Genomic DNA, 57,132 nt, shown 5'->3' with positions numbered 1-57,132 from the left:
CTTCGCGAACTCGATGTGGTGGTTGTGATAATACAATCCGAGGCCCTGCTCCTGCAGCCGCGCGGCCATCTCGTTGGTCGCGTCGCAGAAGTCGAGCACCGCGGGCAGCGACCCCATGGCCGAGAACGGCAGCATGCCGATGCGCACCATACCGGCCCCCAGGGTTTTCGCGTCGTCGACGATCTTGTCGAAGTTCGCGGTCAGCGACTCGCCCGGCACCCCGGGGGTCACCGTGAGCGACGCCGAGATCGACGCGATATCCATGCCCAGCTCGGTGCGGGCGCGGCCGAGCTCTGCCACATTCGCCGCCGTCATCGGAATCTGCGACACCTCCACCGCGTGATAGCCGATCTCGCTCACTCGGCGTAGCGTCTCGAACGGTCCGTCGGCCGCGAAGTCGTCCTTCAGCATCATTGCCTGCACGCCGATTGTTGCCATTGCTGTTCTCCTCGATGGTGGTTGGTGTCGATTAGAGGCGGGTGCCCCAGGTGTCGCACCAGACGTTGTCGTTGAAGGTGCCCTGAAACTCCGACGCGCCGATGATCTTCTGCACCGCGGCGTGGATCGCCTCACGGCTCGGGTTGTGCGCGTGCACCACGGTTTTCACCATGGGCACGTCGATGAGGTGGTTCGGCTGGTTCAGCGACACGAACACCGTGGGCACCTCGGTGACATACCAGGGAATCTCAGAAGCCATCGGTGTCGACCAGCGGATGCGCACGCTCGCCTCCTGCGCGAAGCCCGCCACGTTCGCGAACATGATGGCGGCATCGTATTTGTCGGCGTACCCGCCGTTGGCCTCTTCGCTCATCACGGTGTGAAAGTACACATTCTCTTCACCCTCGGCCTTGCGTTGCGCCGCATCCTTGAACACGTGCACCTCGAACCCGGCCTGCTCGAGCTCATCCCGGGCGATCTGCAGGAACGAATTCGGGTCGGTGCCGGTGAAATCCGCCGCCCCCGACACCCCATACAAACGGATGCGCCGGTGCGTCTCCGGCCGCAACGGCAGGGTGCCCGCGGTGTCCTTCACGAGCGTGACGGTCTTGTCGGCAATCGCCGCCGCGACGGCATGGTGTGCCGGCGAGCCGATCACCGCGAGCGCCGCAGGCTCCGGAACGAGGTGCTCGCGCGGGGTGGTGTGGAGCCCGAGCGACGCCTTCAGCCCCAGGATGCGCTCGAGCGCCTCCTGCAGCCGTTCCGGCGTGATCACTCCCGAGCGGATGCCCTGACGCATGTACTCGAAGTCCTCCGCCGGGTCGCGAAAGAACAGGAACATGTCGCAGCCGGCGGCGACCGCGGCGGGCACCGCGTCGCGGCGGGGCATCGCCTGCGTCATGCCGACCATCATCGAGGCATCCGTCAGGATCAGGCCGTTGAAGCCCAGTTCCCCGCGAAGCAGGCCCTGCAGCAGTTCGGGCGCGAGCGTGGCCGGCATGATCTCGGCATCGGTGATGCCGGGGCGAAACTTGCGCGACAGCTCGGGGGCGCCGATGTGGCCGACCATGACGGACTGCACGCCGTAGTCGATGAGCTCGCGATAGACCCGACCGTAACTGGCGTTCCAGTCGTCGACGCTGAGGGTGTTGTAGCTCGTGACGACGTGCTGGTCGCGCTCGTCGATGCCGTCGCCCGGGAAGTGCTTCATCGCCGCGGCCATGTTCGACTCGGTGAGGCCGTCGAAGTACTCCTTGGCCCGCTCGATCACGATCTCGGGGGTGTTGCCGAACGCGCGGGTGCTGATGACGGTGTTGCGCCAGTTGTAGTGGATGTCGACGATCGGGGCGAACGCCCAGTTGCAGCCGAGAGCGGATGTCTCCACGCCGCTGATCCGGCCCATGTCGCGGGCGATCGAGCGGTCGGGGTGCGACCCCGCCTGCAGGTGCGTCGACACCAGCGTGCCGTCGTCGATGCTGCCGAAACCGCCCATCTCCGGATTCGAGGCGATCAGCAGCGGCACCTTCGACCGGGACTGCACGTGGCGGATGTGATCCTGCACGGTGCGGGAATCGGACCCCATGTAACGCATGCCGCCGACGTGATACCGGTCGAGCACGGTGTCGAGGTACTCCGGGGCGAAGCTGGTGTTGAGGTTGATGAACAGCTGGCCGATCTTCTCGTCGGCGGTGAGCGTCGCGATGGTGGAGTGCACCCACGCGATCGCGGTGGCATCGAGGGTGAAGGGCTTCGCGCTGAGGTCGACCATGCCACATCCTTGTGTTGTGAAAAGCGAGTGTCTGAAAGCGTGCGTGCGTGAGGCCGCAGACGGGGTGTCTGAACCCTATGTCACACCATTCTGCCACTTTTTGTCAACCGGTTGCCAAAATGCTTCGGCCCCGCCTAGAGTGGTCACAATCCCGCGACAGCCGTCGCCCTGAGTTCCCAGCGAAGCGAACACCAACGGAGGTCGTCAGATCGTGCCAGTGAAACAATCGGTTGCCTGGACCCTGTCCGGCTTTGGCGACGAGATCGATCCCGACCCGGCCGTGCAGGTCGCCGTGCTGAAGGCGCTCGGCGCCCGCCACATCGAGGTGCGCAGCGCCTGGGGCGTGAACGTCGCCGACCTCGACGACGACCGGGTGCAGCAGCTCGCCGCGTGCCTGGCCGAGAAGCAGATGGCCGTCTCCGCCATCGCCTCGCCGATCGGCAAGGTCGACGTCGCCCTCGATGCCCACTTGGAGGTCGCCCGGCTGCGCCGCATCATCCGCGTCGCGCACGCCCTGCAGACCCCTAACATCCGGGTGTTCTCCTTCTTCCGTGCCGCGCACGTGACGGTTGAAAGCATCCGCGATGACGTCATGAAGCGGATGCGCCTGCTCGCCGACCTCGCCGAGCGCGAGGGTGTCGTGCTGCTGCACGAGAACGAGAAGGACATCTACGGCGATACCCCCGAGCGGGTGCTCGACCTCGTCGAATCGGTGGGGTCGCCGGCGCTGCGGCTCGCCTGGGACAGCGCCAACTTCGTGCAGGTCGGCGCCCGCCCCTTCACCGACGGCTACACAAAACTGCGCCCCTACCTCGTCTACCTGCAGGTCAAGGACGCCGTGGCCGCCACCGGCGACGTCGTGCCGGCCGGCGAGGGCGACGGCGAGCTCCGTGCAACTCTCACCGCGCTGCGCGACGACGGCTACACCGGCTTCGCCTCGCTTGAGCCGCACCTCGCGGCCCAGCACGCGCTCGGCGGCTTCTCGGGCCCGACCGCCTTCGGCGAGGCCGCCCGCGCGTTCGCCGCGCTGCTCGACGAGATCGGCGTGACCACGAAATGACCCCGGCCATCCGCCGCGTCGCCGTCATCGGCTGCGGCGACATCTCGCCCCTGCACGTCGACGCCATCGCCGCGGTGCCCGGGGCCGTGCTGGTCGGTGTCGCCGACCCCGACCTCGAACGCCGTAGCGCGGCATCCGCTGCCCACGGCGTGCCCGGGTTCGCCGACCACCTCGAGCTGTTCGATACGGTGCGGCCCAACGTGGTGCACATCTGCACCCCGCACCACCTGCACGCAGCGATCGCCGTCGACGCGCTGGAGCGCGGCATCCACGTGATCGTCGAGAAGCCGCTCGCCCACACCCGCGCCGAGGGTGCCCGGGTGGTGGCGGCGGCCGAGCGCGGCCACGCGAAGATCGCCGTCTGCTTTCAGAACCGCTACAACGTTCCCGTGCAGGCCGCCCATGACCTGCTCGTCTCGGGGGAGCTCGGCGCCGTACTCGGCGCCTCGGCCACGGTGATCTGGCACCGCACCGCGGCCTATTACGAGAGCCGGCCGTGGCGCGGGCGTTGGGCGACCGGCGGCGGCGGGCTGCTGATGAACCAGGCCATCCATACCCTCGACCTGCTGCAGTGGCTGGTCGGGCCGGTCACGGCCGTGCGTGGCAGCGCGAGCACCCGCGCCCTCGACGACGTGATCGAGGTGGAAGACACCGCAGAACTGGCGATGACCCATCAGAACGGCGCCCGCAGCGTGTTCTACGCCACCCTCGCCCACAAGGTCAATGCCCCGATCACGGTCGACATCGTCGCCGAACACGGCACCCTCCGTCTCCGGGGCGACCTCACCGTCACCCACGCCGACGGCCGCACCCGGGTGGTCACCGAGCCCGCGGTCGTTGCCGGCGACCGGGCTTACTGGGGACTCTCCCACGAACTCCTGATCCACGACTTCTACGCCCGGCTCGACGACCCCGAGCCCTTCTGGATCAGCCCCCGCGAAGCGCAGAAGACCCTGGAGATCATCCAGGACGTCTACGACCAGTCCTACCCGGAACGGGCGCACTCCATCTCTGCGGCCGATGCCGCCCCAATAGAACGGAACGCAGTTTCATGACCGACACAGTTCGCCTCGGAATCATCGGGTTCGGCACCCAGGGCTCGATGTACGCCCAGTTCATCACCGACGGCCTCGTACCCAACATGGTGATCGGCGCGATCGCCGACATCGCCCCTGAGGCAGCGGATGCCGCCTGCTCGCTCTATCCCGCAGTTCCGGTCTACGCGGACTACCTCGAGCTACTCGAGAGCGGCGAGGTTGACGCCATCGTCACCACCGTTCCCCATTTCCTGCATCCGCAGATGGGGATCGACGCACTGTCGCGGGGCATCCACGCCCTGGTCGAGAAACCGGCCGGGGTCTACACCCAGCAGGTCGCCGAGCTCAATGCCTTCGCCGCGACGCACCCGGAGCTGAGCTTCGGCATCATGTTCAACCAGCGCAACAATCCGCTCTATGTTCGCCTGAAGGAGATCGTCGACAACGGTGAGATCGGCGCCATCCGGCGGTCGAACTGGATCATCACCAACTGGTGGCGGCCGCAGGGCTACTACGACCAGAGCGCCTGGCGCGCCACCTGGGGCGGCGAGGGCGGCGGAGTGCTCGTGAACCAGGCGCCGCACCAGCTGGACCTCTGGCAGTGGATCTGCGGGGTGCCGGAGAAGGTCTTCGCCAAGGTCGCCTACGGGTTCCGGCGCAACATCGCGGTCGAAGACGAGGTGACCGCCCTCGTCGACTACGGCAATGGCGTCACCGGTGTCTTCGTTACGGCTACACACGACCTGGTCGGCACCGACCGGTTCGAAATTCTCGGCGACCAGGGCAAGATCGTGGTCGAGGGCAGCAAGACGGCGACGGTGACCCGGCTGAAGCGGCCGGAGCGTGAGCTCAGCGAGAGCATGGACATGAGTGATGTGATGAAGCTGTTCATGGGCCAGCTCGACGCCACCGAGCTGTACACCACCGAGGTCATCGAGTTCGATTCCGCCTGGGGCGCCCAGCACGCCGGGGTGCTCGAGAACTTCGCGGCCAACATTCTCGACGGCACACCGCTGCTGGCCCCCGGCTCCGACGGCATCACGGGCGTGCGCCTGGCCAATGCCATCCACCTGTCGAGCTGGACCGGCGCGGAGGTCTCGCTGGACTTCGACGAGGCGGATTTCCTGGCCGGGCTGAACGACCGCATCCGCTCGGAAAAGCTGTTCCCGGAACGCGCGTAGAAAGTTTCACACCAGTTTTGACAATCGGTTGCCAAATCGTGGCGACTTGATATAACGTAGCGAACACATTCGGACACCGCCGTCCTGAGCACAGTTGGCAACCGATTGCACAACCCTCATACCAATGGAGAAAACAATGAAGTTTCCATCCCGGGTGACCGCCGCAGCCGTGGTCACCGTGGCGGCCCTCGCCCTGACCGCCTGCTCCGCAACCACCACCCCCGCCTCCTCGGCCGGCGCTGGCACCACCGGCGGCACCCTGACCCTCGGATCCCTCGTCGATGTGAAGTCGTTCGACCCGGCGCAGGCCCACATCGGGCACGACGTGCAGTACTTCCAGCCCGTCTACGACTCGCTGCTGCGCCGCGAGGCCGACGGCACGCTGGTGCCGATGCTCGCCACCGAGTGGGAGTACACCGAGGACAACACCGTTCTCACCCTCAGCCTGCGCGACGACGTCACTTTCACCGACGACACCGTGCTCGATGCCGACGCCGTGAAGGTCAACCTCGACCGCTTTCGCACCGGCAACGGCCCGGACGCCTCGACCCTCGCCCAGGTCTCCGACGTCGCGGCGCCCGATGCGACCACGGTCGTGATCACCCTGGCCGAGCCCGACCCCGCCCTGCTCGACTACCTCGGCAACGCGGACGGCTTCATCGCCAGTCCCGCCGCCATCGACGGCGGCCTGATCGCCACCGACCCGGTGGGCAGCGGGCCCTACACGCTCGACAAGGCTGCAACCGTCGCCGCATCGCAGTACACCTTCGTGAAGAACCCCGACTACTGGGACCCGTCGCTGCAGGTCTATGACACGATCGTCGTGAAGCCCATCGCCGATACCACCGCCATGGTGAACGCTCTCGTCTCCGGCCAGGTCAACGCGGCCCTGCTGACGGCCAAGACGCAGGCACAGGCCGCGGCCTCCGGTCTCACGGAATACGAATACCCGACCGACTGGCAGGGCTTGCTCATCTTCGACCGCGACGGCGCGCTGGTGCCCGAACTCGCCGATGTCAAGGTTCGCCAGGCGATCAACTTCGCGATCGACAAAGAGACGCTGCTGACCCAGGTCGGCAAGGGTCTCGGCACCGTGACCAGCCAGCCCTTCGGCACAAACACCGCCGCGTTCGACGACTCACTCGAAGACGCCTACGCGTTCGATCCGGCCCAGGCGAAGAACCTGCTCACCGAGGCCGGCGTCGGCGAGTTCTCGGTCACCATGCCGACCGTCTCCGGATTCATGGACCCGGCGATGACCGCGGGAATCGCCCAGAACCTCGCCGACGTGGGCATCACCGTGAATTGGGAGAACGTGGCCGTGGCCGATTTTCGGTCGAGCCTGATCCAGGGCAAGTACGCCATGAGCTGGTTCTCGCTGTTCCAGGGCTCGCCCTGGGTCGCGTCCAACCAGATCATCACGCCGAACGCCACCTACAACCCCTTCCACACGACCGATGCCGAGGTCGACGACCTCGTGACCGCGATCCAGTCCGGCTCGGCCGACGAGCAGAAGACCGCCGCCGCATCCCTCAACGAGTACGTCGTCGACGAAGCCTGGTTCGCTCCCTTCTACCGCCCGTCGCAGATCTACTTCACCGACGCGGACACCACGACCACGCCGCAGGTGCAGCAGGCCGTGCCGTCGATCTACTCCTACGCTCCCGCGACGTAACACTCGCCGGTAGCCAGCCCGCGGGACCCCGCCGCCCCACGGCGGGGTCCCGCCCCCTCTCTCCCCCAACCATCTGACAATGGAGCAGAAATGGTTTCCTTCATCTTCCGACGCCTGATCTCGGGCGTGGTGGTGCTGTTCGTGGTCTCGACGCTGACGTTCTTCCTGCTCTACTTCTCGGCGACGAGTGTCGCCCGCAATATTCTCGGCGACACGGCGACACCGGAGCAGGTCCTCCTCAAGGAGGCCGAACTCGGACTCGACCAGCCCCTCGTGTCGCGCTACTTCGACTGGCTCGGCAGCGTTCTGCGCGGCGATTTCGGTGTCTCCTGGTTCTCGAGCCAGCCCGTCGTCGAGAGCATCCTCGGCCGCCTCCCCACCACCCTGTCGATCGTGCTCGTGACCATCGTCATCGCCGCGGTCCTGGCGACGCTGTTCGGTGTCTTCGCCGCCGTTCGCCGCGGCTGGGTGGACCGCACGCTGCAGATCGTGTCGATCGGCGCATCCGCTGTTCCCCAGTTCGTGGTCGCGATCATTCTGGTCACGGTGTTCGCGATCGGGCTGCGCTGGCTTCCCGCCACGGGCTACGTTCCGCTCAGCGACGGTTTCAGCGGATGGTCCGCCTCGATCACGCTGCCGATCGTCGCCCTGGCCATCGGCACGGTGGCCTCGACCGCCCAGCAGGTGCGGAGCGCCGTCATCAGCGTGCTCAGCCGCGACTACGTGCGCACCCTCCGCAGCCGCGGGCTGGCACCGACGGAGATCCTGTTCCGCCACGTGCTGCGCGGCGCCGCCCCGGCCGGACTGACGGTCCTGTCCCTGCAGTTCATCGGAATGCTCGGCGGTGTGGTCGTGATCGAGCAGATCTTCGCCCTTCCCGGGCTCGGATTCCTGGCGCTGCAGTCCACCACCCAGGGCGATATGCCCGTACTGATGGGCGTCGTGGTTTACATCGTCATCATCGTTGTCGTAGTCAACCTGCTCGTCGACCTCGCGGTCGGCTGGCTGAACCCGAAGGCGCGTGTGTCATGACCGAACCACTTGCGGCACCCCCGAAGCCGCTGAATCCGGCCCGTTCCGGTGTCTTCCGGCGGCTGGTGCAGAACCCGCTCGGCCTGGCCGCGCTGATCATCCTCGCGGTGGTGGTCCTCGCCGGCATCGTGGGGCCACTGGTCTCCCCGTTCGCCCCGAACACGGCCGACCTCGTCAACGCGCTCGGCGCTCCGGGCACCGCCGGGCACCTGCTCGGCACCGACAGCGCCGGGCGCGACGTGTTCAGCCGGCTGCTGGTCGGCGCCCAGAGCACCCTGCTGGCGGCGGCGCTCGCCGCGATCGTCGCCCTCGTGGTCGGCCTGCCCGCGGGGCTGATGGCCGGCTACTTCGGCGGCTGGTTCGACGCGGTCGCGAGCTGGTGCACCAACGTGCTGATGTCGCTGCCGGCGATCATCATCTTGCTGGCCGCCAGCGCTGCGCTCGGCCGATCCGTCTGGATCTCGATGACGGTCTTCGGCGTACTGATGTCGCCCGGCATCTTTCGGCTCACCCGCACCTCGGTGCAGGCGGTGCGGGGCGAACTCTACGTCGACGCGGCCCGGGTCGCCGGCCTCAGCACGGCCAGCATCATCGGCCGGCACATCCTGTTCGTGGTGCGTGCGCCGCTGATCATCCAGACCTCGATCGTCTGCGGCATCGCCATCGCGATCCAGGCAGCCCTCGAGTTTCTGGGACTCGGCGACCCGCTCACCCCGACCTGGGGCGTCATGCTCAACGAAGGCTTCATCAACATCTACAGCTCGCCCATCCTGGCCGTCTGGCCGGGAGTGGCGATCTCGCTCACCGTGGGCTCGTTCGTCGTGCTCGGCAACGCCCTGCGAGACGCCCTCGAAGATTCCCCGAAGGTCAAGCGCGCCCGGCCGATCAAGCTCCGCGCTCCGCAGACCGAGTCGATCTCCGTGGTCGACCTGGCCGAATCTGACCACCTGCTGTCGGTGTCCGGCCTCGGCGTCGGGTACCCGCAGGAAGATGGGTCCACCAAGATCGTCGTCTCCGACGTGTCCTTCCACGTTGACCGTGGTGAAGTGCTCGGCATCGTCGGCGAGTCGGGCTCCGGCAAGTCCCAGACCGCGTTCTCCATCCTCGGGCTGCTGCCCGCCGAAGCGGAGATCACCCGCGGAAACATCACCTTCGACGGCATCCCGCTGGTCTCAGCCGGTCAGGGGCCCACCGGCGGCCACCGCCTCTCGCAGGGGCGGCTGGCCCAGCTGCGCGGAAAACGCATCGCGTACATTCCGCAGGAGCCGATGAGCAACCTCGACCCGAACTTCACGATCGGGTACCAGCTCGTGCGCCCGCTGACCAAGGTGCTGGGGCTGTCGAAAGCGGATGCCCGCGCCCGGGCCCTGGAACTGCTCACCATCGTGGGCATCACGAACCCACAGCGTACCTTCGACGCCTACCCACACGAGGTCTCCGGCGGCATGGCCCAGCGGGTGCTGATCGCCGGCGCCGTCAGCTGCAACCCCGACCTGCTGATCGCCGACGAACCCACCACCGCCCTCGACGTCACCGTGCAGGCCGAGGTACTCGACCTGCTGCGCGACCTGCAGGCTCGCTTCCACATGGGCGTAGTGCTGGTCACGCACAACTTCGGCGTGGTCGCCGACCTGTGCGACCGGGTCGTTGTCATGCAAAACGGGCGGGTCGTCGAATCCGGCGACGTGCGCAGCATCCTCCGAAACCCGCAGGAGCGCTACACCCAGACCCTGCTCAGCGCGATGCTCGAAGGAAAAACGCCGATGACGATGCTCACCATGCCCGTGCCTGACTCAGACGTGAAAGTTGGACTCTCATGAACGCCACCCCCACCGGGCCGAATGCGACCGGACCGAATGCGACCGGACCGAACGCGACCGGCGACCTGCTGCGGGTCGACAACCTCGTCGTCGAATACCCCGGCAAGGGCTTTCGGGCCGCGCCGTTCCGGGCCCTCGATCACGTCTCCATCCGCATCGGCGCGGGGGAGACCCTCGGCCTGGTCGGCGAGTCCGGATCGGGCAAGACCACCCTCGGCCGGGCGCTGCTCGGCCTGGCCCCGGTAAGCGAGGGCAGCGTCCGCTTCAAGGGGGAGGACATCGGCCATGCCGGCCGAGCCAAGCGTCGCGCCCTCAGCCGTGACCTGCAGGTCGTCTTCCAGGACCCGTACACCTCGCTGAACCCGTCGATGACGGTCGGCGACATTCTCGCCGAACCGCTCACCGTGCAGGGTCGTTCGCCCGCGGATGCCCGCACCCGAGTGCGCGAGGTGCTCGACCAGGTCGGCCTGCCGCAGGACGCCTCCGGCCGGCTGCCGCGGGAGTTCAGCGGCGGGCAGCGGCAGCGCGTCGCGATCGCCCGCGCCCTGGTGCTGTCGCCGAAGCTCATTGTCTGTGACGAGCCGGTCAGCGCCCTCGACCTGACCACCCAGGCTCGGGTGCTCGACCTGTTCCTGCAGATCCAGCGCGACACCGGCGTCTCCTACCTGTTCGTGTCGCACGACCTCGACGTCGTGCGCCACATCAGCCACCGGGTCGCCGTGATGTACCGCGGCGAAATCGTCGAGCAGGGGCCAGCCGCTCAGGTGACGTCGGATCCGGAGCACCCGTATACCCAGCGCCTGCTGCTGGCGTCCCCGGTGCCCGATCCCGATCGACAGCAGGTGCGCCGCGCGAATCGGCGCCGCCTGATCGAAGCACAGGCCGAACAGGACGTGCAGGCCGGTGTCGCCGCTTAAACATGTGGGCGGCTATGGGACGATGAAGGGCGCTGTCGTGCCGCACACGCGCAACCGGTCGAGGGATGAGCTGAACGTGACGGATGATTTGAACGTGACGGATGCATCGAACCTGGCGACCGCGGGGTCCGCGCAGCCGGTCACGCCGCGCGCCTCCCGTCGAGGTCGCCCCGCCGCGACGATCTACGACATCGCCAAGCTGGCCGGGGTCAACCCGTCGACGGTCTCGCGCGCCCTGAGCAAGCCGGGACGCATCAACGTCAAGACCGAAGAACGCATCCAGGCCGCGGCCAAGGAACTCAATTATCGGCTCAACCCGATGGCCAGGGCTCTGCCGACCGGCCGCAGCAGCACCCTCGGCCTGCTGCTCGCCGACATCACCAACCCGATGTTCTTCGACGTCGTACGCGGCGCCGAACGGGCAGCGTCCCTGCGCGGGTACACGCTGATCCTCGCGGAATCGCAGGAATCGGCCGATCGCGAATCCGCGGCGGCCGAGCGTTTGTCGCCGTCCGTCGATGGCCTGGTGCTCGTGACGTCACGGATGTCCGACGCCAAGATTGTGGAGCTCACCGACCGCCAGCCGCTCGTCGTGATCAACCGCGAAGTCGACGGAGTTCCGGGAATCGTGCCCGACATCGCTCCCGGTATCGACGAGGCGCTCGCTCACCTCGGTGGGCTCGGCCATACGGCGATCGGTTTCGTGTCGGGACCCGAGAATTCCTGGATGAACCGGGCGCGCTGGGCGGCCCTGCTCGTGCGCGCTCCCCAACGGGGCATGACGATCGTCGAGATCGGTCCGGGAGTGCCGACGCTCGACGGGGGCGCCGCGGCCCTGGACCGCGTCAGTGCGTCGGGCGTGAGCGCCGTGCTGGCCTACAACGACCTCATGGCCATCGGGCTCATGCGGGCAGCGCAGGCCCGCGGGCTGACCGTGCCCGGCGACCTGAGCATCATCGGTTTCGACGACATCTTCGGTTCCGATTTCACCTCGCCCCAGCTGAGCACCGTGCGCACCCCGCTCGGGTCGATCGGTGAACGTGCGGTCCGGCTGATCCTCGACGTCATCGACGAGGACGCCGGTGAGTCACCGCATCGGGAGATCGGCCCGCAGCTGATCACCGAACTCGTCGTTCGAGGGTCCACGGGTCCAGCCGCCCGGTAACGGCCGGCCGGAGCGGCGTCATTTTCGACGTGCACTTTGGCAACCGGTTGACAGAATGTCTTTGCCCGTGTTCGATGAAGGAGTGACCATGAAACTTGAGCTCGATCCCGACCGCCTGTTCCCCGTCGATCCCGCCACGCGGGACGTGGCCCGCGGGCTCTACGCCGAGGTGGCCACGCTCCCCATCCTGTCGCCGCACGGACACGTCGATCCCGCGATCCTGCTGCACAACGTGCCGTTCCTCGACTCGGCCGAGCTGCTGATTCGCTACGATCACTACGTCACCCGCCTGATGCACGCGGCCGGAGTGCCGCTCACCGACCTCGGCATTGCCGACAGCCTCTCGCCCGCCCCCATTGCCTCGCCGAGGGAAGCCTGGCGCACCTTCTGCGCGCACTGGCACCTGTATGCCGGAACGGCCTCCGGATACTGGCTCCAGCACGAATTCAGCGTCCTTTTCGGCATCGATCGGCATCCGGATGCCAGCAATGCTGACGCGCTCTTCGACCTGATCCAGACCGCCCTGGCGACCGAGGCCTTTCGGCCCCGCGCGCTGTTCACTCAGTTTGGCATCGAGGTGCTCGCCACGACCGATGATCCGATGGACGACCTCGCGGTGCACCGCGCCCTGGTCGCCGATGCGTCTTTCACGGGACGGGTGGTGCCCACCTTTCGGCCCGATGCCTATCTGAATCCGGCCGCATCGGGATTCGCCGACGGGGTAGCGCGCCTGGCCGAATGGAACGGAACGGCCCCGGGCAGCTACCGCGGCTACATCGAGGCCCTGGCCGGTCGTCGCCGATATTTTGTGGACCACGGCGCCGTGTCGGCCGACCACGGAGTGCTGCAGCCGCTCGCCGTCGACATGCCGGCCTCCGAGGCCGCGGCGCTGTTCGAGCGTGCGCGTGGCGGTGCGTTGTCGGACGTCGAGGCCCAGGCCTTCGCGGGACACATGCTGCTCGAAATGGCGCGAATGAGCGTCGACGACGGACTGGTGATGACCGTTCACCCCGGCGTCTTCCGCAACCACAACACCGATACCTTCCGCCGCTTCGGCCCTGACATGGGCCACGACATCCCCGTCACCACGACCTATGTCGACCCCCTGCGACCGCTGCTCGAAAAATTCGGCAACCTGCCCGACTTTCACCTGGTGCTGTTCGCCGTCGACGAGACGGCCTACTCGCGCGAGATCGCGCCGCTCGCCGGGTTCTACCCGAGCGTGTACGTCGGGGCGCCCTGGTGGTTCCTGGATGCACCGGATGCCGTGCTGCGGTTTCGCGCGGCCGTCACCGAGACTGCGGGCTTTTACCGCGGTTCGGGGTTCATCGACGACACCCGGGCGTTCCTGTCCATTCCGGCCCGCCACGAGATGGCCCGCCGCCTCGACGCGGCCTTTCTCGCCCGCCTCGTGCGCGAGGGCCGCATCGACCGGCCGACCGCCGAACGCATCATCGTCGACCTCGTCGACACCCTGCCCCGAAAGGTTTTCAAACTATGAGCGCTTCCCTCGACACCCTCCAGGCCGGCCGGCTGTCCCGGGCCGCCTACTCGGCGCGCAGCGGCCGGGCGCGGGCGACCCCGCCGGTGCGCATCGTGCACCTGGGCCTCGGCGCGTTCCACCGGGCGCACCAGGCCTGGTTCACCGCGCAGGTCGATGAAGCGGGGGAGTGGGGCATCGCCGCGTTCACCGGTCGTAACGCGCAGGCCGCCCTCGAGCTGCAGCCGCAGGACGGCCTGTTCACCCTGATCGAACGCTCTGAAGCAGCGGATGCCGCGACGATCGTGACCAGCATTGTCGAAGCCGTCGACGGGGCGAACCTCGCCCGGCTGCTCGAGCTGCTCGCAGCTCCCACCACGAGCATCGTCACGCTGACCATCACCGAAGCCGGTTACCGCTTCGGCATCGACGGGCTGCCCAATGCCGACGACCCCGCGGTCGCGGCAGACGTGGTCTGGCTGCGCGCGGCGTTCTCGGCCGCGACCCTGCCGCACGACCTCGCACACGGGCCGACCACCACCATGGGCCGGCTGTTGCTGGGACTCGAGGCGCGGCGCCGGGCCGGCGCCGAACCGATCGCCGTCGTTCCCTGCGACAACATCCCCGACAACGGCGAGTTCCTCGCCCGCGGGCTCGGCGCCCTCGCCCGGTCGGTGAGCCCGGCGACCGCGGAGTGGATCGCTGCCTCGGTGTCATTCGTGACGACATCCGTCGACCGGATCACGCCGCGCACAACCCCCGCAGACCTGAACGCGGCGGCCGCCCTCACGGGCTGGTGCGACGACGCGGCCGTCGTCACCGAGCCGTTTCGGGACTGGGTGCTGAGCGGGCGGTTTCCGGGCGGCCGCCCGGCCTGGGAACGGGCCGGCGCCCGGTTCGTCGACGATATCGCGCCGTTCGAACGCCGCAAACTGTGGATGCTCAACGGTGCCCACAGTCTGTTGGCCTACGACGGGCTGCTGCGCGGCCATGACACGGTCGCCGAGGCGATGGCCGACCCGGTCTGCCGGGCCCGGGTGAACAACTGGTGGGACGCCGTGGTGCGCTGGCTTCCGCCGCAGGGGCTCGAGCTGGAGGCCTACCGGGGCGCCCTGCTCGAACGCTTCGACAACGCCCGCATCGAGCACCGGCTCGGCCAGATCTCCGGCGAAGCCGTCACCAAGCTGCGGGTGCGCATCGTGCCGACCGTGCTCGCCGAGCGTGCTGCCGGCCGCACCGCCCCCTCCGGCCTGCGTGCCATCGGGTCGTGGGTCGCGCTGGTGCTGCGCGGATATCCGTTCGTCGACGCGGAGTCGGCGGCAATCGCCGTGGTCGTCGCCAGCGGCGGTGATGGAGCCGTTGCCGCCCTGGTGGCCCTGGTCGATCCCCGCCTCGCTACGGATGCCGCGCTCCTGGCGGACATCCGTGCGGTCGTCGCCGCAAGCGCGGCCTGAAACCCGGGCGGAGCGCCGGGGCCAGTTTGTCCGCAATTTTGGCAACCGCTTGCCAAATGTCGACGGACATGGTTCACTGTTAGAGAATTCAGGTCGCCTCCGCGCGATCCCGCAGCGTCGCGAAGGAAGGTCCCGCATGTCGAACCCACTCACCGTCACCACCGATAATCCGGTGCAGCCGAGAGTGCCCACCCGGCTGAGCAAGATCAGCATCGTCGGTTACGGTGCCGGCGATGCCGCGAACAACCTGGCCTTCACCACCGCGACCATGTTCCTGCTGGTCTACTACACGGATGTCGCCGGTATCTCGGCCGCCGCGGCCGGCACGCTGCTGCTCGTGGTGCGCATCTTCGATGCCTTCGCGGATGTCTTCGCCGGCCGCATCGTGGACCGCACCTACAGCAAGAAGTTCGGCAAGTTCCGCCCGTTCATCATGTTCGGATCGGTGCCGTTGCTGCTGCTCTCGGCAGCCGCGTTCTCGGTGCCGCAGATCGGCGAGAGCGGCATGCTGCTCTACGCGTACCTGTCCTACGCGGCGCTCGGCCTGGCCTACAGCCTCGTCAACATCCCCTACGGCTCGCTCGCCGGCGCCATGACCCAGGACTCGGGGGAGCGGGCCAAACTGGCCAGCGCGCGCACCATCGGGGCCGCGCTCGTGAGCGCCGTGCTGGGCATCTTCATTGCGCCGCTCATCGTGCCCGGCGCCGACCTGCAGGCCATGTTCACCACGATGACGCTGATCTTCGTGGTCATCGGCACCGGCCTGTACATGTTCACGGTGTTCACTACCCGCGAGAACGTGAAGCGCGACGTGACCCAGGTGACCATGAAGCAGAGCTTCGACACCCTCAAGGGCAACAAACCCCTGCTGCTGTTGTGCCTCAGCTCGTTCCTCTTTCTCACCGGCTTTCTCGCCATGTCCACCGTGCAGCTCTACTACCTGCGCGACGTGCTCGGGGCCATCGAGCTCTACCCGGTGCTGGCCATCGCGCAGCTCGTGCTGACCTTCGGGCTGGCCGGCTTCGTGCCGTGGATCGTGCGCACCTTCGGCAAGAAGCGGGCCTACATGGGCGCCGCCGGCATCATGGCGCTCGGCGGCTTGATCGTCTTCCTCACGCCACCGACCCTCGTGCCGATTGCCTTTGGCGGCATGATCGTCTCCTACCTCGGCATCATGCTGGTGAACATGCTGGTCTGGGCCCTCGAAGCCGACACCGTCGAGTACGGCGAGTGGACGACCGGAATCCGCACGGAAGGCATCACCTACGCCCTGTTTTCCTTCACCCGCAAGACCGGGCAGGCCGTGGGCGGCGCGCTCGCCGCCTACGGCCTGGCCTGGGGTGGCTACGCGGCCGGTGCCGCGGTGCAAAGCGAACAGGCGATGTTGGGCATCCGCGCCGCCACCGGCCTGATTCCGGCGATCGCCGGGGTGCTGGCCATCGCGGTCATGGTGATCTATCCGCTGACAGATCAGCGCCACGCCGAGATCGTCGCCGAGATCGCCGATCGCCGCCTCGAAACCGGAGAGGCCACGCCGATCGCCCCGTCGCTGTCGACCGCCGCATTCACCGCTCACCGCACGACGAGCACCACGCCGCCGAAGCGCACCAGATCCCCGCAGCAACCCACGCAGCAACCCACGCAGAAGCCCACGCAGAAGCCCACGCAGAAGCCCACGCAGAAGAAGGAAGACCCGTCATGAAGATCGACAAGGCCGAAGTCATCGTGACCAGCCCCGACCGCAACTTCGTCACCCTCAAGCTCACCACCGATGACGGGCTGACCGGCCTCGGCGATGCCACCCTGAACGGCCGCGAGCTCGCCGTGGTCGCCTACCTGAGCGAACACGTGGTTCCCCTGCTGCTCGGCCGTGACGCCCAGAACATCGAAGACACCTGGCAGTTCCTGTACCGCAGCGCCTATTGGCGCCGGGGGCCCGTGACCATGGCGGCTATCTCTGCCGTCGACGTCGCCCTCTGGGATATCAAAGCCAAGGCCGCCGGGATGCCGCTCTACCAGCTGCTCGGCGGCGCCTCGCGCACCGGGTTGCTCGCCTACGGCCACGCCTCGGGCAAGAGCCTGACCGAAGTGTTCGACAGCGTTAACTCGCACCTCGAGCAGGGCTACAGGGCGATCCGCGTGCAGACCGGCGTTCCCGGTCTGGAGTCCATCTACGGCATCGCCTCCAACAAAGGGCTGCCGGGCAACGAGGGCGTGCGCTACGACCACGAGCCGGCCCAGCGCGGTGCGCTGCCCGCCGAAGAAGACTGGGACACCCGCGCCTACCTGCGCCACGTGCCGACCGTCTTCGAGGCCGTGCGCAACGAGTTTGGCCCGGAGCTTCCCCTGCTGCATGACGGCCACCACCGCATGACCCCGATCCAGGCCGCCAAGCTGGGCAAATCGCTCGAACCCTACGACCTGTTCTGGCTCGAGGACTGCACGCCGGCCGAGAACCAGGAGGCCCTGCGCCTGGTGCGCCAGCACACCACCACGCCGCTGGCGATCGGCGAGATCTTCAACTCGATCTGGGACTACCAGCAGATCATCCGCGAACAGCTGATCGACTATGTGCGCAGCGCCGTGACGCACACCGGCGGCATCACCCACCTCAAGAAGATCCTCGAGTTCGCCGGGCAGTACCAGATCAAGTCCGGCATGCACGGCCCGACCGATATCTCCCCGGTGGGGATGGCTGCGGCGATGCACCTCGGCATGGCCATTCACAACTTCGGCATTCAGGAATACATGAAGCACGGTGACAAGACCAACGCGGTCTTCGAGCAGTCCTACAGCTGGAATAACGGCATGCTGCACCCCGGCGATCAGCCGGGGCTGGGCGTGGAGCTTGACGTCGACGAGGCCGGCAAATACCCCTACGCCACCGCCTACCTGCCCTACAACCGCCTCGCCGATGGAACGGTCCACGACTGGTGAACACTCTCACGCAGAGCCCGCCGACGGCCGTGACGGCGCCGTCGCGCCCGAGCGTGGCCGTGCAGGTCGTCGTCATGGGAGTGTCCGGGTCAGGCAAGAGCACCATCGGGGCGCTGCTGGCGCACTCCCTCGGCCTGGCGTTCGTCGACGCCGACGGCCTGCACCCGCAGGCGAACATCGTAAAGATGGCCGGCGGCATCCCCCTGACCGATGACGACCGCTGGCCGTGGCTCGCGCTCGTCGGCGATGCCCTCGCCACGGCCGAAGCCGCCGGCGCCGGGCTCGTGATCGCGTGTTCCGCGCTCAAACGCAGCTACCGCGACGCGATCCGGGCCGCGGCTCCGAACGTGCGATTCGTGCACCTCTCGGGTGCGCTCGAGGTGCTGGCGAACCGGCTCGAAGGCCGCAGCGAACACTTCATGCCGCCCGCCCTGCTGCGGTCGCAGCTGGCGACCCTCGAAGAACTGCGGCGCGACGAGCCCGGATTCGCCGTGGACATCGACCAGCCGGTGATCAACGTGGTGACGGAATCCGTGGCGCGCCTGCGGGCGCCGGCGCTGCCGGCATCCGCCGTCATCGGCATCGGCCAGGGCGGCCTGCCGGTCGTGCGCGTGAACGGCCGGGCCGGCTCGGCGGAGGTGTACCTGCAGGGCGCGCACGTCACGAGCTGGAACCCGGCGGGGCAGCCGGCTGTGCTCTGGATGAGCGTTCACAGCGAATTCGCCGCGGGCCGCCCGCTGCGCGGCGGAGTGCCGGTCTGCTTCCCCTGGTTCGGGCCCGCGCAAGCGGATGCCGCGGCACCGGCGCACGGGTTCGCCCGGCTGTCCGAGTGGCAACTGGTGCAGGCCTGTGAGGTGGGCGACGACGTCGTGCTGGCCTTCCGGTTGACGGACAGCGAGCAGACTCGGGAGTCAGCGTGGCCGCACCCGTTCGAGGCGCTCTACACGGTGACGGTCGGTGCCGAGCTGGGGCTCGTGTTGCGCATCGGCAACCGGGGCGACACCTCGGTGACGTTCGAGGAAGCGTTCCACAGCTACCTGCAGGTTTCGGACATCCACGCCGTGACGGTGTCCGGATTGGAGGATCTTCCCTACCTCGACCGGGTGGCCCCGGCGGAGGCCCGCGACGGGCAGGCGGGGCCGGTGACGGTGACGGCCGAAACCGACCGGATCTACCTGGGCACGAGCGCCGATGCGCAGGTGTCCGACGGCTCCGCGCGCACTGTGTCGATCGCGACGGTCGGCGCGCAGAGCCGCGTGGTCTGGAACCCGTGGCGGGCGAAGGCCGCAGCGATGCCCGACTTCGGCGACGACGAGTGGACCGGCATGATCTGTCTCGAAACGGCCAATGTGCTCAGCGACGCGATCACCCTGGAGCCGGGAGAGGCCCACACGATGAGCGCGGTCATCGCCCTCACCCGCTGAGCCGCGCTCCCCGGTTCTTGTCGCGCGGGAGGTGCGCCCGGGTGCGGTGCGTCGGGCAGCGGATGCCGGGGCATCCGCTGCCGAAACGCGGCGGGGTCAGTGCGCGCGCACCAGGCCGCCGTCGACACGCAGCTGGGTGCCGGTGACGTAGGAGGCGCCCTCGCCGGCGAGGAAGGTGACCACGGCGGCGTACTCCTCGGGGCGGCCGTAGCGTCCGATCGGAATCGTGGCCTCCGAGCGAATGCGCGCGGCCTCGGGAGTGAGCCCCGATCCCGCGGCGACCGACCGGTCGAGCGACGCCACCCGGTCGGTGTCGATGCGGCCCGGGATCACCATGTTGACTGTCACGCCGTCGGCGGCCACCTCGGCGGCGAGCGTTTTCAGGTAGCCGGCGAGCCCGGCCCGGGCCATGTTCGACAGGGCGAGGCCGGGAATCGGCTGCTGCACGCCGCTGGATCCGACCGAGAGGATGCGTCCCCAACCGCGTTCGCGCATGCCCGGCAGCACGAGCTGCGTGAGACGGACCTGCTGGAGCAGCAGCGTGTGCAGTGCGCTCAACACCTGATCGTCCGTGACGTTTTCGGCATTCTCGTGCGGAGGCCCGCCGCCGTTGAGTACGAGGATGTCGATCGGGCCGAAGTGCGCGGTGGCCGCCGCGACGAGTTCGGCGGGGGCGGCATCCGCTGTCAGATCGAGGGCGACACCGAGCGCGGTCGGCAGCCGGGCGGCCTCAGCCGCGACGAGGTCGGCGCGGCGGCCGCAGAGCACCACATTGGCGCCCTCGGCTGAAAGCGCCCGGGCGATCGCGAGCCCGAGGCCCGAGCTGCTGCCCGGGATGAGGGCGGTTTTACCGTGCAGGTGCAGGTCCATGGGTTCCTCTTTCTCGCGAGTGAGCGATTTTTGCACTTCCCGAGCCCGGGAAGTGCAAAAAGTGCTCACTCGCGGGGGTAGCGACGCTAAAGCAGGTCGGCGTGGTGCGCCGCGGCCACGTTCGGGTGGGCGCGCAGGCGGTAGCGCAGCGCGTTGTCGCCGTAGGTGGTGGGCAGGATCGGACTGTCGGTCGGGTCGACGGACAGTCCGCGGGCCTGGCGCGACAGTTCGTCCGGCAGCTGCAGGCGCGGCATCACGGTGTCGAGCGCGGGGTTGAAGAAGAACGGCACCGAGACGCGGTCCGACCCGTCGACGGGCGAGAAGACGCGATGCAGGGTGGCCTTGAGGTAGCCATCCGTCGCCAGTTCGAGCATTTCGCCGATGTTCACGACGAACGCGCCGTCGAGCGGGGGAGCGTCGATCCACTCGCCGTCGTGCTCGACCTGCAGGCCGTCCTTGCCGGGCTCGACCAGCAGCAGGGTGAGCACGCCGCCGTCGCGGTGCTCGCCGACGCCCTGCGAGCGCGTCGGCTGGCCGGGGTAGCGCACGATCTTGGTCAGCTGAAACGGATTCTCGGCGAAGGCCGCGTCGAAGACGTTCTCGGGGGAGCCGAGCGCGAGCGCCCAGGCGCGCAGCAGGCGCAACGCGATGCGGCTGAGCTCGGCGTTCCAGCGCAGCGCGACCGCCTTCAGCTCGGGCAGGGCCTCGGGCCAGAGGTTCGGGCCTTCGAGTCTCCAGTAGTCCGCGGTGCCGGGTGCGCGGGGGACTTCGGCACGGTCGACGCCGATGTCGATCTGCTCGCGCCAGTCGACGGCGTTCGCCGTGAGCTCGCCGCCGACGCGGGTATAGCCACGAAACTGCGGGCTGTGAATGTTTTCCAGCGCGAGTTTCTGCTCGTCCGGCAGGTCAAAGAACGCGCGGGAGACCCGCAGCAGCTCGGCGGTCAGCTCGGCATCGACCCCGTGCCCGGTCAGGTAGAAGAATCCGACTTCGTGGGTGACGCGCAGCAGTTCGGCGCGGAAGGCGCCCGCCGCCTCGTCTCCGGCGTCGAGTTGCGAAAAATCGAGGACGGGAAGAGAGGTCATCCCTTAACAGTGCCACTTTGCCGCGGTGCCGTCATCCTGGGCCACGAGTGAGCACTTTGTGCGCTTCCCGCGCCCGGGAAGTGCAGAAAGTGCTCACTCGCGACGCGGGACGCACGTGGCAGGCTGATGGGATGAAGGATGAGCTGCTCCGATACCTGCACGAGGGGCGCGCCGCCCTGCTCTGGAAGCTCGACGGACTAGGGGAGTACGACATCCGTCGCCCGCTGGTACCGACCGGCACCAGCCTGCTCGGCCTGGTCAAGCACACCGCGAGCGTCGAAGCCGGGTACCTCGGTGACTGTTTTGGCCGGCCGTTTGCCGAGCCGCTGCCATGGATGCTGCCCGAAGCCGAGGACAACGCCGACATGTGGGCGACGGCCGACGAGTCGCGGGAGTCGATCGTGAGGCTCTACCACCGGGTCTGGGCGCACTCCGATGCGACGGTCGCGGCCCTGCCGATCGATGCGCCCGGAGTCGTGCCGTGGTGGTCGGCCCCGCGCCGGAACGTGACGCTGCACCAGATTCTGGTGCACGTCATCGCGGAAACCCACCGGCATGCCGGCCATGCGGACATCGTGCGCGAACTGATCGACGGCGAGGTCGGGGTGCGCCCCGAGAATTCCAATCTGCCACCCGGCGACGCCGCCTGGTGGCTGGCCTACCGCGCCCGCGTCGAATCCGCCGCCCGCGCCGCGCCCGATTCCCCGGCCGCCCCCATTCGCGAGTGAGCAATAAATGCACTTCCCGAGCGCGGGAAGTGCATTTATTGCTCACTCGTGGGAGGGAACGAAGTGGCCGGGCCAGTCGGCGGCGCGAATGCGGGTGATCTCGCGGATCGGGCCCATCGTGCCCCACTCGTCGAGCCCCAGCCGGGACAGCGGGTCGAGCAGCTCGATGCGCGGATGCACCCCGTCGAGCACCGCAGAATCGACCACCGCATGCGTGACCTCGCCGAACACCAGCGTGCAGTCGCCCATCGGGATGGTGCGGTGCAGCCGGCACTCGAGCGCCGTCGGGGACTCGAGCACCCGTTGCGCCCGCACCGTGCGGCTCGGCTCCCGGGTGAGGCCCGCCCGGTCGAACTCGCTCACATCGGGGGTAAAGTTCGTGCCGGTCGCATTGATCTGCTCGAACAGGCTCGCGGGGCTGAAATTCACCACGAAGTCGCCGGTCGCCTCGATGTTGCGCAGGGTGTCCTTTTTACCGACCGAGGTGAACATGATGATCGGCGGCGAGACGGATGCCACGGTAAAGAATGAGTGCGGCGCCAAGTTATCCACGCCCGCGGCAGAGACGCTCGAGACCCAGGCGATCGGCCGTGGCACGACCACCGATGTCAGCAGGCGGTAGAACTCCCGCGGCGGAATCTGGGTCGGCTCGAAGTCTGTGCGCACCGACCCAGAATAACAAGCGCAGCCGGGTTAGTCGGTGACGGCGGTGCGGTACTTCTCCAGCTGCGCCGCGGCGATGCGGCCCTTGTCGCTGACCGTCTCACCCTGGGCGCGCAGCCATTCCCGAGCGGCGGCGAGGTCGGTGCGGCGCTGGCTCGCCGACACCGAGCGCGGCCCGGCGGTGCGGGATGCGGCCGTGCGCGCAGCCGCGGATCGCGCCACACGACGGGCATGCTCCACGAAAGGACGCATGGTGTCGCGCATTTCCTGCGCATTCGACGCGCTCAAATCAATGTCATAGGTGACGCCTTCAAAGCCGAAACGAATAGTTTCGTTTGCCTCCGAACCGTCGAGGTCATCCACAAATAGTTTGACAAGCTTTTGTGCCACTTTGAGCTCCCTTATCCGGCTAACGGGGTGAGCTTAGTGAGGCACGCTTATATTCTCACCCCCTGTTCTTATCGGGATGTTTATGGTTGGATATCTTTCTGCATTCCCGAATCACGCATCCGCTTTTCGCAGGCAGATCGATGCATTAACAAGTCAGCGCCCTCATGAATAGTCACGGGCGCGCGCGTTACTGTCAGGTAGCCGGGGGCGTGGCCCGGCGAAACAGCACCCGGGTAAAGAGGTAATTCGCCGCGAACGACACCGGGATGCTCGCGAGCTTGAACCCGAACGGCGGCCCGTCGGTCAGCGTCACCGCGAGTTGGATCAGGCTCGAGAACACCACGATGTTGCTGGCGTACCAGACGAAAAACAGCAGGTAGGTGCGCAGACGGGCCGCGGCCGCGAACGCGAAACGGGCCACGAGAAAGTACACCGTGGTAAGCGCGAGCATCGAGCTGATCACATTGGCTTGCCACGGCGCGAGCCCCGCCGACACCAGCAGCTGAAAGCCCACGAGGTCGATGAGCAGCCCGACGGCCGAGCCGCCGAAGAAGCTCAGGAACTGGCGCATGCTCCCAGTGTCGGGCACCCGCCTGTGCGTACCATTCGACGGAGTCCGGCCCCGAAACCACGCTTTCCCGGCGGGAACGCGGTTTTTTCGGGGTGAACACCGTCGAATGGTACGCGACGGCCGGATCGAGGACGTGCCGCCGGGTCGTGGTCTGCTCAGGCCGGGGTGCTCCACTTCGAGTGCCCCCAAAAAAATATCAGCGCAGCGTCGGCCGCGGCTGGGGGTGACGCGGGCGGGCTGTGGCGGGGGATGCGGCATCCGCTGCCCGACAGACGGGGGTGGACAGCGCGGGTCTTGGAAAGTGGGGGCGCTAACAGTGGGGGTAGCCCCACCCTCGACCCCCAGTCAAGTCTCACCGTACGGTAGAGGCTCCGGGGGGATTGGTCTTCGTTGGGTCAAGTCACACACCCCCTGGAGAACCGAGAGGCAGCACCGTGACTATCGCTCCGACGTCCCTCCTGAAACGCTTCCCGCTTCGTGCCGTGCTCGCCAGTGGCGCCGTGCTGGGCCTGGGCACCATCCTCACTTTTGCTGCCTTCACCGATGAGGGTTCCGTTTCCGCAGAATTCAGTACGGGCAACGTCGACATCGCCTTCGACGGCGGGGCCCAAGGCACGCCGACGCCCTACGTCTCCAAGCTCGCCGTCACGGACGCGAAGATCGGCACTACGGTCTACAGGCCGCTCATCGTCAATAACCTGGGCACCATCGACTTCTCCTATACGGTGGCGCCGAAGGTGGACACCGCGGTTACGACGAACAGTATGTGGTTGGCCGCGGCGCTCAACATCTCGGTGATCCGGGTCAGCGCTTTGGACGATTGCAAGGATGACGGCGTCGGATTCAGAGCGGTCGAAGCCGCGGCGGCGGCCGCAGGAACACCGCTGGTCACGGTGCCCGTCAGTGCTGTGAACACTCTGGTTCTTCCCGTGTCGCCGATTTTGGCTGGTACCAAGAGCACTCTGGCTGCGCCCGTGCGCGACATCTTTTGCTTCCGCGTCGCATTGCCGGGCGCCACCGGTGGCACCGTGGCCGAGAACAATGCCGAAGACAGCAAGTTGATGAACAAGACCCTGCGCTTGAGGTTCGACTTCGTCGCCACCCAGACAGCCGTCAAATAGCCGTCCGAAAGGCCAGCGTGCCCCACACCGAACGTGACCCCCTGCCCGGCGCACCACTGCGCCGGCGGGCGGTTCCGCGTGTGCGGGTCGTGCTGTCGCTGTTCGCGCTGCTCGGCATCGGTGTCTACGGCACCGGTGCCACGCTGACCGAGTCGGGCAGCGTCGCGGCGACCTTCTCCACCGGAAACCTCGACCTCGCCCTCAGCGCGAACGGCCAGACGGTGTCGGCCGGCTACCTGATTCCCGAAAGCAGCGCCGACGCGCTCTACCCGGGAGGCGCCGGCGTGCTGACCGAGCTGGTCGTGCACAACGTGGGCCAGATCCCGCTGCGGGTGAGTGCCCTCGCCTTCGACGCCACCCGGGCTGCCGGGCTCGCGGCGACGGATGCCCAGGCCAGCCCCGACGCCGGCCTCACCGCCCTGCGCGGCGAGCTCCTCGTTGCCGCCGCGTTCGACCAGGTCTGCGACGTCACGTCGATGGCGCCCCTGGCCGGATCGTCCCACGTCTTCGGGCAGTCGGCCGCGCTCGCCATGACCTCGCCGATTGTTGCCCCGCAGGGCACGCTCGCCGTCTGCGTGCGGGTCTTCGTACCTCTTATAAGGGCGCCACACGCCACGATCGATCAAAACGATACGCCGACCCTGAGCATCCGTCTTGATGCGGAACAGGCCACCCTATGACCCACAGTCGCCACCTGGCTCGCACCCTGCACCTCACCCGCGAGGTCGGCCTGACCCTCGGGGCGATCCTCGGGGTCATCAGCATCCTGGCCGCGCTCGCCGCCGTGTTCTTCGGCATCACCCCGCTGATCTTTCGCTCGGGTTCGATGGCACCGCTGATCGAGACCGGCGCGCTGGCGATCGCCCAGCAGGTGCCCGCCGCCGATATTCGCGTGAACGACATCATCAGCGCCACCGATGCGGCCGGCACCCGGGTCACCCACCGGGTCGAGGCGATCGAGGATCTCGGCTGGGGATCGGTCGCCCTCACCATGCGCGGCGATGCCAACGCGATTGCGGATGCCGACCCCTACGTTCTCGCCCAGGCCGACCGCATCCTGTGGCACGCCAACGGCCTCGGGTATGTGCTGCAGGAGGCGCAGAAACCGCAGTGGGTCTTTCTGATCGGGCTTTTTGTCGGCGGCATGTTGATCGTCTCGGTTCGGCCCCGGAGCCCGTCGGGGTCGGTGCCCGCACTCGCTGCAGCGCCTGCACTGGCCGCAGCGCTTCCACTGGCCGCAGCGCCCGCGCGGCCTGCCGGGCCGTTCGGTTCGGTCGCCCCTGCCCTGTATGGCTGGCGGCACGCCCGCGGGCTCGACCCGCACCCGCTGGCACTCTGGTTGACTCGGCTGCATGATCGGCGCTTTGCCGAGCCTCGCCGACTTCGCGGGGTGGCCGAGCGGACACGCGGTCGACGGGCGCCAACGGCTGGCGCTTTGGAGAGCCTGCGCCTGGTACGCCTGCCCCCGAACGGTTCCTACCGCGCCGCCGTGCGCATCTGGCCCGCGATGTTGGGCCACGAACTCGTGGCCCGTGGTGACACCGCACAACCGCATCCGGTGCGCGTGCCCCGCCCGGTGCACCGCCACCGGTTCGTGCGCGTCGCCACGCTGTGCGCGATTGTGTTGCTCGGAGCCGGGGCGCTCGCGACCCTCCCGGCCACCACGACCCTCGCCGTTTTCGCGACCGACGTCACCGCCGGCCGTGCGGTGTCCGTTCCGGTTGCCCTGCAGCCGAGCCTCCTCGCCTGCGGCCTGGCCGGTTCCGACCTCACCGTAACGTGGGCCGTGCCCGCGGCCGGCGCCCCGGACCTGGGCTACGAGGTGACCCTGCGGGACGCGTCCGTGGCGACGACGCCCGCGGCGCAGACCGTGCGGAGCGCTGGCCCGGTGGCCCTCCTCGACGCAGACGACCTCGTGCCGGGCACGGTCTACCTGCTGACCGTGTCGGCGAAACCGTTCGATGCCTGGCTCGCCTCAACGACCGTGCAGCTGACCCTCGATTCCGCCGGAGCCGCGCGATGCGCCTGACCCCCGCCTCCCCGGGTCGCCGCAGGGTCTTCGCCGCGGCCGCGTTGTTCGCGGTCCTCGGCGGTGCTCTCGCGCCGGCCGGGGCATCCGTCGCCGTCGAAGCGGACGATTTCTTCAGCGTCACCACCACGGCCGTCACCGACAGCTTCACCAACCTTGCACCCGGCGACGAGGTCTCCTGGTTCGTGACCTTGACCAACACAGCGACCTTCGACATGCCCGCGCGCTTGAGTCTCGCATCGACCACCCTGGGCCGGCTGATGACGGATGCCGAACATGGGCTGCACGCGCAGCTGCTGCACTGCAGCCTGGACTGGACGGCCGCCAGATTGCCCGTCTGCGCCGGCGATCAGATGACCATCCTCGACGGGCCGCTGGCGGTCATACAGGGCGGTTATGACCTCCCCGTGCTGGGCGCGCAGAGCACCGCGCACTACCTCGTGCAGATCGAGTTTCCGTTCGAAGCGACCAATATCTTCCAGAACCGCCAGGATGACCTTGACTTCATGGTCGTCGTCGGCGATCCGTCGTCGCGGCAGCCCCCCGCGTCGACGGGGGACAACGCCGGGTTGCTGGGGCGGCTGGCCCAGGCCGGCACCACCCTCGTGCCGCTCGGCCTCGGAGCCGGGCTGGTCGTGGCCGGAGCCATCGTCGTGGGGCGCTCACGACTGCGCTTACGACAGCGCTTCTGACAGCGCTTCTGACGCCGGCGCCGTGTCGGGTAGACCGGCGCCGCGCAACGGCGTGCAGGCCCGCCCTGCCGGGCCGGTCGCTCAGCTGCGCAACGGGGCGAGCAGCGGGAGCAGCTTGTCCACGAGGTACGCATGCCCCGCGGCGGTGGCATAGACGCTGTCCGAGGAGATGATGGCGGGATCAACGCCGACGAACCAGCCCTCGGCGACGGGGTCGATGAACAGGGCGGCACCGGATGCCTCTGCGGCCGCAGACAGGATCTCGGCGGATTCCGCCGCCCGTGCAAGGGCCGCAGCGGTACTGGCGCCACCGGAGGCAATATTCGCGGTGCTGGGCCCGATGGTTGCCGACGGCGACGCCGGTCCGATCACGACGATGTCCGAATCGGGCAGGCCCTCGTGCAGGCGAGTCAGCACATCTGCTGCAGCCGCCGGCAACGCGTCGAGGGCCTCTCGGTCGTAGCGCCCGCCCTGCACGATGACGATCTGGGGAGCGGAGGCGACGACCGCGTCGACCCGATCGCCGAACGTGCTCGTTGCGGTGTCGTCGCCGATATAGCCGCTGCCGAGTTCGGTGAAGAAGTGCAGGTTCCAGCCCAGTTCTGTGGCCAGGGCGCCGGTGGCGTTGCCGTCGGTGCAGGCATCCGTCTCGGCGCACTCGGTGAAGAAATCGCCGATCACGGCGACCTGCAGCGTGTCGGCGTCGGGGCCGTCGACCGTCGAGGAACTGCCCGCGAGGTTGGCCGTGCCCTGTGGTTCGCCCGAGTTGAGGGCGTAGACCGCGACGGTGAACACGGCGATCGCGGTGAGGCCCAGGCACATGAACTTGACGTTCGCGTCGAACCACTCCGCACAGGTTTGATGCCGCCGCCCGCGCCGAGTCCACGGTTTCATCGGATGGTTTCGACGAGGCGGCGTGGGCGCTTCGGGGCTCATGTCCTAAAAGCTACCAGCGCAGCCGAAGCCACGAGGGGGGCCGTTCACCCCCGGTGAGGGTGCCCCCAGTCCTAACTGTCGCGCCCTGCGAGGCAGCGGGCCGGGGTGGGTGGGTCGGCTGCCCCGCCGGGTGGGCTGAGGCGTGGCTGTCAGCTCAGGAGCGGGTCGAGGGCGCCCTCGAGCTCGGAGTCGAGCTCGAGGGTTGCGACGAACTCGTGCAGCCACGGACGCAGTTCTNTTCCGGGTTCAGCGTCGACACGAACTCACTCAGCCACGGGCGCAGTTCGGGGCCGAGGTCGTCGCGTTCGACGGCGAGCTGCACGATGGCCTTGATGTAGTCGAGGCGGTCGCCGGTGTCGTAGCGGCGGCCGCGGAAGATGACGCCGAAGACTCCGCCGGTGCCCTCCACGTCGACGGCCATCTCCTGCAGGGCGTCGGTGAGCTGGATCTCGTTGCCCTTGCCCGGGGCGGTGTGCTCGAGAACGTCGAACACTTCGGGGCGCAGCACGTAGCGGCCGATGATGGCGAGGTTGGAGGGGGCATCCGCCTGCGACGGCTTTTCGACCAGCCCGGTGATGCGCACCACGTCGGGATCGTCGGTGGTCTCGATCGCGGCCGCGCCATACATGTGGATCGACCCCGGGTCGACCTCCATCAGCGCGACGATGCTGGCGTTGCGCTTGCCGGACTCGCTCAGCATGCGGCTGAGCAGCGGGTCGCGGGCATCGATGATGTCGTCGCCGAGCAGCACCGCGAACGGCTCCTCACCGACGTGCATCCTGGCGCGCAGCACGGCGTGGCCGAGGCCGCGCGGGTCGCCCTGGCGCACGTAGTGCACGTCGGCGAGTTCGTTCGACTCGCGCACCTTGGCCAGGCGGGTCGCGTCGCCCTTCTTCTCGAGCAGGGATTCCAGCTCGGTCATGCGGTCGAAATGGTTCTCGAGGGCGTTCTTGTTGCGCCCGGTGACCATCAGTACGTCGCTCAGCCCGGCGGCGACGGCCTCCTCGACGACGTACTGGATCGCCGGCTTGTCGACGACGGGGAGCATCTCCTTCGGCATCGCCTTGGTCGCGGGCAGAAACCTGGTGCCGAGCCCGGCGGCGGGAATGACGGCCTTCGTGATCCATGTACTCATGGGGTTCAGGTTATCGCCATCTAGGATTGAAATATGGATTCCTCCGTTGGTCACCGAAAGCGGGCGCTGCGTGCCGAGTTGCGCGAGCGCCGCCAGAATCTGACCTCGTCGGAACGTGAAACCGCCACCGCAGGGCTCACGCAGAACCTGCAGGGCATCGTGCTCGATCTGAGCGCGCGCTCGATCTCCTGCTACCTGTCCGGGCAGAACGAGCCGAGCACCCGCCCGTTCCTGAACTGGGCCGAGGCTGAGGGGCTCCGAGTGCTGTTCCCGGTGTCCCGCGAAGACGGCCTGCTGGACTGGACCGTCGGCGAGACGCAGCAGGAATTCGAGGGCGTCGCGGGCATGCCCGAGGCCGTCGGCACCCTGCTGGGCCCGATCGCGATCAACGACGTCGACCTCATCATCGTGCCCGCCGCCGCGGTCGACGCGACCGGCCTGCGCATGGGCTGGGGTCGCGGCTACTACGACAAGACCCTCGGCTCGATGGAGAAATGCCCGCCGGTATATGCCGTCGTGTACGACTCCGAATTCCTCGACGAGGTACCCCGCGAGGTGCACGACCAGCCGGTGAACGGCCTCATCACCCCCACCCGCATCATCGCGTTCTGATGCTCTCGCTCTGATTTTCTTCTCAGACCCCCTTACTCTTTCCGACCAATCCTTCGGCAGGCATCTGCTTGCCGGTTCCCACACGAAAGATCCCAGTGCCCACCTACTCTTACCGTTGCACGGAGTGCGATACCGCCTTCGACATCCAGCAGTCCTTCACCGACAGTTCGCTCACGGTGTGCCCCACCTGTGAGGGCAAGCTGCGCAAGGTATTCTCGTCGATCGGCGTCACGTTCAGCGGGTCGGGCTTCTACAGCAACGACTCGAAGTCCGACGCGAAGCGCGGGCTGCGGGCCGAGAAGAAGTCCGAGTCGTCGTCGTCTGACTCGTCGTCGTCCTCTGCCTCCTCGTCGAGCGACTCGGGTTCGTCCAGCACCGCCACGCCGGCCAAGAAGGACAGCGCTGCCAGCACGAAGCCCGCGAGCGCGCCCTCCACCTCGTCTGCCCCCGCCAAGAAAGCGAGCTAGCATCCCATGATCTCCCCCGCCGCCAAGCGCGCCGCCATTCTGCTCGACCGTCCCGCCGCCATCGTCAAGGGCGGGGCCCGAATCGCCGGTCCGACCCTGAACGGCTTCAAGGCCTTCATCATGCGCGGCAACGTCATCGACCTCGCCGTCGCGGTTGTCATCGGTACCGCGTTCACCGCGGTCGTCACGGCGATCGTCGGCTCGGTTTTCACCCCGCTGATCGCGTCACTGTTCGACGCGTCGTCACTGGAGAAGGCCCTGATCGTGCCGCTGCCTGGCAGCATTGAAGGTGAGGGAATGCTCTTCGGAGCCGTGATTGCCGCAGTCATCAACTTCCTGCTCATCGCATTCGTGGTCTACTTCGTGCTGGTCATGCCGATCAGCCGGCTGCGCGCGGCCCAGGACCGTCGCCGCGACGCGGGCATCCCGGTCGAAGATGTCGCCGATCCCACCACCGAGCTCGACCTGCTCACCGAGATTCGCGACCTGCTCGCCGCCGGCGCGGTCGATTCCGCGGCGCGCACCGCCGCGGCGGCCGCCGCCTCTGCCGGGTCTTCGGCCGCGCCGGACGCCCCCAAGCACACCCTGTAGCGCCGCCGTAGCGCCGCCGTCTCACTTACGGACAAACCACCTTCGATCTCGCAGCGAAGGTGGTTTTTCCGTATCTCGCGCCGATTTCGGAGACCCGGGGGTGGCATCCGCTGTCTCAGAGGGCGCGGGCGTCGGCGAGCGGATGCCTCGCCACCAGACCGCGCACCGACGCACCTCCGCGCAGCCCAAGAACGCCAAGGACGAACCCTGGCGTACCTACCGCGCAGCGGCGGAGGTACCGCGCAGCGGCGCAACACCCGCGCAGCGCACCACAACTTGCCCAGGCACCTGCCACGCGGGCCGCGCGCAGGCCGCCACGCTGCTGAGTTACGGAGAACGCACCTTCGTTGGCGTGACGACGGTGCGTTGTCCGCAACTCAGCACCGGCCCTCGAGATATCAGGGGACGGATGTGACGGGTGGGCCTTACCAGTGTGGCGGTCGGTCCTGGCGCAGTTGGGCGTCGTTGGCGCTGCGGCTTCCGGGGGAAGCGGATGCCACGCCGCCCTCTTCGCGCAGCACCGGGGGGTGCGGGTCAGGGTCGGTGTCGGGCGCGGGCAGCAACTTGGCGCGGCGCGACCGGCCGGGCTGCTTGACGATCGGCTGCCGCAGCGTGCCGCCATTCAGGCCTGCTGCAGCAGGTGAATCGACGGCCGTGGCCGAAGCCTCAGCCCCGTCAGCACCCGTCGCTGCAGCGCCCGACGCTGCGGAGTTGGTCACTGCCGATGCGGTCACTGCTGGCCCGGGCGCTGTACGGCGATCGGCGCGGTGTCCAGCACGACCGTCTCAGCTGCGGCGGCAGTTCCGCCCTTGGCCGGGATGCCGCCCATCGGGGTACCCACCGGCGCGACGCCCATGAGCGCGGCGACGCGCGCGGCGACGGCATCGGGGGTGCTGAAGAGTTCGAAGCTGTGCACCCGCAGGTAGTGCCAGCCGAGGCGGCGCAGCACCTCCGGGCGCAGCCTGAGGGACTCGCGCAGGCTTGCGCGGCCGACCACGGCATCCGTTTCGACGACGACGGCGCGTCCACCGTACGAGGCCGCGAGGGCGAGTTTGCCGCGATGTCCGAGCGACACGGTCAGGCCGCGGCGTTCGAGCCGGCTGGCCAGGTCGACGAGCATGGCCTCGGTCGCGTCGGGCACCTGTACCTCGTCGCGACGGGCCTCGGTCTCGCTGAGCACCTGGGCGAGGGCGAGGATGCCGTGCCGCTGGCGGTCGAAGTCGATGTCGTCGGGACGGAAGCAGGAGACGATGTCCATGGAGCGGCGGGCGCGGGTCATGCCGATCGCCAGCAGGCGGTCGCCGCCGGGCTCACCGAGCGACCCGAAGTTCGACAGCAGGCGTCCGTGCGGGGTGCGGCCATAGCCGATCGAGAAGATGACCCGGTCGCGGCTTTGCGCGACGGACTGCTCGAGGGTCAGTACCGTGAACGGTTCGGCGCGGTCTTTCAGGATGAAGTCCGACAGGTCGGTGCGCTTGGCGAACGCGGACAGCACGGCCTGCTGCACGCGCACGGCGTGCCGACTGCTCGCCGTGATGACCATGAGCGATTCCCGCGGGCGCTTGACGGCGTGGTCGATGACGAGTTCGACGACCTTGATGACCTCGGCGTCGACGCTCTCGATGGCGCCGCTGTCGGCGTCGGGCATGCCGTGGCCGCCGGCGACGTAGTTGATGGTGAGGCTGCCGTGCCCGAGAAAGCTGCCGGCCCAGGGCAGCGAGTCGATGCGGCCGCCGTAGAAGCGGTGGTTGACGAGTTCGGCGAGGTCTTCGCCGCCGGCCCGATAGCTGCGGGTCAATGTCAGGGTGGGCAGCAGCTCGCCGAGGCGGGCCAGGGCGCTGTCGGCGTGCAGGGCGTCGACGGTGACTTCGGGCTCGATCTTCGTGTCCGGCAGCTCGCCGATGCCGGTCTCGAACGCGCTCGGCGTCTGGGTGACGGGGTCTCCGAAGGCGACAACCTGGCGGCCGCGACGAATCGCTCCGACGTTCTCGGCGAGGGTCGTGGCACCGGCGTCGACGAGCAGGACGGTGTCGAACGTCATCCGGTCGGTCAGGCCCGCGACCTCGTAGGGCGAGGCGAGCCAGACTGGGGCCAGCACACGGCCGAGGTGCGGCGCCGCCTCGTTGAGGCGGGTCGGCGTGGCCCGATCGGCGCGCAGCAGGCGGCGCAGCTGGTCGGCCTCCTCGGGAAAGTCGACGACGCCGATCTTCCACGTTTCGGCGAGCAGCCAGGCGAGCAGCTGGCCGGTAGCGGATGCGTGCGCCTCGTCGACGAGTTTGAAGTCGGCCTCGAGGCGGTCCAGTACCTGCGTGTTGGCGTTCAGCAGTGCCCGGTCGCTGCCGAGCATCGTCTCGAGCACGGACTGCCACCAGGCCAGTTCGAGTTCGGCGGCGACGTTGTCCTCGGCGACGTGGCGCTGGGACAGGTCGGTCATCAGCGGGTCGAGGTTGCTCTCGCGCAGGGTGGCCAGCAGCGCGGTGCGTTCGTGCAGGTTCGCGAGTACCTCGCTCTCGGCAGCGAGCCCGGAGACGGTGTAGACGAGTTCCTTGATCGGACGCGTCGACAGGGCGCGGGTGGTGCCGGAGTTGCCGAGCGGCACGTCGAGCAGGCCGAGGTCTTCGGAGACGCGCTGGAAGGCGACGTGCACGTCGTTGATGCCGACCGGCACCTCGGGCGTCACGCCGGCGGCGGCGTAGCGCTGCCAGAGCGTGCGCTGCTGCTGGATGCGGCGCAGGCTCTCGTTCATGTCGTTGACGCGCACGCCGGGGCGCTGGTATTCGTCGGCGAGCTTGCGCAGTCGGCGGCGGCTGGCCGAGGTCATATCGGGCGAGTCGCGGCGCGACGAGGTCGCGGCGATCAGCTCGGTGAGCGGCCGGTCGTAGACGGACGGCTGGAATTTGTCGAGGGTTTCGCGGATGTCGAGCAGCAGGCGCAGGTAGATGCCGAGTTCGGCGATCGTCTCGAAGGCGCGCAGCCGGGTCTGGCCGACGAGGCCGTTCGCCCGTTCCAGCAGTCGGGGAAGTTCCACCTGGTTGACGCGCTTGGCGAGCTGGTGAGTGCTGGAGGCATCCGCTGTCGAGGTGAAGGACGCGCCGTACCAGGGCGAGTCGCCGGGGCCGTAGCGGAACTCACCGAGCGCGGCGGCCTTGATGAGCGTCGCGGCGGCGGCCCCGCGGCTGTGCGCGAGCAGTTCGAGGGCGTGTCGGTCGAGGCGCGCGGTGGTCGACGGCGGCGCGGGCAGCTGGGCGAGGCGGGCGAGTTCGCCGAGTGCGTCGAGCACCGACACGCCGAGCGCGGAATCCCGGCGGGTGAGCGCCGAGCGGTAGTCGAGCAGCACCTTGCGCAGGCGCACGAGGGCGTCGTCAACGTCGCTGACCCGCGGCTGGGCGGCCTTCTCATTGCGGGTGATCGACTGGATCAGATCGCGGCGCAGGGTGCGCGGCGTCACCGCGACCCCGGGCAGGCCGACCTGCACGAGGCGGTGGGCAATGCCGTCGAGGCTGGAGCGACGGGCGCTGACGACGAGCACGCGCTTGTGCTGGGCGATGAGGGAGCCGATCGCGTTCACGATGGTCTGGGTGCCGCCGGTGCCGGGCAGCGTCTTCACGACGAGGGAGTTGCCCGCGGCGATCTGAGCGACGACGTTCTCCTGCTCGGGATCGGCGTCGAGCAGCAGCGTGTCGGTCGCCGGCGGCCGGGCGTCCTGGCCGATCGGCACGACCGGGTTGTAGGCACCCTCGATCGCGGCGCGGGCGTTCGCATTACCGGCGATGGCGTCGAGCAGCGGATGCTCCAGGTTCGTCGCGTCCGCGGCCAGCGCCCGGCCGACATCGGCGAACGACGACACCACGAGTCGCGGCACCACGTTGAACCACGGCAGGTGCGAGGTGAGGCCGCGGAGCCGGTCGATGACCGGTTGCGGTTTGAAAGCCCCGTTGGTGATGGCGAGCGCGACGAAAGCGTCGGCGTCGAGCACGATCTGGAACTGGTCGTGCAGCGCGCGGGCGAGTTCGGGGTTGAGCACCGGCTGGCCCTTGAGCTTCAGCTCGTAGTCGCGGCCATAACGACGGATGGCGACCGGCCGCAGCAGCACCGGCGCGGTGTAGTCAATGTCATTGTGCGACCACTCGGCGAGGCCGATCGCGAGGTTGACGCTCTCGATGCCGCGCATCGACCGCAGCTCGATGCCCTTCTGGGTGATCTCGTTCGCGGCCAGGCGGGCGTTGCGCAGGGCGAGCTCGTCGCGAATGAGGTTGGAGAGCAGCGTGGTCTTGCCGGTGATGAACTGCGGCAGTCCGCCCGGGTGGGTGGCGCTCAGTTCAATGCGGGAGCGCGGGCTGTCGCTGAAGTGCAGCAGCGGCGAGTTGCCGCCGAGGGAGTCGAGTTCGTCACGCCAGCGCTGCCAGACCGGTTCGGCGATGTTGCCGGCGACGAGGTTCGGGTCGCCGAGACTCACGGAGTGCGGGGCGGCGAGGTTGTGCGCGGCGACGGACTGACTGGGCTGGCCCGTGTTGCCGGGTGTGCTCGGAACCGGTGTGCTGCCGGGGGTGCTGCTGGGGGTGCTGCTGACTCGGGGGTCGAAGGACTCGTGGCGACCTTCGTGCGTGCCCGCGGGCAGGCCGGAGCCACTCGACGAAAGGTCGTCGTCATCTGGTTTTCTGTCGAGGCGCCACACACAAACACCCTAATTGTGAGAGACCCGATTTCGCGGGAGGCGGTGCGGGTTTCGCGGGTTTTGCCCCGGTATTGGTCTGCACTGTATGTTTTCAGAGTTTCAGAGCCAATCCCGTTTCTTAAAGACAGCGTAGAGGGTAAATCCCATCGCAACCATCAGGCCGACAGCAAACGGGTACCCGAGCGCCCAGTGCAGCTCCGGCATATAGTCGAAGTTCATGCCGTAGATCGTGCCGACCAGGGTGGGGGCAAACAGGATCGCGGCCCAGCTGGAAATCTTCTTCACCTCTTCGCTCTGCGCGAGGCTGGTCTCGGAGAGGTGGCGCATCTCGTCGTTCTGCCGCTGGCCGACGAGGGTGCTGTGCACCGTCAGGGCGTTCTGCAACAGTTCTCGAAAGGAGTCGCCGCGCTCGACGACCCGCAGGGCGTGGTCGGTCACGTCCCGCAGGTGGCGGTGCAGCTCGAGGTCCACGTTGTATTTCTCGAAGCCGCGCTGCAGCGACTCGAACATCACGATGAGCGGCTGGGTGGCGCGCTGAAACTCGATGACCTCGCGGGAGAGGGCGTAGATGCGCCGCGACACGGCCGGGTCGCCATCGAAGAGTTCGTCCTCGATCTCGTCGATATCGTTTTCGAGGCCCGCGACGACCGGCCCGTACTCGTCGACGACCTGGTCGAGGATGGCGTAGAGCACGGCCTCCGGTCCGAGGGCGAGCAGTTCGGGCGTCTGCTCCATACGGGAACGTACCTTGCCGAGGTCCGGCGATTCGGCGTGACGGATCGTGACGACGAAGTCCGGACCGACGAACACGTGCACCTCGCCGAACTCGACGCGCTCATCGGCGTCGAGGTACCGTGCGGGACGCAGCACGAGGAACAGATTGCTGCCGTAGCGCTCCAGTTTCGACCGTTGATGCCCTTTGAGGGCGTCTTCGACGGCCAGGTGGTGCAGGCCGAATTCGGCGGCCACCGAACGTACTTCCTCGTCGCTCGGCCGGTACAGCCCGATCCAGGCGAAACCGTTGTTCGCCTTCATGATCTCGTAGGTCTCGTCGAGCGAGTCGGGCGTCGCCGCCCGCACGCCTTCTACGTAGATCGCGTTGTCGACCAGCGCCATTGATGCTCCCTTGTGTGTGTCCAGTGTGCCACCCCCGGCTTGGCGCGGCCTTTAGGGTGGGGGCATGAGCGTGCACGTGTTCCTGGGGCCCCGCGGGGTGACGGATGCCGCGGATCGGCTCGCGTTGCGGGCGGCGGTCGCCGAGGTGGCCGGGTCCGGGACTGCCCTTTCATCCGTCGGGCTGGAGCAGCGCTGCACCCGGTGTGGCGGCGCGCACGGCCGCGCTCGGGTGGTGTCGCCGGCCGCCTGCGTGTCGTGGGGGGTGTCGCTGAGCCGGGCGGGGGCATCCGTCGCCGTGGCGGTCAACCCGAGCGGGCCGATCGGAATCGACATCGAGAGCATCGCCGCGCTTGCCCACCGCGCCGTCGACGATGTCGCCTTCACGCCGGGCGAACTCGCCCGGCTCGGCGACCTGCCGCCGTGCCCGGCTGCCCGCGCACGCACCCGCCTGTGGACGATCAAGGAGGCCGTGCTGAAGCTGACCGGTGATGGCCTGAACGTGGACCCGCGCGACCTGGTCACGGGCGCGGGCGGCACGCTGGAGTCCTGGCCCGACGCTTCGTTTTCCCTTGTGAGGCTGCACCTGCTCACTTTCGACGCCGGGCCGGGCCTCGTCGGCACGATCGCGGTGCTCGGCGACACCCCGCCGGGGCTGATGCTGCACACCTGACTCCGGTTCAGGCCTTCGGCATTGCCTTCTCGTAGAGCCAGCGGTGCACGATGCGTTCGATGCCGGTGCTCCCGGTGTGCGCCGTGAAAAACTCAACGAAACCGGCAGCGGTGACGTTGCTGTGCCGCCGATCGGCCGTGAAGGCGCGCACCGCGCCGAAGAATGCCTCGTCACCGACCGAGCGGCGCACCGCGTGCAGCGCCATCGCGCCGCGCTTATAGACGCGGTCGTCGAACATATCGTGCGGTCCGGGGTCGCCGGTCAGCAGGTCCTGCGGCAGGGCTTCGACCTTGCGGCGGTGCACGAGCGCGCTCGTGTCGGCGGTGCGGCCGCCGCTGGCCTCGGCCCAGATCCACTCGGCGTAGCAGGCGAAGCCCTCGTGCAGCCAGATGTCGCGCCAGCTCTCGACGGTGAGGCTGTTGCCGAACCACTGGTGGGCCAGTTCGTGGGCGATCAGCCGGTCGCTGCCGTGTTCGCCGTCGACGTGGTTGCGGCCGAAGATCGCCATGCCCTGCGCCTCGAGCGGAATCTCCAGCTTGTCGTCGGTGACGACGACCGTGTACGACTCGAACGGATACGGACCGAATCGGTCGCTGAAGAGGGCCACCATCTCGCCGAGCCGGGCGAAGTCCTCCGAAACCTGCGGCAGGTGGCCCGAGGGATAGAAGATGCGCTGGCTGACGAGGCCGCCGGACACGTCTTTGCGTAGGTAGCGACCGATCTGCACCGTCGCGAGGTAGGTCGCCATCGACTCGGGCGAGTCGTAGGTCCAGGTCGTGCGGCCGGATCGGGTCGACCGGCTCGCGAGCACGCCGTTGCAGATCACGGTGTACGGAGCCTCACAGGTCACCGCGATGCGAAAAGTCGCCTTGTCGCTCGGGTGGTCGTTGCAGGGAAACCACGACGCCGCACCGTTCGGCTGCCCGGCCACGAGCACGCCGTCTTCGAGCTCTTCCCAGCCGACCTCGCCCCAGATGCTGCGCAGCGGATGCGGCGCCCCCCGATACTTCACGGTCACCTCGAACCGGTCCCCGGCCTCGATCGTTGTCGCGGCGGTGAGCAGCAGTTTGCGCGGCGTCTGCACGAGCTTCTTCGGCCGCGCGCCGCCGATCGTGACCCGGTCGACGCTGAGCCCGTCGAAGTCGAGGCTGAACCGGTCGAGCCGCATGGTGGCCCGGGCGAACAGTACGGCCGTCGCCCGCAGCCGGTTCGTCGCCACCCGGTAGTCGAGCTCGAGGTCGTAGCGCTCGACAACGTAGCCGCCGTTACCGCTCGCCACATACGGGTCGCCCGCGGTGGGGGCGCCCGAGGTGGGAGCAGTGTTCTGGGGCATGTGTGGGTCTACTCTGCCACGTTCTTCACCAGCACGGCGTTCACCGACGCAGGCTCCCACGGCGGCGCGTGCCACGGCGAGATCGGGTTGCCCGACCAGAGCGACCCGGCCGGTACCCGCTCGCCGCGCATGACGAGCGAGGCGGGACCGACGGTGGCCGCGGCGTCCACCGACGCCGCCGGCAGGATGACGCTGTGCGGGCCGAGCGTCGACCCGGCCGAGAGGTTCACCGTGTCGAGCTGCATGATGCGGTCGTGAAAGAGGTGCGTCTGCACGACGCAGCCGCGGTTCACGGTGACGCCGTCGGCGATGTTCACGAGGTCGGCCTCGGGCAGCCAGTACGTCTCGCACCAGACTCCCGAACCGACCTTCGCGCCGAGGGTGCGCAGCCAGATCGCGAGCGCCGGCGTGCCGGTCGCTTTCTCGGCGAACCACGGCCGGGCGACCATCTCGACGAAGGTGTCGGACACCTCGTTGCGCCAGATGAATGACGACCACAGCGGATGCTCACTCTGGTCGATCCGCCCGACCAGCACCCATTTCGCCGCCGACGTGACGAGCGCCGCGACGGCGCCGGCGGTGAGCATGACGACCCCGCTGAGCGCCACCGCCCAGCCCAGCCCGAAGCCCAGCCAGATCGCTTCGAGGGCGGCGAGCACGCCGAGTGCGACCCACGCGGTGACGAACACCGGGATGATGCGCAGCACTTCCCACGAGGAGCGGGCGATTTTCAGCCGCAGCGGCGGGTTGAAGGTGCGCGAGTCGTCGACATCGGTGACGGTGCGGCGCAGGCGCACGGCCGGGTTGCCCAGCCAGCTCGACCCACGCTTGGCCTTGCGCGGGGTCGACGACAGCACGGCGACGAGGCCGTTGCGCGGCACGGTGCGGCCAGGGCCGGCCATGCCGCTGTTGCCGAGGAACGCACGCTTGCCGATCTTGGCGCGGCCGATGTGCATCCAGCCGCCGCCGAGCTCGTAGCAGGCGACCATAGTGTCGTCGGCGAGGAACGCGTGCGGCGCGATGGTCGTCAGCGACGGGATCAGCAGCACCGTTGAGGCCTCGACGCCGGGCCCGACCTTCGCGCCGAGCAGGCGCAGCCAGACCGGGGTGAACAGGCTGGCGTAGACCGGAAAAAGCAGGGTGCGGGCACCGTCGAGGATGCGTTCGGTCATCCAGACCTGCCAGCCCACCCGGCTGCGCACCGGGTAGAAGCCGTCGCGCAGGCCGAGGCCGAGGGCGCGCACGGCAAGCACCACTGCGCTCGCGTAGGCGAGGCCGGCGGCGATGACGGCGAGCGGCACGGCGAGCGCGGCGCGCAGCAGCGCCTCCCCGAGGGTCGACGCGTCGCCGATCGCGGCACCCACGACGAGCGCTCCGAGGATCGCGGAACCGGCCGGCAGAGCGGTCATCACGATCGAGCCGATCGCGAACACGGTGAGCCAGCGACGGCCGCGCGGCGGGCGCTGCGCCGGCCACGGGCGTTTGGGCGAGCCGACCCGTTCGGCCGGGGATCCGGCCCAGCGTTCGCCGGCGGGGATACGGCCCGACACCGCGGCGCCGGGTTCGAGCATGGCCCGGTCGCCGATGTGGGCGCCGCCGAGCAGGGTGCTGCGGCTGCCGACGGTCGCTTCCTCGCCGATGTGCACCCGCCCGATGCGCAACACGTCGCCGTCGATCCAGTAGCCGGCCAGGTCGGTTTCGGGTTCGATGGAGGCCCGCGCCCCGATGGTCAGCAGGCCGGTGACCGGGGGCAGGGTATGCAGGTCGACATCCGTGCCGATGCGCGCGCCGAGGGCGCGGGCGTAATAGCTGATCCACGGAGCGCCGGCGAGGCTCGCGGCGTCCACCAGCAGGGCGACCTGTTCGGCCAGCCACAACCGCAGGTGCACCGAGCCGCCACGCGGGTAGTTGCCCGGCTTCACCCCCCGCAGCAGCAGGCGGGCCGCCGCGACGGCGATACCCATCTTGCCGAGCGGGGTCACGAACAACACGAAGCCGAGGATGATCGTCCACCACGGCACGGTCGGCGTGAAGGTCGTGTCACCCCAGAGCGGCAGCAGGTTGTTGATCGCGGCGAGGTAGACCAGCCAGCGCGCTCCGACCAGCACGAACAGCGGAATGCCGAGCAGGGTCTGCCCGATGCGACTGGACAGCGGGGTCGGCAGCACGGTGCGCGCCGCGGCCTGCACCGGCGGCACCCGGGAGTCGAGCTCGTCGGCGAGGGCTCCGATGCGCGGGTGGTCATAGATGTCACTGACCTTGGTTTCCGGGTACTTCTCGCGCAGCGCCGACACAAACTGGGCGGCGGACAGCGAGCCGCCGCCATTGGCGAAGAAGTCATCGTCCGGTCCCGCCACGGGCACGCCCAGAATGGATGCCCACTTCTCGGCCAGCCACGCGGCCGTCGGTGTCAGCGCGGCGGCGTCGTCCCCGGTGCTGACCAGCGGCCACGGCAGCGCCGCCCGGTCGACCTTGCCCGAGGTGCGGGTGGGCAGCGTCTCGACGAGGGCGAGCAGCGGGATCAGCGCCGCGGGCAGTTCTTCGCGCAGCCTGGCGGTGGCGGCGACGCGGTCGAAACCGGCCGCCGGGTCGATGAGGGCGACGTAGCCCACGAGCACGTGGTTTCCCGCCGGAGTGGTCTGCACGACGGCGGCGCCGCCGGCGACGCCGTCGAGGGCCTGCAGCGCGGCATCCACTTCACCGAGTTCGATGCGGCGGCCACCGAGCTTGACCTGGTCGTCGGCGCGGCCGGCGAAGATCAGCCCGGCCTTCTCGAAGCGCACGAGGTCGCCGCTGCGGTAGGCGCGCTCCCAGCCGAGGTCCGCGTGCGGGGCGTATTTCTCGGCGTCTTTCTCGGGGTCGAGGTAGCGGGCCAGGCCGACCCCTCCGATGATGAGCTCGCCGGTTTCGCCCTCGGCGACGCGCTGGCCGGCGGCGTCGACGACGGCGAGGTCCCAGCCGTCGAGCGGCAGGCCGATCCGCACCGGGCCGGGCCCGCCGAGCGGGGCGGCGCAGGCGACGACGGTGGCTTCGGTCGGGCCGTAGGTGTTCCAGACCTCGCGGCCGCGCGCCGCGATGCGGGCGGCGAGGTCGGGCGGGCAGGCTTCGCCGCCGAAGATGACGAGGCGCACGGCCTCCAGTGACTCCTCGGGCCAGAGCGCGGCGAGGGTCGGCACCGTCGACACGATGGTCACGCCGTGGGCGATCAGCCAGGGGCCGAGGTCGGCGCCGGAGCGCACGAGGGAGCGCGGCGCAGGCACCAGGCAGGCCCCGTAGCGCCAGGCGAGCCACATTTCTTCGCACGACGCGTCGAAGGCGACCGACAGCCCGGCGAGCACCCGGTCGCCGGGCGCGATCGGTTCTTTCTGCAGAAACAGGCGGGCTTCGGCATCGACGAACGCCGCGGCGGAGCGATGGGTGACGGCGACGCCCTTGGGCACGCCGGTGGAGCCGCTCGTGAAGATCACCCAGGCGTCGTCGCCCGGGGTGGGGATGACGCCGTCGGGAAAGACCAGTGCGGGGTCGTCTTCGGGAGGCAGCATCCGCTCACGAATGCCCGCCGCGTCGATCTCGCCGCGCAGGGTGAAGACCGCGTTTTCGCCGATCACGCCGATGACGCGGGCTTCGCTGAAGACGAGGCGGGCGCGTTCCTCGGGGTCGTCGGCGTCGACGGGAACGTAGGCGGCGCCCACCAGCAGGGTTGCGAGGATGGACACGTAGAGGTCGCGGGTGCCCGACGGGATGCGGATTCCAACCTTGTCGCCGCGGCGCACGCCCTGGCGGCTCAGGTCGTGGGCCTGCTCGTGCGCGAGTCGCAGCAGGCCGCTGTAGCTGATCGGGCCCGCGGCGTCTTCGAGGGCGAGGGCGTCGGGATGCGCTTCGGCGGTTGCGGTGAGGATGTCGGCCAGGGTGCGGGCCGGGGTGACCCGGTTTCCCGCCTGCAACACCTGCTGGTGGTGCTGCTGCTCCTGCTGTTCCGCATCTATCTTGTCCACGTACACTCCCCTAGACGCACGGGGCGGTGTCCCCCACGCGATCTGTAAGTCTAGAGCGTGCCCGTAACGCCCGTCCCAACACGCCGGATGCCGTGCCCCCTCAGGTCGCGGAGATCGTACCTTCCCACGCGCAACGACTGCCGCTGCCCGCGACTCACCCTGCGGTGGTCTGCGGCGTTATCTGGTGCCCCTGGAGGGATTCGAACCCCCGGCCATTTCCTTAGGACGGAATTGCTCTTCCACTGAGCTACAGAGGCTTGCCCATCAAGTTTAGCCGGGCGGATAGAGATAGAGCGCAACGTCCCCGATCGGCACGACCCGCGTGTGGTACGCGTGGCTGCCCATCCAGTTGTACTCCTCCAGCACCACGGTGCCGTCCCCGGGCACCGACTGCACATAGGCGACGTGGTTGTAGGTGAACCAGGCGACCGCACCGACGACGGGCGTGTCACTCGTCACCCGGCCCTGGCTCGACCAGGCGCTCGACCAGCTGCGCGCGCTGCCCGCGCCGGGTGTCAGGTTCTGCCAGGTCCACGTGAGGGCGGTCGCGCTCGCGCCGGCATCCCGGTTCAGGCGCCACGCCACGAAGTCGACGCACTCCTTGAAGTAGTAGCCCTGCGGCGACAGGGTCGCGCCGTCGGCGGCCCCGTCGGGCCACGGGTAGTCATCGTTCTCGTCGCGGATGCCGCTGCTCGCGTACTGCGCAGCGCTCGCCCGCACGGCCGCCGCGGACCGTTCGCGCACCGCCGCCAGCCGGGACGCCTCGGTCTGCGCGGCGATGTCTTCGGGCGTCGTGGCCGTGTAGCCGTCGCGATCCAGGGTGATGCTGACGGATGCCGCGGACACGGCCAGATCCTGTGCCGCGCCCAGCGCATGCTCCTGCGTGGCGGCGGCACCAGGCGAATAGGAATAGGCCGGCAGCGCGAGGGTCAGCAGCAGCCCCGGAATGGCCAGGAACGCCACCCCGATCGTGAACGGACTCTGACGCCGGACCGCGCGCGGGCTCCGGGGCGGGGCGGCGACCGTGGCGGGTGCTCGTGCCGCTGCCGGGGCGGCCGCGTGGCGGGAATGAGTGTGTGTGACGGCCGGAGCCGTGGCCGGAACCGCGACCGCCAGGGCCGTCGCCTCGCGCGCGGCCCGCAGAGCACGCCTCGACGGCAGCACACTCGCGGGCGAGCCGATCGCAGCAGCGGGCTCTGGCGCAGAGGCGACAGGCTCAGACTGGCTCACGGCGATCCTTTGAGATGGCCGGATTCGAGTAGTCCGGCACCCCTCACCCTACGACACCCAGGGGGTCGTGTTTTACTCCGCCGTTATCGTTCCGTGACCGTTCACGCTGCGGGGGCCAGATAGGCATCCCACTGCGGCAGCGGGCGTTCGGCGCCGGGCACCATCCACGTGGTCCCCTGCGGTGTCCCAGGGCTGAAGCGCATGTTCCAGCCCATCTCGGCGGGCGTGTGATCGCTCTTGGTGTTGTTGCAGCGCAGGCAGCTCGCCACGAGGTTTTCCCAGGTGTCCCGGCCCCCGCGCGACCGCGGCAGCACGTGATCGATCGTGTTGGCCGATTTACCGCAGTAGCAGCACCGGTGCTCATCGCGGCGGAGCACACCTCGCCGACTCACGGGCATCGACCGCGACCGCGGAATCCGCACGTAACGGGTCAGCAGAATCACACTCGGCCGCTCCCAGGCGCCCGACGCCGCCCAGATGGGGTGGCCCTGATCGGACTGCACGATCGTTGCCTTCTGATTCATGACGAGCACGAGCGCCCGTTTGAAGGACACCACGGCAAGGGGCTCATACCCTGCGTTGAGGACCAGTGTGCGCATGCGCTCCCTCTCGAAAGAGGCTGGACGGCTTCCAGCCATTCGAACTACCTGCCTGTTGCAGACGGGTCGGAAACGAGCGGTCAAACACTGTGTGATTAACGACGCAGGGCGCTGTCACGAATGACAGCGCCCTGCAGGCCACGGTGTGGCTCACGAATATTTGACTGCTATGCCGCCGCGTGAATCGCTCGCACCAATCCATGGCATGGATCGTGCGAAGCGTACGCATTGGCTCTCCCAAAAAACCCGCAGAACATCAGGGCAATAGGTTAACCCACAAATGTGTGTGCGAAAAGGTTTTGAAGAAGAGTTTGTGCTTGTCGTAACCGAGTGTTCACACGGCGGTGCGGTGAACGACGACGGATGCCTAGATCCCGATGCGCACGATGTAGTAGTCGCTGGTCCAGATCGGCTGCACCCGCACGCTCTGACCGGTGTACGGCGCGTGCAGAATGTTGCCGTTGCCGGCGTAGAAGCCGTCGTGTCCGGGCATGATCACTAGGTCGCCGGGAACGGCGTCTTCGATCGCGATCCGGGTTCCCGCGGCGGCCTGGCCGTTGGAGGAGTGCGGCAGGCTGATTCCGAACTGCGCGTAGACGTACATGATGAAGCCGGAGCAGTCGAAACCGGCCGGTGTTGCGCCGCCATAAACGTACGGCGTGCCCTGGTACTGCGACGCCACGTTGTAGACCGATGCGAGGTCGAAGTCGGGGTAGGTCGGGTTGGCGAGGTAGTCGGCCGCAGACGGTCCCGAGTACGACGTGGCATAGGTGGTGAGCTGCGAAGAGACTTCGATGCGGCGGGCCTCGGCGGCGGCTGCGGCCTCGGAGGCAGCAACCTCGGCCGCGGCGGCGGCGAGCTCTTCGGGGGTGGTGGCGGTGAAGCCGTCGCGGGCCACGGTGAGCGTGGCGGATCCGGCATCCACTTCAACCGCCTGCGCCTGGGTCTTGGTCAGCTCGGTGCTCTCGGTGGCGGCGAACGCGGAGTCGGCGGCGTCAGGGGCGAAGGCGTAGGCCGGGATTGACAGGGTCGCCATGAGGCCGAAGGCGAGACTCATGACCACGACGTTGCCGACCTTGCCGCGACGAATGGTGCGTTTCATCGTCTTGTGCGGTTGAACCTGGGTGCCGGCGGCCGGGGCGCTCTGCAGTGCGATGGCCGTGCGGCCCTGTTCACGTCGGGACCGTCGAGTGTCTAATGCTGCCAAAGTGTGATCTCCGGCGCCCTGGCAACACTAGGTTTGCTGCCCCGTCCACTTCGCAATCGCGGGTGTGTACCGAACCAAGAGACGGGATGTCAGGCGTCTTGATCTGGGTCCGAATATCGACTTCTGGCCGATTGGACTCCCCCGACGTTACGTGACGCTGACCTGTTTGTCATCCTCAGGTACCACTTTTCTAACGAAGTGATAACAAAACCACCGTTTTGAGGGCGAGTTGACCAGCAGTGATCATTCAGCCGGTAGGGCCGCGATCGCAGGCGTGGTCACGAAAATATGGCTGGCTACCTCGTTGGGCAACTCGAGTCCATCGCCGAATCCTTCAACCTGAACTAGAACGTACGATCCGACGGCCGAAAACACGCCGGTCGCGCCGGGCATGACCCCCGACTGCTTCAACTGCAGCAGGAGTTCCGGGTCGAACTGAACCGGTTCACCCAGACGACGGATGACCGCGGTCACCGGCTCGGTCGAGCTCGCCACGAGGCGCATCACGTTGGTGACCCCGTTCATGAAGGTGACCGCCGGAGAATGCCCCAGCTCGTCCAGGCCGGGGATGGGGTTGCCGTACGGCGACTCGGTCGGGTGCCCGAGCAGATCCAGGATTTTGCGTTCGACCTGCTCGCTCATGACGTGTTCCCAGCGACAGGCTTCGTCGTGCACGAATTCCCATTCGAGCCCGATCACGTCGCTGAGCAATCGTTCCGCCAGCCGGTGCTTGCGCATCACGTGCACGGCCTTGCTGCGGCCGTCGACGGTCAGCTCGAGGTGGCGGTCGCCGGAGACGACGACGAGGCCGTCCCGCTCCATGCGTGCCACGGTCTGCGAGACCGTCGGCCCGGAGTGCCCGAGGCGCTCCGAAATCCTCGCCCGCAGGGGCACAATTTGCTCTTCCTCCAGGTCGAGTATGGTTCGGAGATACATCTCGGTGGTATCAATCAGATCGGTCATCTCCAGCCTCCCGCTCGGCCTGTCATGCAACGGCCTAAGCCTACCCGCCGCTGCAAGGGCCAGCAGAATCGGCCCGAACGGTAGAATCGCCTCATGTCAGACCTCGTAATCCCTTCAGACCTCCTGCCCCTCGACGGACGATTCGGCTGCGGCCCCTCGAAGATTCGAAAGGAGCAACTGGAGCACCTGGTCAGTTTCGGTGACACGATCCTCGGCACCTCGCACCGCCAGCCCGGCGTGAAAGACCTCGTCGGCCGCGTTCGCGCCGGCCTGAGCGAGCTCTTCACCATTCCGGAGGGCTACGAGGTCGTCCTCGGCAACGGTGGTTCAACGGCGTTCTGGGATGCCGCCGCCTTCGGCCTGATCGAGAAGCGCAGCCAGCACCTCGTCTTCGGCGAGTTCGGCGGCAAGTTCGCCAAGGCCGCCGCCGCCCCGTGGCTCGAGACCCCCGACGTGATCAAGGCCGAGACCGGCTCGCGCAGCGAGTTCGTGCCGACCCCCGGCATCGATGTCTACGCCTGGCCCCAGAACGAAACGTCGACCGGCGTCATGGCCCCGGTCACCCGCGTGGTCGGCGACGAGGGCGCCCTGACCGTGATCGACGCCACGAGCGCGGCCGGCGGAATCGATTTCGATGCGAGCCAGGCGGATGTCTACTACTTCGCCCCGCAGAAGAACTTCGCCTCCGACGGTGGCATCTGGTTCGCCCTGTTCTCGCCCGCCGCCATCAGCCGTGTCGAGCGCATCGCGGCCAGCGGCCGCTACATTCCCGAGTTCTTGAGCCTGAAGAACGCGATCGACAATTCGCGCCTCAACCAGACCCTGAACACCCCGGCCGTGGCCACGCTCTTGCTGATGGAGAACCAGATCGACTGGATGAACCAGAGCGGCGGACTCACGTGGGCCGCCGCGCGCACGCGGGAATCCTCATCCGTTCTGTACGACTGGGCCACCGGCATCGACTATGCCACCCCGTTCGTGATCGACCCCGAACACCGCTCGCAGGTCGTCGTCACGATCGACTTCGACGACGCGATCGACGCGTCGAAGATCAGCAAGGCACTGCGGGCCAACGGCGTGCTCGACACCGAGCCGTACCGCAAGCTCGGCCGCAACCAGCTGCGCATCGCGACCTTCACGGCGATCGAGCCCGACGACGTGCGCCAGCTCGTCAAGTCGATCGAATACGTCACCGGGCGTCTAAGCAATTAGGACCTGAGCAACGAGGACCTGAGCAACGAGAACGTGAAAGGACCCCGACCCGTGCGACTCTGGCTCAAGGACAGCGAGCGCCGACCCGACCCCGAGCCGGTTCGAGCGGATGCCCGCAAGGCCTTGGTCGTCGGGTCGGTCGCCTGGCTGGTGGCCCTGGTCGCGGCGCTCCTGATGGGAGCGACCAGCGGCCAGGGCCTGGGCTGGTGGTTCTGGTGCTCGGTTATCGGCCTTGGGCTCGGCGTACTCGGGCTCGCCTGGGTGCGGTGGCGGCGCGGCTCAAGCTGACCGAGCGCGCATCATCGTCGCTGATGCCATCGTCGTCATCGTCGTCATCGGCATCGTCATCGTCATCGTCGTCATCGTCGTCGGTCTCGTCGACGTCATCGGTCTCGTCGTCGTCGTTCTCGTCGTCGTCCGACTCGTCGGGCTCAAACGAATCGTCGTCGACGCCGTGGTCGTCGTCCTCGTCGTCCTCGTCGTCCTCGTCATCGATGTCCTCGTCGTCGTCGATGTCCTCGTCGTCGTCGATGCCCTCGAGCGCGGCGAGGGCCGCTGCGGCGGCCTCCGTCGTGATGGCATCCTGGGCGGCACTGTAGTCGGCCAGTCGGTCAGACCACGGCACCCATTCCGGCGCGAGCAGGGCGCCGTCACCGGGCGTGAGCTCGGTTTCCAGCACCGAGGGATCCGCGTTTTCGTCGCTGCGAGCGAGGCTGACCGTCCAGCGCCACCCCGGGTAGCCGGGCATCGTGCAGGCGAAGTAGAGCGAGACAACGCGGTCACCCTCGACGCGGTGGCCGATCGTCTCGCCGATGGTCTGCGCGGGAGTGATTTCGAGCAGCGCGGCACGCGCCAGGTCCACGGCGGCGAGCAGCGCCCCGTCGACGGGATACTCGACGGCAGCCTGCACCTGGGCGGCGACGATTTCGGGTTCGATCGCGACGACTCCACCGTCACCGGCCGCGGTTTCGGTCTGGTCGAGCGGGTCGGACGGGTTGAGCGTGTCGGACGGGTTGAGCGGATCAGGCATCGAGTTCCTCGGCCACCTTGCGAAGCATGGCGGCAATTTTGTGGCTGTGCGAACTTTCCGGGTATCGTCCCCGGCGCAGGTTGGCTCCGATGCCGTCGAGCAGCTTGACGAGATCTTCCACGATGATCGCCATGTCGTCGGCCGGTTTGCGGTTCAGCTTGCTGAGGCTCGGTGGAGCGGCAATGACCCGGACCGACAGCGCCTGCGCGCCGCGCTTGCCGTCGACGATGCCGAATTCGAGCTTCATTCCGGCCTTGACCGTGGTTCCGGCCGGCACGGCGGATGCGTGCAAAAAGACTTCGTGGCCCTCATCAGACGTGATGAAGCCGAAGCCTTTCTCCTCGTCGTAGAACTTGACCTTGCCGGTGGGCATCTGAACCTCATAAGGTTTTGGGGCGCGCGGGAGCGCACTCTCTGGTCCTCCAGCATATTCGGTCGAAGGAGTCCCAGCCCCGTATCCTTGAGGGGTGACCACTCAAATTCCACACGCCGCCAACCGCCTCGAACGCATCCTCGCGTACATGGTCGCGGGTGTGGTGGGCCTGTCGATCCTGTGTTTTCTCGCCCTCATCATCGGCACCTCGCTCGGCGCCGGCGACAATGACGGCTTCAGTACGGGGCTTTGGCCGTTCGTGATCACCGTGCCGAACTTCGGCCTGCCGCTGGGATTCCTGCTCATCATTGGCCTGTTGGTGACCAGCGCCATCCGTCGCAGCCGTGAGGCCAAGGAGCAGGAGTGACCATGTTCAGCCTCGCCACCCGACTGCGTTCCCTCGACGATGAGACGCTGCGGGCGGCGCTGGCCGCGCGATCCGTCGCCGCACCGGGAATCCGCGACTTCTTCGACCTCGCCGAAGCCCTGCTCGACCCGGCCAGCGTGCAACAGTCGCTGACCCACCTCGACCGGGGAACCCTGGCCGTGCTGGCAGCCGCCGGCGAGCTGAAAGCCGGGGCCGCCGACACCGATCCCCCCACCCTCGCGCAGATCGCCGACACCCTGCAGGGCCTCGGCGCTGGGGAAATTGATGCCTCGTCGCTGCGGGCCGCGGCGTCGACCATCGATGCGCTGCTGCTCGGGGCCTACTCCGACCCGGCCACGGATGCGGGCACCGACCGGCTCAGCCCATACGACGCCGTCTCGGAGGTTGTGAAGGGCTGGCCCACCGTCGGCCTCCCGAGCCTCGCCGACCTGGCCGCCCAGCCGACCCCGCAGATCCGTCCGGCTTCGGCGGCGGCCGACACCGGCTTCACCGATCGGCTTGCCGCCGAGCGGGCCTTCTCCGCGGTGTCGAGCGTTGCCGAGCTGGTCAACGAGCTCGCCCGCGAACCCGCTCGGGAACTCAGCCGCGGCGGCCTCGGGCTGCCCGACACCAAACGGCTGGCCGCCGTCATGAGCGTCGACCTCGACGCGGTGCCGCCACTCGTGCACATTGCCGCCCGCGCCGAACTCATCGCCCGCTCCGACGGCTACTGGATGGAGACCGAGGCCGGCGAAGCCTGGCTGCTCGAGGCCACCACCCAGCGCTGGGCGACCCTGGCCGCGAACTGTTTGGCGGCCGTGCCCCGCGACGTGCGCGCGATCCTGCCGGGTACCCCCGGCGAACCGTGGGGAGCGGGCCTGCAGTCCTTCGTGGCCTGGCTCTACCCCGCTGGCGGCGAATGGATGGCCGGCCGCGTCACCGAGTTCGCCCGTGACGCCGAACTTCTCGGCGTCACCGCTCACCACGCCACGAGCTCGGTCGGATCGGCCCTGCTCGGTGACGATCTTGTCGGGGCCTGTGCCACGATGACGGCCGCCCTGCCCGAGGAGGTCGGCGCCGTCTACCTGCAGCATGACCTCTCGATCGTCGCGCCCGGCCCGCTCGCCGCGTCGATTGACGCGCGTCTGCGCGGTCTCGCCGACGTGGAGAGCCGGGAGCTGGCATCCAGCTATCGCATCACGGCGGCATCCGTCAACCGGGCCCTCGCGGCCGGTGAAAACGCCGAGTCGCTGCTCGACTTTCTGCGTGGGATCTCGCTGACCGGCATTCCCCAGCCCGTCGACTACCTCATCACCGAGTCAGCGGCGCGCTATGGCCGCGTGCGGGTCGGATCGTTCACCGCCGCTCCGGGTGCAGCGCCGACCGGTGCTGCACCCTCCAGTGCTGCACCCTTGAGTTACGTCCGCTCCGACGACATCGGACTGCTCGGCTCGATCCTCGTCGACCAGACGCTCGCCGCGCTCGCCCTCGAACGACACGGCGACCGGCTCCTCAGCAGCTTCAGCCCCGACGCCGTGTTCTGGGCGCTCAGCGACGCCCGCTACCCGGTCGCCGCCGAAGACAGCATGTTCGAGATCGTGCACCTGCGGCGGCATCCGCTGGCTCGCGTTGCCGCTGTGATCACCGTTGACCCCGCACGTACGCTCGTGGAGACCCTGCGTGCCGGTGACGGCGGCGAGGTGATGGCAGCGGATGCCTGGCTCGCCCGGCAGCTCGACAACGCCATCAAGGCCAAACAGACCATCACCGTGAGCATCAGCATGCCCGGCGGCGTCGTCGTGGACTACCTGCTCGAACCGGCGAGCGTCGGCGGCGGGCGATTTCGGGCCCGGGACCGCCGCGCCGATATCGAGCGCACCCTGCCGCTGTCGAGCATCATCAGCATCACCCCGGCACCCTGATCGCCGGCCTGCGGGTGCCGTCGTCGACTGGCCCCCGTGCGGGCCAGCACCGCAACGGGCGTAGAATTGACCGCTATGTCTGATGGCCCCCTGATTGTCCAAAGTGACCGCACGGTGTTGCTCGAAGTTGCCCACCCTCTGGCAGAGGATGCGCGACACGACCTCGCCGTCTTTGCCGAGCTGGAACGTGCTCCCGAGCACATCCACACCTACCGCATCACGCGGCTGGGCCTGTGGAACGCCAGGGCGGCCGGCCACGACGCTTCCGACATGCTCGCGACCCTCGAGCGGTACTCGAAGTTCGCCATTCCGCAGACGGTCAGTGTGGACATCACGGAAACCGTGGGACGCTACGGCCGCCTCGTCATCGAGCGCGACACCGAGGGCCGCCTGGTGCTGCAAAGCAACGACCAGCCGGTGCTGACCGAGGTCGCCGGAGCCAAGCGCATCGCGCCGCTCCTGATCGGGCATCCGTCGCCGGACACGTTCCTCGTGGAGCCGTGGGCGCGCGGCCAGCTCAAGCAGGAGCTCGTCAAGCTTGGCTGGCCGGCCGAGGACCTCGCCGGATACACACCCGGAACCCCGCACGACATCGCCCTGAAGGAAGACGGCTGGGCGCTGCGCGACTACCAGAACAAGGCCGTGGAGAGCTTCTTCGACGGCGGCTCGGGCGTCGTGGTGCTGCCCTGTGGCGCCGGCAAGACCCTCGTGGGCGCCGGGGCGATGGCGACCGCGAAGACCAACACGCTCATCCTCGTCACGAACACCGTGTCGGCGCGGCAGTGGCGCGCTGAGCTGCTCAAGCGCACCACGCTCACCCCCGACGAGATCGGCGAGTACTCCGGCCAGGTCAAAGAGGTCAAACCGGTCACGATCGCGACGTACCAAATTCTCACCGCCAAACGCAAGGGCGAATACGCGCACCTCGAGCTGCTCGACGCCATGGATTGGGGCCTCGTGATCTACGACGAGGTACACCTGCTGCCCGCCCCGGTCTTCAAGCTCACCGCCGAGCTGCAGGCGCGCCGCCGTCTCGGCCTCACCGCGACGCTCGTGCGCGAGGACGGCCGCGAGGGCGACGTCTTCAGCCTGATCGGCCCGAAGCGCTTCGACGCGCCGTGGAAGGAGATCGAAGCCCAGGGCTTCATCTCCCCCGCCAGCTGCTACGAGGTGCGCATCGACCTGCCCCAGTCCGAGCGACTCAGCTACGCCGCGGCCGCCGACGACGAGCGGTACCGCCTCGCCGCGACCGCTCCGGCCAAGCTCGACGTCGTGAAGGCGCTGATGAAGAAGCACGCCGGCGAGCGCATCCTCGTGATCGGCCAGTACCTCGACCAGATCGAAGAACTCGCCGAGGCCCTGAACGCGCCCAAGCTCACCGGCGCGACCCCGATCGACGAACGTGAGCGGCTCTACCAGGCGTTCCGGGTCGGCGAAGAGAAGGTGCTCGTGGTCTCCAAGGTCGCGAACTTCTCCGTCGACCTGCCCGAGGCGACCGTGGCCATCCAGGTCTCCGGCTCGTTCGGCTCCCGCCAGGAAGAGGCCCAGCGCCTCGGCCGGCTGCTGCGCCCGAAGGAGTCGGGCCTCTCGGCGAACTTCTACACCCTCGTCTCCCGCGACACGGTCGACCAAGACTTTGCACAGAACCGCCAGCGGTTCCTCGCCGAGCAGGGCTACAGCTACACGATCCTCGACTCCGTGAGCCTCGAGGCCGCCTGACCGGTGCCCCGCGGCCCGCGCGGCGCGCTCATGCGCCCGAAAACTGCAGGGCATCGACGTCATGCGCTCGAAACCTGCTCGTGCGCGTGGCAGGCGCAGGCCACGCGCACGAGCAGCTTTCGGGCGCATGAACGTATGGCGCTGCAAGAATCGGGCGCACGAGCACCTCTCAGGCGCACAAGGAGCCGCACGTTTCCGGCGCACGAGCAGCTTTCGGTCGCATCAGCTCCTGGCGCGAGCGGTAGCGGCAGCGGCAGCGGCCAGCGGCAGCGGCAGGGCCAGCGTCAGCGTCAGCGTCAGGCGCGGGCGTAGCGCAGCAGCAGGGTGTCGCCCTCGGGCAGCGCGTGCACGAGCGTCATGGCCCGCGCCGCGCTGCCGCCGTGCGCGATCCGCCCAGCCGCCCCGCCCTCGAGCACCGGGCTGAGGGTCAGGCAGAGCTCGTCGACGGCATCCGCTTCGATCAGCGCTCCGACGAGGCTGGGACCGCCCTCGCAGAGAATCTGCGTCAACCCGCGAGCGGCGAGCGCCGCCACCACGAGCCGCGGCTCGACCACCTCTGCGCCGCACACGAGCACGTCGGCGACCTCGGCGAGCGCCGCGCGTCGCTCGACCGGCGACCCGGCATGGGTCACCACGATCGGGCGCACCACGGCCTCCGCCAGTGACGGATGTCCCGGGTCCAGGTCGAGCCGCCCCGACACGATCGCGAGTGGCGGCTGGGGCGCGAAGCCCTGGGCGACGCGCCAGGCGGCATCCGCTTCGCTGAGCAGTGGGCCGCCGTAGCCCTCGGCGCGCACGGTGCCGGCGCCGACCAGGATCACGTCGGTCAGCGCCCGCAGGGTGTTGAAGACGGCGCGGTCCGCCGGCGTGCCGAGGCCGCCGCTGACCCCGTCGAGGGTGGCGGCGCCGTCGAGGCTCGCCACGAAGTTCAGCCGCACCCGCGGAGTCGTGCGGTCGGGCAGGGCGTAGCGCTCCAGCAGTTCGGCGCGGGTGAATCCCTCGGACAGCGCCATCAGATGTTGTGGCGCAGGTACGCCGGTTCTCGAAACCCGAGAATGGCTTCGGTCATGCGCACGGCATCGACCGCCGCGCGCACATTGTGCATGCGCACGATGCGGGCGCCGTTCAGAATGCATACGACGGCAGCAGCCAGCGAACCCTCGACACGCTCGGTGCGCGGCCGGTCCAGGCTCTCCCCGACGAAGTCCTTGTTTGAGACAGCGACCAGCAGCGGCCAGCCCAGCGCGCTGATCTCCCCGAGCCGACGGGTCAGCTCGAGCGAGTGCAGGGTGTTCTTGTTCAGGTCATGGCCGGGATCGATGATCAGACGTTCGGGCGGCACTCCGTGCTCGACCGCGCGGGCCACCCTCTCCTGCAGGAACGCAGCGACCTCCGTCACCACGTCGTCGTAGTGCGGTGACGGGTACGGGGTGCGAGGCACAGCGAGGCTGTGGGTGATCACGAGCGTCGCGTCGCTGTCGGCGACAATCTCGGCCATGCGCGGATCGTGCACGCCGGTGGTGTCGTTGATGACGTGGGCGCCGGCCGCGATGCTGGCCCGGGCGACCTCGGCGTGGAAGGTGTCGACGGAGATCACGACACCGGCACCGCGCAGGGCAGCGACGACCGGAACGACGCGCCCGATCTCCTCCTCGATCGTGATCGCCGGGCCGGGCGCGAATTTCGCGCCGCCGATGTCGACCCAGTCCGCGCCGTCGTCGATCGCCTGGCGGGCGGCCGCGACGGATGCCTCGAGCGCGAACGTCGCTCCCTGGTCGTAGAACGAATCTGGGGTGCGATTGATGACGGCCATCACCGCGACCTCGCGGGAGAAGTCGAACGTGCGACCGCCGATCAGGCGCGGCCGGGCCAGGGGCGGCGGCTCGACGCCGCCGCCGGCGCTCGTTACGGGCGGGGACATCGAAGTAATCAGCACCGTTCTAATCTGTCACGCGTTCGCTCGCGCCACGCCCGGCGAGCAGCTGTTCGAGGGGGACGGTCAGGTCTGTGAGCCGCACCGGGTCGACGACGACCCGGCTGCGAATCAGCTCCTGCACGGTCTCGTTCACGTCCCAGACGTTCACGTTCATGCCGGCCACGACCCGGTTCTCGAGCAGCCAGAAGGCAACAAACTCCCGGCCGTCCCGGTCTCCGCGAAAGACCACGGTCGCGTCGGCGGCGAGGCTCGGATAGCCCGCATATTCCATGCCGAGGTCAAACTGGTCGGTGTAAAAGTATGGAATCGCGTCGTAGGCGACGTGCTGGCCGAGCATCGAGCGGGCCGCTGCCGGGCCGGCGTTCTCGGCGTTCGCCCAGTGCTCGACGTGCAGCTGCGCGCCGAGCACCGGGTGGAAGACCGACGCGACGTCGCCGACCGCGTACACGTCGACATCCGTCGTGCGAAACCCGGCGTCGACGGTGATACCGCTGATCGGTCCGTGCGGGATCTCCCGGTGGACGGGTAGCCCGGCGGCACGGGCCAGCTGCACGTTCGGCGAGGCGCCGATGGCGACCACGACGATGTCAGCCGGCAGCAGGGTCTCGTCGCCGAGACGCACTCCGGTGACCCCGTGTTCGCCGCCGACGATGGCGTGCACGGTCGTGTTCATCAGCAGTTCCACACCGTGGTCGCGATGCAGCTCGGCGAAGACCGCCCCGGCCTCCTCGCCGATCGCGGCGCTGAGGGGCACGGCGCTGTGGCCGACCACCGTGACGGTGTTGCCGTAGCCGCGGGCGGTCGCGGCGACCTCGAGGCCGATCCAGCCGGAGCCGATGATCACGATCCGGCGACCGCCGGCCTGCAGCGCCGCCCGCAACAGCGTCGAACTGTCGGCGGTGCGCAGGTGGTGCACGCCGGTGAGGTGGGTGCTGGGTTCGTCGAAATGGCGCGGCGCGGCGCCGGTGGCGAACAGCAGCTTGTCGTAGTGCAGAACGCTGCCGTCGCCCAGCGTGACGGTCTTGTGCGGCAGCGAGAGAGCGGATGCCGGCATTCCCAGCACGATCTCGATACCCTGCGTCGCGTACCACGGCGCGGGGTGAACGTCGAGGGAATCGCGGTCGTCACTGCCCTGCAGGTACCCCTTGGACAGCGGAGGTCGGATGTACGGCACGGTTTTTTCGGCGGCCACGATGATGATGCGGCCGGGGAACCCCTCAGCGCGGAGCGTCTCGGCGGCGCGGGCCCCGGCGAGGCCACCACCGATGATGAGGAAGATCTGGTCCTGGCCCGGCTGCTGCGGGGCGGGGGCGGGCTCGTGAAGTGCGTGGTCCTCGGTCATGGAACAACTCCCGTCGTGGGCACAGCGTTCGTGGGCACAGCATTTTCAGGGCGCAGCGTGTGGGCACCCTCACACTACCCACGTTCGCCCGTATACCGCTGGCTCACAGCCAAGCTCCAGCTAACGCGCAGATACTGAGGTCATGACTGATGGCCCCCGCATTCT

At 68.4% G+C, this 57,132-nt stretch carries 51 protein-coding genes and 1 tRNA gene (2 of these 52 running past the window's edge); 28 read left to right on the top strand and 24 right to left on the bottom strand.

The window, feature by feature from the left end; translation table 11 throughout:
* Both D6T64_RS18345 and D6T64_RS18340 read right to left on the bottom strand, forming a co-directional pair.
* On the bottom strand, positions 1–438 hold the 5' portion of the coding sequence (locus D6T64_RS18345) for a sugar phosphate isomerase/epimerase family protein (RefSeq protein ID WP_233551381.1). Its footprint begins 423 nt before the window's first position; the window shows 438 of its 861 coding nt (coding positions 1–438); it begins with the start codon at positions 436–438; its stop codon lies off the left edge, out of view.
* 31 nt (positions 439–469) lie between these two features.
* Entirely contained in the window at positions 470–2,206 is a 1,737-nt protein-coding gene (locus D6T64_RS18340; protein ID WP_119976123.1) for a glycoside hydrolase family 3 protein, read from the bottom strand.
* Between the two features lie 217 nt (positions 2,207–2,423).
* Between D6T64_RS18340 and D6T64_RS18335 the strand changes: the two genes are divergently transcribed.
* The 13 genes from D6T64_RS18335 to D6T64_RS18275 all read left to right on the top strand — a co-directional run bounded on the left by D6T64_RS18335 (position 2,424) and on the right by D6T64_RS18275 (position 19,388).
* The gene (locus D6T64_RS18335) at positions 2,424–3,266 is read left to right on the top strand and encodes a sugar phosphate isomerase/epimerase family protein (RefSeq protein WP_377012224.1); all 843 of its coding nucleotides are present in this window, start codon (positions 2,424–2,426) and stop codon (positions 3,264–3,266) included.
* The gene (locus tag D6T64_RS18330; RefSeq protein ID WP_119976121.1) at positions 3,263–4,321 is read left to right on the top strand and encodes a Gfo/Idh/MocA family protein; all 1,059 of its coding nucleotides are present in this window, start codon (positions 3,263–3,265) and stop codon (positions 4,319–4,321) included. Before D6T64_RS18335 ends, D6T64_RS18330 begins: the two co-directional genes overlap by 4 nt.
* Positions 4,318–5,484 carry a Gfo/Idh/MocA family protein gene (locus D6T64_RS18325; RefSeq protein WP_119976120.1) on the top strand — a complete coding sequence of 389 codons (1,167 nt, stop codon included), beginning with the start codon at positions 4,318–4,320 and terminating at the stop codon, positions 5,482–5,484. Before D6T64_RS18330 ends, D6T64_RS18325 begins: the two co-directional genes overlap by 4 nt.
* Positions 5,485–5,620: 136 nt before the next feature.
* Positions 5,621–7,159, top strand: coding sequence for an ABC transporter substrate-binding protein (locus D6T64_RS18320; protein ID WP_119976119.1), 1,539 nt, complete (start codon positions 5,621–5,623; stop codon positions 7,157–7,159).
* A 90-nt stretch (positions 7,160–7,249) separates the two neighbouring features.
* Positions 7,250–8,191: an ABC transporter permease gene (locus D6T64_RS18315; RefSeq protein ID WP_119976118.1), complete on the top strand. Its 942-nt coding sequence runs from the start codon at positions 7,250–7,252 to the stop codon at positions 8,189–8,191.
* Complete coding sequence (locus tag D6T64_RS18310; RefSeq protein ID WP_119976117.1) at positions 8,188–10,011, top strand: dipeptide/oligopeptide/nickel ABC transporter permease/ATP-binding protein; 1,824 nt, start codon at positions 8,188–8,190, stop codon at positions 10,009–10,011. Before D6T64_RS18315 ends, D6T64_RS18310 begins: the two co-directional genes overlap by 4 nt.
* Positions 10,008–10,928: an ATP-binding cassette domain-containing protein gene (locus D6T64_RS18305; protein WP_119976116.1), complete on the top strand. Its 921-nt coding sequence runs from the start codon at positions 10,008–10,010 to the stop codon at positions 10,926–10,928. The genes D6T64_RS18310 and D6T64_RS18305 overlap by 4 nt, the downstream gene beginning before the upstream one ends.
* A gap of 76 nt (positions 10,929–11,004) precedes the next feature.
* Positions 11,005–12,093: a LacI family DNA-binding transcriptional regulator gene (locus D6T64_RS18300; RefSeq protein WP_233551379.1), complete on the top strand. Its 1,089-nt coding sequence runs from the start codon at positions 11,005–11,007 to the stop codon at positions 12,091–12,093.
* Between the two features lie 88 nt (positions 12,094–12,181).
* Positions 12,182–13,594, top strand: a complete 1,413-nt coding sequence (uxaC, locus tag D6T64_RS18295; protein WP_119976140.1) for a glucuronate isomerase — start codon at positions 12,182–12,184, stop codon at positions 13,592–13,594.
* Positions 13,591–15,027, top strand: coding sequence for a mannitol dehydrogenase family protein (locus tag D6T64_RS18290; protein WP_119976114.1), 1,437 nt, complete (start codon positions 13,591–13,593; stop codon positions 15,025–15,027). Before uxaC ends, D6T64_RS18290 begins: the two co-directional genes overlap by 4 nt.
* Positions 15,028–15,163: 136 nt before the next feature.
* Positions 15,164–16,729 carry a glucuronide transporter gene (gene uidB, locus D6T64_RS18285; RefSeq protein ID WP_119976113.1) on the top strand — a complete coding sequence of 522 codons (1,566 nt, stop codon included), beginning with the start codon at positions 15,164–15,166 and terminating at the stop codon, positions 16,727–16,729.
* The gene (gene manD / locus D6T64_RS18280) at positions 16,726–17,964 is read left to right on the top strand and encodes a D-mannonate dehydratase ManD (RefSeq protein ID WP_119976112.1); all 1,239 of its coding nucleotides are present in this window, start codon (positions 16,726–16,728) and stop codon (positions 17,962–17,964) included. Before uidB ends, manD begins: the two co-directional genes overlap by 4 nt.
* Positions 17,961–19,388, top strand: a complete 1,428-nt coding sequence (locus tag D6T64_RS18275; protein WP_119976111.1) for a gluconokinase, GntK/IdnK-type — start codon at positions 17,961–17,963, stop codon at positions 19,386–19,388. The genes manD and D6T64_RS18275 overlap by 4 nt, the downstream gene beginning before the upstream one ends.
* Before the next feature lie 96 nt (positions 19,389–19,484).
* On the opposite strand, the gene D6T64_RS18270 is transcribed toward D6T64_RS18275, so the two are convergent.
* Complete coding sequence (locus D6T64_RS18270) at positions 19,485–20,258, bottom strand: SDR family oxidoreductase (RefSeq protein ID WP_119976110.1); 774 nt, start codon at positions 20,256–20,258, stop codon at positions 19,485–19,487.
* A gap of 86 nt (positions 20,259–20,344) precedes the next feature.
* Complete coding sequence (locus tag D6T64_RS18265; protein WP_119976109.1) at positions 20,345–21,343, bottom strand: isopenicillin N synthase family dioxygenase; 999 nt, start codon at positions 21,341–21,343, stop codon at positions 20,345–20,347.
* A gap of 131 nt (positions 21,344–21,474) precedes the next feature.
* Here D6T64_RS18265 and D6T64_RS18260 point away from each other — a divergent pair, with 131 nt between their 5' ends.
* On the top strand, positions 21,475–22,071 hold the full coding sequence (locus D6T64_RS18260) for a DinB family protein (RefSeq protein ID WP_119976108.1): 597 nt from the start codon (positions 21,475–21,477) through the stop codon (positions 22,069–22,071).
* Positions 22,072–22,113: 42 nt separating this feature from the next.
* On the opposite strand, the gene D6T64_RS18255 is transcribed toward D6T64_RS18260, so the two are convergent.
* The 3 genes from D6T64_RS18255 to D6T64_RS22710 all read right to left on the bottom strand — a co-directional run bounded on the left by D6T64_RS18255 (position 22,114) and on the right by D6T64_RS22710 (position 23,695).
* The gene (locus tag D6T64_RS18255; protein WP_119976107.1) at positions 22,114–22,737 is read right to left on the bottom strand and encodes a flavin reductase family protein; all 624 of its coding nucleotides are present in this window, start codon (positions 22,735–22,737) and stop codon (positions 22,114–22,116) included.
* Between the two features lie 27 nt (positions 22,738–22,764).
* Positions 22,765–23,124, bottom strand: coding sequence for a histone-like nucleoid-structuring protein Lsr2 (locus D6T64_RS18250; RefSeq protein WP_119976106.1), 360 nt, complete (start codon positions 23,122–23,124; stop codon positions 22,765–22,767).
* Positions 23,125–23,317: 193 nt separating this feature from the next.
* The gene (locus D6T64_RS22710) at positions 23,318–23,695 is read right to left on the bottom strand and encodes a GtrA family protein (RefSeq protein WP_158594916.1); all 378 of its coding nucleotides are present in this window, start codon (positions 23,693–23,695) and stop codon (positions 23,318–23,320) included.
* A 434-nt stretch (positions 23,696–24,129) separates the two neighbouring features.
* Here D6T64_RS22710 and D6T64_RS18240 point away from each other — a divergent pair, with 434 nt between their 5' ends.
* The 4 genes from D6T64_RS18240 to D6T64_RS18225 are packed head-to-tail and all read left to right on the top strand — an operon-like array spanning position 24,130 to position 27,537.
* On the top strand, positions 24,130–24,816 hold the full coding sequence (locus tag D6T64_RS18240; RefSeq protein ID WP_147364611.1) for a M73 family metallopeptidase: 687 nt from the start codon (positions 24,130–24,132) through the stop codon (positions 24,814–24,816).
* Between the two features lie 17 nt (positions 24,817–24,833).
* Positions 24,834–25,496 carry a hypothetical protein gene (locus D6T64_RS18235; RefSeq protein ID WP_119976103.1) on the top strand — a complete coding sequence of 221 codons (663 nt, stop codon included), beginning with the start codon at positions 24,834–24,836 and terminating at the stop codon, positions 25,494–25,496.
* Positions 25,493–26,845: a hypothetical protein gene (locus D6T64_RS18230; protein ID WP_119976102.1), complete on the top strand. Its 1,353-nt coding sequence runs from the start codon at positions 25,493–25,495 to the stop codon at positions 26,843–26,845. Before D6T64_RS18235 ends, D6T64_RS18230 begins: the two co-directional genes overlap by 4 nt.
* On the top strand, positions 26,836–27,537 hold the full coding sequence (locus D6T64_RS18225; RefSeq protein ID WP_119976101.1) for a hypothetical protein: 702 nt from the start codon (positions 26,836–26,838) through the stop codon (positions 27,535–27,537). Before D6T64_RS18230 ends, D6T64_RS18225 begins: the two co-directional genes overlap by 10 nt.
* Before the next feature lie 81 nt (positions 27,538–27,618).
* Here D6T64_RS18225 and D6T64_RS18220 read toward each other — a convergent pair whose 3' ends face one another.
* Positions 27,619–28,431: a hypothetical protein gene (locus tag D6T64_RS18220; RefSeq protein ID WP_119976100.1), complete on the bottom strand. Its 813-nt coding sequence runs from the start codon at positions 28,429–28,431 to the stop codon at positions 27,619–27,621.
* 196 nt (positions 28,432–28,627) lie between these two features.
* The gene (gene galU / locus D6T64_RS18215; RefSeq protein ID WP_119976099.1) at positions 28,628–29,608 is read right to left on the bottom strand and encodes a UTP--glucose-1-phosphate uridylyltransferase GalU; all 981 of its coding nucleotides are present in this window, start codon (positions 29,606–29,608) and stop codon (positions 28,628–28,630) included.
* Positions 29,609–29,641: 33 nt separating this feature from the next.
* Between galU and D6T64_RS18210 the strand changes: the two genes are divergently transcribed.
* From D6T64_RS18210 to mscL, 3 genes are all read left to right on the top strand, one after another.
* The gene (locus D6T64_RS18210) at positions 29,642–30,220 is read left to right on the top strand and encodes a 5-formyltetrahydrofolate cyclo-ligase (protein ID WP_119976098.1); all 579 of its coding nucleotides are present in this window, start codon (positions 29,642–29,644) and stop codon (positions 30,218–30,220) included.
* A gap of 95 nt (positions 30,221–30,315) precedes the next feature.
* Positions 30,316–30,687 (top strand): FmdB family zinc ribbon protein, encoded by a 372-nt coding sequence (locus tag D6T64_RS18205; RefSeq protein WP_119976097.1) that lies wholly within the window; start codon positions 30,316–30,318, stop codon positions 30,685–30,687.
* Positions 30,688–30,693: 6 nt separating this feature from the next.
* Complete coding sequence (mscL, locus tag D6T64_RS18200; protein WP_119976096.1) at positions 30,694–31,278, top strand: large conductance mechanosensitive channel protein MscL; 585 nt, start codon at positions 30,694–30,696, stop codon at positions 31,276–31,278.
* Between the two features lie 425 nt (positions 31,279–31,703).
* Here the strand turns inward: mscL and D6T64_RS18195 are convergent, their stop codons facing one another.
* The 3 genes from D6T64_RS18195 to D6T64_RS18185 form a co-directional block, all read right to left on the bottom strand.
* Positions 31,704–31,997: a hypothetical protein gene (locus D6T64_RS18195; protein WP_233551375.1), complete on the bottom strand. Its 294-nt coding sequence runs from the start codon at positions 31,995–31,997 to the stop codon at positions 31,704–31,706.
* Positions 31,998–32,008: 11 nt separating this feature from the next.
* Positions 32,009–35,953, bottom strand: coding sequence for an AAA family ATPase (locus D6T64_RS18190; protein ID WP_377010137.1), 3,945 nt, complete (start codon positions 35,951–35,953; stop codon positions 32,009–32,011).
* A 99-nt stretch (positions 35,954–36,052) separates the two neighbouring features.
* On the bottom strand, positions 36,053–37,069 hold the full coding sequence (locus D6T64_RS18185) for a magnesium and cobalt transport protein CorA (protein ID WP_119976095.1): 1,017 nt from the start codon (positions 37,067–37,069) through the stop codon (positions 36,053–36,055).
* A gap of 64 nt (positions 37,070–37,133) precedes the next feature.
* On the opposite strand from D6T64_RS18185, the gene D6T64_RS18180 reads away from it, so the two are divergent.
* On the top strand, positions 37,134–37,739 hold the full coding sequence (locus D6T64_RS18180; RefSeq protein WP_119976094.1) for a 4'-phosphopantetheinyl transferase family protein: 606 nt from the start codon (positions 37,134–37,136) through the stop codon (positions 37,737–37,739).
* Positions 37,740–37,746: 7 nt separating this feature from the next.
* On the opposite strand, the gene D6T64_RS18175 is transcribed toward D6T64_RS18180, so the two are convergent.
* From D6T64_RS18175 to D6T64_RS18145, 7 genes are all read right to left on the bottom strand, one after another.
* Positions 37,747–39,072 carry a M1 family metallopeptidase gene (locus tag D6T64_RS18175; RefSeq protein WP_119976093.1) on the bottom strand — a complete coding sequence of 442 codons (1,326 nt, stop codon included), beginning with the start codon at positions 39,070–39,072 and terminating at the stop codon, positions 37,747–37,749.
* 8 nt (positions 39,073–39,080) lie between these two features.
* Entirely contained in the window at positions 39,081–43,067 is a 3,987-nt protein-coding gene (locus D6T64_RS18170) for a Pls/PosA family non-ribosomal peptide synthetase (protein ID WP_377010133.1), read from the bottom strand.
* 182 nt (positions 43,068–43,249) lie between these two features.
* A tRNA-Arg gene (locus tag D6T64_RS18165) sits at positions 43,250–43,324 on the bottom strand.
* 13 nt (positions 43,325–43,337) lie between these two features.
* The gene (locus tag D6T64_RS18160; protein ID WP_119976091.1) at positions 43,338–44,297 is read right to left on the bottom strand and encodes a CHAP domain-containing protein; all 960 of its coding nucleotides are present in this window, start codon (positions 44,295–44,297) and stop codon (positions 43,338–43,340) included.
* A gap of 101 nt (positions 44,298–44,398) precedes the next feature.
* A complete protein-coding gene (locus D6T64_RS18155; protein WP_119976090.1) occupies positions 44,399–44,896 on the bottom strand; it encodes an HNH endonuclease in 498 nt (165 codons plus the stop codon).
* Between the two features lie 367 nt (positions 44,897–45,263).
* Positions 45,264–45,998 carry a C40 family peptidase gene (locus tag D6T64_RS18150; RefSeq protein ID WP_119976089.1) on the bottom strand — a complete coding sequence of 245 codons (735 nt, stop codon included), beginning with the start codon at positions 45,996–45,998 and terminating at the stop codon, positions 45,264–45,266.
* Positions 45,999–46,346: 348 nt separating this feature from the next.
* A complete protein-coding gene (locus D6T64_RS18145) occupies positions 46,347–47,066 on the bottom strand; it encodes a metal-dependent transcriptional regulator (RefSeq protein WP_119976088.1) in 720 nt (239 codons plus the stop codon).
* A 93-nt stretch (positions 47,067–47,159) separates the two neighbouring features.
* On the opposite strand from D6T64_RS18145, the gene serC reads away from it, so the two are divergent.
* Entirely contained in the window at positions 47,160–48,278 is a 1,119-nt protein-coding gene (serC, locus tag D6T64_RS18140) for a phosphoserine transaminase (RefSeq protein WP_119976087.1), read from the top strand.
* A 51-nt stretch (positions 48,279–48,329) separates the two neighbouring features.
* Entirely contained in the window at positions 48,330–48,566 is a 237-nt protein-coding gene (locus tag D6T64_RS18135) for a DUF2530 domain-containing protein (RefSeq protein ID WP_119976086.1), read from the top strand.
* Here D6T64_RS18135 and D6T64_RS18130 read toward each other — a convergent pair.
* Positions 48,502–49,308: a DUF3027 domain-containing protein gene (locus D6T64_RS18130; RefSeq protein ID WP_119976085.1), complete on the bottom strand. Its 807-nt coding sequence runs from the start codon at positions 49,306–49,308 to the stop codon at positions 48,502–48,504. The genes D6T64_RS18135 and D6T64_RS18130 overlap by 65 nt on opposite strands.
* Positions 49,301–49,681, bottom strand: a complete 381-nt coding sequence (locus tag D6T64_RS18125; RefSeq protein WP_119976084.1) for a cold-shock protein — start codon at positions 49,679–49,681, stop codon at positions 49,301–49,303. Before D6T64_RS18125 ends, D6T64_RS18130 begins: the two co-directional genes overlap by 8 nt.
* A gap of 94 nt (positions 49,682–49,775) precedes the next feature.
* On the opposite strand from D6T64_RS18125, the gene D6T64_RS18120 reads away from it, so the two are divergent.
* From D6T64_RS18120 to D6T64_RS18110, 3 genes are all read left to right on the top strand, one after another.
* Positions 49,776–50,048, top strand: a complete 273-nt coding sequence (locus D6T64_RS18120; RefSeq protein ID WP_119976083.1) for a multidrug ABC transporter ATPase — start codon at positions 49,776–49,778, stop codon at positions 50,046–50,048.
* Between the two features lie 2 nt (positions 50,049–50,050).
* Positions 50,051–51,970, top strand: a complete 1,920-nt coding sequence (locus tag D6T64_RS18115) for a helicase-associated domain-containing protein (protein ID WP_119976082.1) — start codon at positions 50,051–50,053, stop codon at positions 51,968–51,970.
* A 75-nt stretch (positions 51,971–52,045) separates the two neighbouring features.
* A complete protein-coding gene (locus D6T64_RS18110; protein WP_119976081.1) occupies positions 52,046–53,689 on the top strand; it encodes a DNA repair helicase XPB in 1,644 nt (547 codons plus the stop codon).
* A 296-nt stretch (positions 53,690–53,985) separates the two neighbouring features.
* Here D6T64_RS18110 and D6T64_RS18105 read toward each other — a convergent pair whose 3' ends face one another.
* From D6T64_RS18105 to D6T64_RS18095, 3 genes are read right to left on the bottom strand one after another with little or no spacing between them, the layout of a single operon-like run.
* A complete protein-coding gene (locus D6T64_RS18105) occupies positions 53,986–54,702 on the bottom strand; it encodes a pyrimidine reductase family protein (RefSeq protein WP_119976080.1) in 717 nt (238 codons plus the stop codon).
* The gene (gene folP / locus D6T64_RS18100; RefSeq protein WP_119976079.1) at positions 54,702–55,610 is read right to left on the bottom strand and encodes a dihydropteroate synthase; all 909 of its coding nucleotides are present in this window, start codon (positions 55,608–55,610) and stop codon (positions 54,702–54,704) included. The genes D6T64_RS18105 and folP overlap by 1 nt, the downstream gene beginning before the upstream one ends.
* 19 nt (positions 55,611–55,629) lie before the next feature.
* Positions 55,630–56,967: an NAD(P)/FAD-dependent oxidoreductase gene (locus D6T64_RS18095; protein ID WP_119976078.1), complete on the bottom strand. Its 1,338-nt coding sequence runs from the start codon at positions 56,965–56,967 to the stop codon at positions 55,630–55,632.
* Positions 56,968–57,109: 142 nt separating this feature from the next.
* Between D6T64_RS18095 and D6T64_RS18090 the strand changes: the two genes are divergently transcribed.
* Positions 57,110–57,132, top strand: partial view of a response regulator transcription factor gene (locus D6T64_RS18090; RefSeq protein ID WP_119976077.1) — the 5' end (the start) only. The gene runs 670 nt beyond the window's last position; only the first 23 of its 693 coding nucleotides appear in the window; the start codon lies at positions 57,110–57,112; its stop codon lies off the right edge, out of view.

It is taken from the genome of Cryobacterium melibiosiphilum (assembly GCF_003602235.1).
GTDB classification, from domain to species: domain Bacteria; phylum Actinomycetota; class Actinomycetes; order Actinomycetales; family Microbacteriaceae; genus Cryobacterium; species Cryobacterium melibiosiphilum.
This window is presented reverse-complemented; position numbering and strand designations above follow the sequence as displayed.

Bases quoted from the DNA above. Each gene is read 5' to 3' on its own strand.
- D6T64_RS18095 (WP_119976078.1), bottom strand. From the start codon at position 56,967: ATGACCGAGGACCACGCACTTCACGAGCCCGCCCCCGCCCCGCAGCAG.
- D6T64_RS18150 (WP_119976089.1), bottom strand. From the start codon at position 45,998: ATGAAACGCACCATTCGTCGCGGCAAGGTCGGCAACGTCGTGGTCATG.
- D6T64_RS18310 (WP_119976117.1), top strand. From the start codon at position 8,188: ATGACCGAACCACTTGCGGCACCCCCGAAGCCGCTGAATCCGGCCCGT.
- D6T64_RS18185 (WP_119976095.1), bottom strand. From the start codon at position 37,069: ATGGCGCTGGTCGACAACGCGATCTACGTAGAAGGCGTGCGGGCGGCG.
- D6T64_RS18130 (WP_119976085.1), bottom strand. From the start codon at position 49,308: ATGCCTGATCCGCTCAACCCGTCCGACACGCTCAACCCGTCCGACCCG.
- D6T64_RS18325 (WP_119976120.1), top strand. From the start codon at position 4,318: ATGACCGACACAGTTCGCCTCGGAATCATCGGGTTCGGCACCCAGGGC.
- D6T64_RS18225 (WP_119976101.1), top strand. From the start codon at position 26,836: ATGCGCCTGACCCCCGCCTCCCCGGGTCGCCGCAGGGTCTTCGCCGCG.
- D6T64_RS18220 (WP_119976100.1), bottom strand. From the start codon at position 28,431: ATGAAACCGTGGACTCGGCGCGGGCGGCGGCATCAAACCTGTGCGGAG.
- uxaC (WP_119976140.1), top strand. From the start codon at position 12,182: ATGAAACTTGAGCTCGATCCCGACCGCCTGTTCCCCGTCGATCCCGCC.
- D6T64_RS18155 (WP_119976090.1), bottom strand. From the start codon at position 44,896: ATGCGCACACTGGTCCTCAACGCAGGGTATGAGCCCCTTGCCGTGGTG.
- D6T64_RS18330 (WP_119976121.1), top strand. From the start codon at position 3,263: ATGACCCCGGCCATCCGCCGCGTCGCCGTCATCGGCTGCGGCGACATC.
- D6T64_RS18315 (WP_119976118.1), top strand. From the start codon at position 7,250: ATGGTTTCCTTCATCTTCCGACGCCTGATCTCGGGCGTGGTGGTGCTG.
- uidB (WP_119976113.1), top strand. From the start codon at position 15,164: ATGTCGAACCCACTCACCGTCACCACCGATAATCCGGTGCAGCCGAGA.
- D6T64_RS18125 (WP_119976084.1), bottom strand. From the start codon at position 49,681: ATGCCCACCGGCAAGGTCAAGTTCTACGACGAGGAGAAAGGCTTCGGC.
- D6T64_RS18290 (WP_119976114.1), top strand. From the start codon at position 13,591: ATGAGCGCTTCCCTCGACACCCTCCAGGCCGGCCGGCTGTCCCGGGCC.
- D6T64_RS18230 (WP_119976102.1), top strand. From the start codon at position 25,493: ATGACCCACAGTCGCCACCTGGCTCGCACCCTGCACCTCACCCGCGAG.
- D6T64_RS18180 (WP_119976094.1), top strand. From the start codon at position 37,134: ATGAGCGTGCACGTGTTCCTGGGGCCCCGCGGGGTGACGGATGCCGCG.
- D6T64_RS18270 (WP_119976110.1), bottom strand. From the start codon at position 20,258: ATGGACCTGCACCTGCACGGTAAAACCGCCCTCATCCCGGGCAGCAGC.
- D6T64_RS22710 (WP_158594916.1), bottom strand. From the start codon at position 23,695: ATGCGCCAGTTCCTGAGCTTCTTCGGCGGCTCGGCCGTCGGGCTGCTC.
- D6T64_RS18210 (WP_119976098.1), top strand. From the start codon at position 29,642: ATGGATTCCTCCGTTGGTCACCGAAAGCGGGCGCTGCGTGCCGAGTTG.
- D6T64_RS18115 (WP_119976082.1), top strand. From the start codon at position 50,051: ATGTTCAGCCTCGCCACCCGACTGCGTTCCCTCGACGATGAGACGCTG.
- folP (WP_119976079.1), bottom strand. From the start codon at position 55,610: ATGTCCCCGCCCGTAACGAGCGCCGGCGGCGGCGTCGAGCCGCCGCCC.
- D6T64_RS18105 (WP_119976080.1), bottom strand. From the start codon at position 54,702: ATGGCGCTGTCCGAGGGATTCACCCGCGCCGAACTGCTGGAGCGCTAC.
- mscL (WP_119976096.1), top strand. From the start codon at position 30,694: ATGATCTCCCCCGCCGCCAAGCGCGCCGCCATTCTGCTCGACCGTCCC.
- D6T64_RS18340 (WP_119976123.1), bottom strand. From the start codon at position 2,206: ATGGTCGACCTCAGCGCGAAGCCCTTCACCCTCGATGCCACCGCGATC.
- D6T64_RS18305 (WP_119976116.1), top strand. From the start codon at position 10,008: ATGAACGCCACCCCCACCGGGCCGAATGCGACCGGACCGAATGCGACC.
- manD (WP_119976112.1), top strand. From the start codon at position 16,726: ATGAAGATCGACAAGGCCGAAGTCATCGTGACCAGCCCCGACCGCAAC.
- serC (WP_119976087.1), top strand. From the start codon at position 47,160: ATGTCAGACCTCGTAATCCCTTCAGACCTCCTGCCCCTCGACGGACGA.
- D6T64_RS18175 (WP_119976093.1), bottom strand. From the start codon at position 39,072: ATGCCCCAGAACACTGCTCCCACCTCGGGCGCCCCCACCGCGGGCGAC.
- D6T64_RS18320 (WP_119976119.1), top strand. From the start codon at position 5,621: ATGAAGTTTCCATCCCGGGTGACCGCCGCAGCCGTGGTCACCGTGGCG.
- D6T64_RS18260 (WP_119976108.1), top strand. From the start codon at position 21,475: ATGAAGGATGAGCTGCTCCGATACCTGCACGAGGGGCGCGCCGCCCTG.
- D6T64_RS18145 (WP_119976088.1), bottom strand. From the start codon at position 47,066: ATGACCGATCTGATTGATACCACCGAGATGTATCTCCGAACCATACTC.
- D6T64_RS18265 (WP_119976109.1), bottom strand. From the start codon at position 21,343: ATGACCTCTCTTCCCGTCCTCGATTTTTCGCAACTCGACGCCGGAGAC.
- D6T64_RS18110 (WP_119976081.1), top strand. From the start codon at position 52,046: ATGTCTGATGGCCCCCTGATTGTCCAAAGTGACCGCACGGTGTTGCTC.